Genomic DNA, 53925 nt, shown 5'->3' on the forward strand with positions numbered 1-53925 from the left:
TGCAAGACCCGGTCGGGGATTTTCGGCCCGCCGCCATCCATCGTCTGCCAGCGCCGAAGAATCACAAATCTGCTCGGCAAACAGGCCCTGCCAGTCTTCGCTGCGCCCGGCAAGCATCGAGCCGCGCCGCTTCGGGTGGCGTTATCTCGCCCGGCTGATGCGCGGACACGGGACGAGCTATGTCCGTCTCGCGAGAATCAAGGGAACGCATTTCGACGCGGTGGACGGCACCACGGTGCGCACTATGGTTTTCAAGAACTTCCTGTGGCGACTGCGTAAGGAGGGTCTTATGGCCGCTTCCGCACATGTTTTCTGGGACCTGGGGTTCTACGAAGCCGTCAATGAAGAGCAGGCGACTGCGCCGGTTCCGTCCCTCCAGCCCCTTGCGGCCAGCCCGGCGCTCGACGATTCAAAGTGACCTGCCTTTTGGCGCGCCGCATTACTTGCGGCTGTCACGCGCGATAGTACTCGCGGTACCATACGATGAATCTGGCGATGCCTTCCTCGATCGGCGTGCGGGGCCGGAAGCCGACTGCCTCGCCGAGGGCGTCGATGTCGGCATAGGTGCTTTCAACATCGCCCGGCTGCATCGGCAGCATGTTCATGACCGCCTTCCTGTCCAGGGCCTTTTCGATGGCACCGATGAAATCGAGCAGCCGCACCGGCTGGTTGTTGCCGATATTGTAAAGCCTGTATGGCGCCGACGAGACGGCAGGGTCCGGCTGCATCGGGTTCCAGTCCGGCGACGGCGTCGCGACCTTGTCGAGCGTGCGCACCACGCCTTCGGTAATATCGTCGATATAGGTGAAGTCGCGTCTGTGCTCGCCGTGGTTGAACACGTCGATCGGCTCGCCTGCCAGGATCTTGCGCGTGAACAGGAACAGCGCCATGTCCGGCCGGCCCCAAGGCCCGTAGACAGTGAAGAACCTGAGGCCGGTGACAGGAAGCCTGTAAAGATGCGCGTAGGCGTGCGCCATCAACTCGTTGGCCTTCTTCGTGGCGGCGTAGAGGCTGACCGGATGGTCGACGCTGTCGGAAACGGAGAAGGGCAGTTTGGCGTTGGCGCCGTAGACCGAACTCGATGAGGCATAGACAAGATGCTCGACGCCGGCGTGCCGGCAACCTTCGAGGATGTTCAGGAAGCCGGTGAGATTGGCGTCGGCATAGGCGTGGGGATTTTCGATCGAATAGCGCACGCCCGCCTGGGCAGCGAGATGCACGACCCGGTCGAAGCCGCCGCCGGAGAACAGGTCGCGCATGGCGTCGCGGTCGCCGACATCGGCCTTCAGAAAACGAAAGCCGGAACTCGTTTCGAGGCGCGCGAGCCGGGCGAGCTTCAGCTTCGGATCGTAGTAATCGCTGATGTTGTCGAGACCGACGACCTCGTCGCCGCGCTCCAGCAGTCTTTGCGCGACATGCGACCCGATGAAGCCGGCAGCGCCCGTGACCAGAATTCGCATGGCTGCCTCCTAGAGACGTAAATCGCTTGCGGCGGCGGGGAAGACGCCTTTGACATCGAATACGACCCCGCCCGGCGCGACAAAGCGGCGGATCGCCTCGCTGCCTTGCGCCCGGAAGCGCTCGTGGGCGACGGCGAGGACCACCCCCTGATAGTCACCCGCCTGCGGGTCGGTCTGGAGTTTTATGCCATATTCGGCCTCGGCCTCCTGCGGGTCGGCCCAGGGATCGTGTACGTCGACATCAATGCCGTAGCTCGAAAGTTCCCTGACCACGTCGATCACTCGGGTGTTGCGGATGTCGGGACAGTTCTCCTTGAAGGTGAAGCCCAGCACCAGGACCCGCGCCTGCGGTGCGTTCAGTCCGCGCGACATCAGCAGGCGCAGCAGGCGCGATGCGACGACCTCGCCCATGCCGTCATTGATGCGCCGTCCGGCCAGGATGATTTCAGGATGATGGCCGACTTCCTGCGCCTTGTGCGTCAGATAATAGGGGTCGACGCCGATGCAGTGGCCGCCGACGAGCCCCGGCCGGAAGGGCAGGAAATTCCACTTGGTGGCGGCGGCTTCCAGCACGCTCAGCGTGTCGATGCCCAGCCTGTTGAACAGGTTCGAAAACTCGTTGACGAGAGCGATGTTGACGTCGCGTTGCGTGTTCTCGATGACCTTGGCCGCCTCGGCGACGCGGATCGACGGCGCTCTGTAGGTGCCGGCGGTGATGACCGAGCTGTAGACCCGATCGACCAGATCGGCGGCTTCCGGCGTCGACCCGGCAGTGACCTTGACGATCTTGTCGACCGTATGCTGCTTGTCGCCCGGATTGACCCGCTCCGGGCTGTAGCCCGCGAAAAAATCGATATTGCAGACGAGCCCCGACGCTTGCTCGATCACCGGCACGCAGTCTTCCTCGGTGGCCCCGGGATAGACGGTCGATTCGAATACGACCACATCGCCCTTCGAGATGACCGCGCCGATGGTCTCGCAGGCGGCCTTGAGCAGGCTGAGGTCGGGCCGCTTGGCAGCGTCGATGGGCGTCGGCACCGTGACAATGTAGAAATTGCATGACTTCAAATCGTCGGGCGAGGCCGTGAAATCTACCGATGTCGCGCGCAACGCCGGCCGATCGACCTCCAGTGTGCGGTCGACGCCTTCGCGCAATTCGGCGATGCGTTTCCCGCTGACGTCGAACCCCGTCACGGGAAAACGGCTGGCGAAAAGCACGGCCAGCGGCAATCCCACATAGCCAAGACCGATTATCCCGATCCGTATATCGCCAATGTCATTCACGATCGCGCACGCATGCCCTTCGATATCGACTTCGTCGGTCATAGACGATTTCGACCCTGGCTCAAGCGATTTCGGGCCGAGTGAGTTGTCCCTATCGCGATCCACATGAGGCGCTTGTGTCGAAAGATACGCCGCCGTAGGCGAATGAAAAAAGCGCTGGCACTAACGCCGTGGTTGTGGCTGAATGCCCTTGGGCATCACGATTGTCAGCGTCGGGGCGACGGTTGGAGGGTTTCCAGTGGTAGGAAAACGCTTGCTGCGGCGGAGCGGCGTTGCTCTTGTTTCTCTTATGACGTTTTGCAGTACGGGTTTTGCAGCCGACCTCGTGGTCGGCATGCCCAACTGGCCGTCGGGGCAAGCCTCTGCCAACATCATCAAATACGGCATCGAGAAAAAGCTGGGCCTCGATGTCGAAGTCCGGGAAATGGGAACGCTCATCATATTCGCCGGGCTGGATTCGGGCGAAGTCGACGTCCACCCGGAAGTCTGGCAGCCCAATCTCGATTCGGTCGTCAAGAAGTATGTCGACGAGAGAAAGTCGGTCCAACTCAGCCCGAAGAAGGTGACGGCCACGCAAGGGCTCTGCGCGACCCGCGAAACCACCGAAAAGTTCGGCATCAAGGACGTTGCGGATTTGAAGGATCCGGAGAAGACGGCCGTGCTCGATACAGATGGCGACGGGCAGGGCGAAGTCTGGATCGGCGCGGAGACGTGGTCGTCGACCCCCATCGAGAGAATCCGGGCGCGAAGCTACGGTTACGCCGAAACGGTGAAACTGCTCGAGATGCCGGAGGATGTCGGCATGGCGGCGGTCGATGCAGCCGCCGCGACGAACACGCCGATCGTATTTTACTGCTACAGCCCGCATCATGTTTTCAATCTGCACGAAATCGTGGAGTTGACCGAGCCGGAACACGACCAGGCCAAGTGGAACATCCTTCTGCCCGCCGACGACCCGGCGAACTGGCTCTCCAAATCATCTGCGCCGGTGGCGTGGGCGCCGTCGCATTTCCAGATCGCGTTCGGGACGAAAACGGGCGAGCGACTGCCGAAGGTCGCGTCGTTTCTCTCCAACATCGATTTCACACCGGAGGAGATCACGGAGATGAGCTACGCGCTCGAAGTGGAAAGGCAAGATCCCGCGGCGTATGCCCAGCAATGGATCGCAACGCATGCGGACCGGCTGGAAGCCTGGTCGAAATAGAGCGAGGCGGCGCCATGGCATTTCTCTCCCAATCCCGCGGCCGCACCTTCGGCGCGAAGATAGCAGCCTGCCTTGCGCTCGGCGTTGCCGTTTTCGCTACGCTAGCCTATGCCGCCGAGACGCAGATATTCGATCCGAAAACCCGCAAATGGGTTGAGTACGACCGCAAGAAAGCGCGCTCGTACTACGCCGCGCACAAGCAGGTGCCGGAAGCGTTCCGCCGTCAGATCGTGAAGTTCAGGACCGCGGAGAAGCCGGGAACCATCATCATCGACGGCAACCAGCATTTCCTCTATCTCGTCCAGCCCGGCTTCACAGCCATTCGCTACGGGATCGGCGTCGGCCGCGAAGGCTTCGGCTGGGCGGGAATCGTAAAGGTCGGCCGCACCGCCGAATGGCCGACTTGGACGCCGCCTGCCGAAATGGTCGCCCGCGATCCGAACGCCAGGAAATGGGCCGGCGGTCAGCCGGGCGGGCCGGACAATCCTTTGGGAGCACGGGCGCTTTATCTCTACCAGGGCGATCAGGACACGATCTACCGTATCCACGGCACTCCGGAGCCGTGGACGATCGGGCTCGATGTTTCGTCGGGGTGTATCCGGATGAACAATGACGACGTCACCGACCTTCACTCCCGGGTTGCCGTAGGGGCAAAGGTCATCGTCTTGATGCAGGGTGCTTCGCTGTACAAAGGAGTTTGACCGCCAATGTCCACTGCCTTCGCCGCCGGATCGCCCATTCGAGCTTCGAACCGCAGCCGCGCGACCATCTTTGCGATGATTCTTGCGGCGACGCAGGTCGTCGGTTGCGTATCAGACAGCGGACCTGCACCCGACACGGTGCGCAACACCGGTCAGACGGCTCCGGCCGACCTGCAATTGACCTGTGCGTCCGCAGCGGCCACGCCTTTGGGCGTCGACAGCGCCGCCGTCCTACCCGTCAGTTCGTCCCAGATCGACGCCCAGACGTTCCAGGTCGTGCTGGAATCCGGCGGCGCCCGGGCCAACTGCGTCGTCGACACCTCGGGGAATGTGATTTCCGTGCAAAGGGCTTGAGTCTTCGCCTCGCGTCCGCCGCTTTGGTGCGGCCGGTACTCGGCATCGTTAGCAAGACAATGCCTATTTCGATTTGACGAGTCCCAAATGGTGGTAGGCGCGGTGGCTATGCCTTCGGCACTACTGGAAACTCAGGGTTGCCGCTGTTGATCTGGTTCTTCGTCGTGGCGGTCTTCAGCGTGCCGCTGATCTGACGACGCCGTTTCAGGCCACTTCCGCCGTCTCTTGAGCCCCTGGCTGCAACGACGAGGTCACGCATGGCCGCTATACGCTGAGGCGGGAAGCATCAGGATCAGGGTGAATTGAACACGCAAAAAAAGCCCGCTGCGGGAGGAGGTGCAGCGGGCTCTATTGAGGCGAACCCGGGAGGAGGTGAGTTCGCTTTGGCCGGCATCGCATCTGGGAGGAGTAGATGGCCGACAACGCTTAATCTAATCCTCGCCCATAGATTGGGCAATAGGACAACCTGCCTGACTCTTGTGCAGATTGTCGCAGCAGGTTTTCTCGATCCTCGAGGCGCTCGTGCGCGAGGGCGGCAAGACCGTCGTTGCGGTTACCCATGATCTCGACATGGCGGCCCGCATGGATCGCCGCATTCACCTGGTCGATGGGATGATCGAGAACGGGGGAGCGGCCTTGAAGCGGGAGGGGCGTTCCACAGTGATCGATCGGTCACTGTTATCCGGCGGCTCACTGGCTGAAGTGCTGATCGAGGATCCGCACACGACGACGATTTGCCCACCCGACCAATGTTCTCAAGGCCCGAGCCAGCCGCCGATCGTATGGGCTATGCTGCCCGCTTCCTTTCGCGATTCAGCCGCTCTGCCGTCTCTGGCGCCTCAGCCTGTGCCAGCTCGGAAAGAAAGCGCTCCATAAGCGGCGAGTTGCCGAACCTGCGATAGTCCCGTTCGGCCATGAGCGAAAATTTCGGATTGGCATCGAGGAGGCGAGCCATCGTTGTCCGCGCTTCGCCCAATTCTCCCTGGTTAACCTGAACGGCGGCAAGGATCAAAAGGCAGTTCGAGTCTGCCGGCGCGCGCAGGAGGCATTCTGCGAGCACCGTTTCGGCCTCGGTCACGCGCCCGGCTGCGTAAAGCGCCTGGCCATGGACGTAAACATAGTATTCAGGCGCCATCGGATGCAGACGTCGGGCACGTTCCGCGTTGGCGACAGCATCCTCGTAATCGCCAAAACGCACCTGGGCCTTGGCCAGCGCCATGAGGCTGTCTGGATCGTTTGGGTTCAGTTCGACTGACTGCCGGGCTGCCCGCATGCTTTCTTCGTAGTCTCCTTTGGCCGACAGTCCGAAGCTGAGCACCTGATATCCAATGGGCAGGTTCGGGCTGAGACGTATCGATTGCCGCGCCTCGCTGAGCCCCACATCGACGTCGGTCTGGGTTGCTCGGCCGCTTACCCCTTGGACGAAGTCGACGATATAGGTCATTCCCAAATAGGCGCGTGCGGCGGCGTAGGCGGGATCGAGTTCAAGCGCCCGCTGATAAAGCGCGCGTGACGCCAGAAGGTCGGCCCCGTCGGATGACCCATGCTTGTATCGGTCGCGCGCTTGCAGGACCAGATCGTAGGCTTGCAGATTTTCCGTCGGTTGATCCGAGGCTTCGGCCACTTCGGATTCGCGGACGTAGGAAACAAGGTGCGCCACGATCTCGGAGGTCAGGTCGGTCTGCACTGCAAAAACGTCCTCGACGCGCCGATCGTAGCTGCGTGACCAGAGATGAGCTCCGTTTCGGGTGTCGATAAGCTGCGCGACGACGCGGAGTTGATCGCCTTCACGGCGCGCGCTGCCCTCGACGATGTATGCGGCGCCAAGCCTGGCGCCGATTTCGCGGATGTCGACGGCCTGCCCTCGAAAGGCAAAGGAAGAATTTCGGGCGATGACCTGAAGTTCGGCGTTTCGCGCAAGTTCGGTGATGATGTCTTCCGTGAGGCCGTCGGCGAAGTAGTTCTGACCGTCGTCGCCGCTCATATTGTCGAAAGGAAGCACGGCGACTGAAGGCCGAGCATCGGCGCTCTGAACGCCGGAAAACCAGGCAAGGGACGGCGCAATGCGGCCTCTCATATCCGACAACCATTGGTTTTCGGGGACCGTCGCTGCAACAACCGCAATGGCGGCCAAACCGCCGGCACAAGCCAATATCGCTCGGCGACCGGTTGGCGCGATGCGCTGCACCCAGCCCACCGTAGCTCCCAGGTCCCGCTGCTTCGGTCTGACGACATAGACGTCGATTGCGTCGGGAATATTCTTCGCTTTCCGAAGACCTATCCGTTGGAAATATTGATCGCGATTCCTGTCGGCGCTGCGCACGACTGCGGCGCTGACATAAATGCTGCCCGGCTCCGCCATGGTCTCGAGTCTTGCCGCGACATTGACCCCGTCTCCGAAAACGTCCCCGTCTTCTATTATGACATCGCCCAGATTGAGTCCGATCCGAAGCTTGAGGGGAAGTTTGGCAAAGCCGTCCTGAATGTCGACCGCGGCATCGAGCGCCTCGTTGACGCTGGGAAATGCCGCCAGAAAGCCGTCGCCGGTATTCTTGAATATCCGGCCCTTGTGACGCTCGAAAACCGGTCGGACCACTTCGTCGAAGGCGCTACGCAAATCCGCGTAGGTTGCCGTCTCATCCTCGGCCATGAGGCGGCTGTACCCGACGATGTCACCGGCGACTATGGCAGCAAGTTTACGTTCCATGTCGTTACCCTCGAACCCGCCGCGGCAATGAGATAGCACGCGTAAACTGGTCTAGCCATTCACGTCAGTGTGTCCGAGGCGCGGTTGCCCAAGCGGACCCCATTCAACTCTAAAATGCGGTTGGGCGGTGACACGGAAAACCGATTCAACCAGCCCTGGCGAAGCGCCCTTCGGAACAAAATGACGGAGCGCCGCGTTCGATTGATCTCACGGACTAAGTTGGGAGGAGGACGGCGACATGCGAGCCGTGCGGATACTCGCTGCAGTCGCGGTCGTGGCAGGTCTGGTGCTTGTCGGGTTGGCAGCATTTGCCTGGCGTTCCGAAATACCAGCAGAAGAAATCTCCGAAAGCGCCCGGTTCGATCCGGCACTGATGGAAAAAGGCGCGCAACTGGCGGCGGTGGGCAATTGCATCGCCTGCCACACCGTCCCGGGAAGCAAGGCTTTTGCCGGCGGGCTGGCAGTTCCGACGCCATTCGGCACCATCTACTCGACCAACATAACGCCCGATCCGGAGACCGGAATCGGCCGCTGGAGCGAGGCCGCGTTTCAGCGCGCCATGCGCGAAGGCGTCGACCGTGAGGGCAACCACCTCTATCCCGCTTTCCCCTATGACCACTTCACCCGCGTTACCGAGGGGGACAACAGAGCGCTCTACGCCTACCTGATGACAAGAGAGCCGGTCAGTGCCGTCGCGCCGCCGAACGAATTGCAGTTTCCGCTGAACTTTCGCCCTCTGCTCGCAGGGTGGAAATTTCTCTATCTCGACGAAGGCCCGCTCGTGGCAAACGCGCAGCAAAGCGAAGAGTGGAACCGGGGCGCCTATCTTGCGGAAGGGCTCGGGCATTGCGGCGCGTGCCACACGCCGCGCAACGATCTCGGCGCCGAAGACAAGGACCGGCACTTCGCCGGCGGCGAAGCGGAAGGCTGGCAGGCCTACGCCATCGATGAGTCTTCGCCCGCGCCGATCCCCTGGGACCGGGAGAGTCTGGCCTTCTACCTCAGAAACGGCTGGCACGAACTGCATGGGGTTTCACGCGGCCCGATGGCGGAAGTGACGGGCAATCTTGGTTTGCTGCCGGACAGCGACATCGATGCGATTGCCACCTACACAAGCTCCGTCATGGGAGAACCGACGCCGGAGCGCCGCAGGCAGGCCGACGAATTGCTTGAGGAGGTCGTGGGCAGGTCGCCTGGCCTCGTCGCGGCGGCCGACAGCCAGAGCAATCCAAGTTCCGGCGACGCTGCTGCTGATCCAGGCGCGGCCATCTACGCCGCCGCTTGCGCGTCCTGCCACGAGGGCAGCCGTCCGCAGCCGTTCGGCGGGCTGAACTTCGCCCTCTCCACGGCGGTGAACGCTCCAAATCCCCAAAACATCGTGAATGTCACGCTGTTCGGATTGCCGCCGGCCGACGGCGAGGCAAGTTCTGTGATGCCCGCCTTTGCCGCCGTACTCGGGGATGAAGAGATAGCGCAACTGCTCGCCTATATGCGCGAGCGCTTCTCCGACGAACCAGCCTGGGCAGACCTCGCCGACCAGGTGCGCGGGACGCGGACGGGCGAGTACGAGGTCTCGATCAGGCCGGCCGACGGAATTGAAAGAGCGCCGATCAACGTGGGCGCGGAGGACTGACAATGGCGATTTCACTCAAAGTCAACGGCGCCACACACCAGATCGATGCGGACCCGGCAACGCCGCTTCTCTACGTGCTGCGCAACGATCTCTCACTGAACGGCGCCAAGTTCGGCTGCGGTCTCGGGCAATGCGGCTCCTGCATGGTGATGGTCGAAGGTGAAGCAGTGCTTTCCTGCGTCACGCCCATCATGCTGCTGGAAGGTCGCGAGATCACGACTGTGGAAGGTCTCGGCACGATCGAGGAGCCGGGGCCGGTCCAGGAGGCGTTCATCGAGATGCAGGCGGCGCAATGCGGCTATTGCATTCCCGGCATGATGATGAGCGCGCAGGCGCTGCTGCAGAAAAATCCGGCGCCGAGCGAAGAGGATATCCGCAATGCGCTCAGCACCAACCTCTGCCGTTGCGGCACACATATGCGCATTCTCGCTGCAATACGCCGGGCCGGGGAAGTCATGCAGTCGGCCGGTATGACGAGCACGAACAGGAGGACGGGATGACCGATATCCTGGAAAAAGGCGGGATCACCCGCCGCACCGTCCTCGCTGGCGCCGGCGCGCTTGTGGTCAGCTTCTCGCTGTTGTCGCGTTCGCTGGCGCAAGAGGCCACGCAGCCTCCGGCGCCGGAGCCGCCTAAACTGCCGGGCAGCCTCGACGAAAACCGCTTCCTCGATGCGTGGATACGCATAGACGCCGATGGCGCTATCACTGTCTTCACCGGCAAGGCTGAACTTGGACAGGGCATCCGGACGGCGCTGCTTCAGGTTGCGGCCGAGGAACTGGACGTCGAGCCTGGCGATATCGAGCTGGTCACGGCCGATACTGGCCGGACGCCGGACGAAGGCTTCACTGCCGGCAGCCAGTCCATGCAGAACAGTGGGACAGCCATCCGCCATGCTGCGGCGCAGGTGCGTGAAATCCTGTTCGCTGAAGCCGCTCGCCGTCTTGCAGTCGCGTCCGGCGAGCTAAAGGCTGAAGGCAAGGCTGTCATCGCATCGGACGGCCGCTCGGTCGGTTACGGTGAGCTCGTATCCGCGCAGATGCTGCATATCGAGGCACGTCCGCAATCCAGTGTCAAACAACCCGGAACGTTCCGCGTGATGGGAAAGCCGATGCCGCGCGTGGACATTCCCGCGAAGGTGACTGGCGGCGTCGCCTATGTCCACGACCTCAGATTGGAAGGCATGCTGCACGCGCGCGTCGTGCGCCCGCCGAGCCCGGGCGCGCGCCTTGCGAACCTCGATGCGAGCGGCGTCGAGGCTATGCCGGGTGTCGTGTCTGTGATTCGCGACGGCGGCTTCCTGGCGGTCGTATCGGAAGGAGAGTGGCAGGCAGTTGCCGCAATGCGGGCACTTGCAACCGCTGCGCGGTGGGAGGAGGTCGCGACGCTGCCCGAACAGGCCGATCTGCCGGCAGTCCTGCAAGACCTCGAACGGGAGGTCGGGGTGGTGTCCGAAAGCGGTTCGCCTGATATCGGCGACGGCAAGACGTTTGAAGCGACCTTCACGCGGCCCTATCAGATCCATGGAGCGATTGGGCCATCCTGCGCCGTGGCCCGTATTGAGGGAGAGAGGCTGACCGTCTGGTCACATACCCAGGGCGTTTATCCCGATCGCGAGGCGATCGCCGAGATGCTCGGCATGCCTCTGGAGCAGGTTCGTGTCATCCACATGGAAGGCTCCGGTTGCTATGGTCACAATGGCGCGGACGATGCCGCTGCGGACGCCGCGCTGATCGCGCAAAAGCTGCCTGGCCGGCCGGTCCGCGTTCAATGGATGCGTGAGCAGGAACATGCCTGGGAGCCTTACGGCCCGGCAATGCTGGTCAAGGTACGCGCCTCTCTCGGCGGCGACGGACGCATCTCCGGCTGGAACTACGACCTCTGGAGCAACACTCACTCCACACGGCCTGGTGGCGCAGGGGCGCTGCTTGCTGCCCGCCACAAGGAGCAGTCGTTCACGCCCAAGACGCCGGAACTCAACATCAGCCCCTCTGGCAATGGCGATCGCAACGCCAATCCTACCTATGTGCTCCCGAACAAGCGCGTGCTCTGGCATTTCCTGCCGGACATGCCGCTACGCGTCTCGGCGCTGCGCGCGCTGGGCGCCTATGCCAATGTCTTCGCCGTTGAAAGCACCATGGACGAACTGGCGCTTGCCGCTGACGCCGATCCCGTGGAGTTCCGGCTCCGTCACCTCGAAGACCCGCGCGCCCGCGCCGTGGTTGAGCTGGCGGCGGAGCGTTTCGGGTGGTCGAACGCCGCCCCGCCGTCCGGCCGCGGACGGGGTTTCGGCTTTGCCCGTTACAAAACCCTTGCCGCTTACCTGGCGGTTGCTGTCGAAGCCGAAGTCGAGAGGGAAACAGGCCGTGTTCGCGTTGTTCGCGCCGTCTCGGCCATCGACAGTGGCGAGGTGGTCAATCCCGACGGCATCCGCAACCAGACAGAGGGCGGAATCCTGCAGTCAATCAGTTGGACGCTCTACGAAGCGGTGACCTTCGACGATACGAGGATCACCAGCATCGACTGGTCGAGCTATCCCATCCTTCGTTTCGCCAGCGTGCCGGACAGCGTGGAGGTGCATATCATCGATCGGCCAGGCGAACCGTTTCTGGGAACCGGCGAAGCGGCCCAAGGCCCTGTGGCGGCGGCGGTTGGCAATGCGATCCGGAATGCCACGGGCCGGCGTCTCTACGACCTGCCGTTCACGCGCGACCGCGTGAGAAATGCCATCGGCGCCTGACCGCGGTTCGGGCGGGAAAATGCGAACTAAGACGACTCGAGGGTGCATCATGCCTACCAACTATGACAAACGGCAGGATTCGGAAGGCCTCTGGGAGGTCTATGACAACGAGAGCGATGAAACCGTCGCGGTTGACATTCCGCTTGCCGGATTGGGCGAAGCCGAAGCCGACGAGGCGATTGATAAGCTCAAACGGGGTGAATTAACCTCGGACAATGTCCCGGAGACTTCCCCGTCCGGGCGGCCTTCTACAACCGACGGATCAGGCCAGATATGAAGCGTCCTCAGCCACGTTCGACTATCGGCCGATCGAAGCGCGGAACCGCATGGAATAACAATTCCCGATCGGCCCTTGGATGTGCCGCAGCGTTAAGGCGCCCCGCGGTTCTCGACACTTGGGGTATTCCTGTCGGGGATCAGCAACACAGGATTGCAATTGTATCGGCCGGCGCTCGGAACATCCTCGAGGGCGGACGAGTTTACCCGAGACTCCGCAGCGGCGCACGCACCGGTCGTGTGAGTGCCTAAAGGATTGCGATTCGCGCTCATGCTCGACCGTGCGATGAATTTCGAATGCTAGCCGACATAGCGGGCAGCCTGCTCCTGATCGGGCTAGGCCCGCAACCGGCAAGTGCAGCGATGAACGATAACCGTTTGGAACGGCTGATTGTTGAGGGGGTGGACGCGGTAGATTAGAGGATTTCAGGCGTTGAAGACCTCCTCATGGATAGCCATCGGCCTCTTCGCCGCCACGGCAGCGTGGCTCGCCAGCGGGTATATCATCGACGGCGACGACGAGGACGAGGAGGATAGAGCGGCAAGTGCACAGCCGACGCTGGTCGAAGTGCGGTCATCCGAGGCAAGGACGGTTCCGCAGTACATTTTTGCGCAAGGCAGCGCGCAGCCGTTCCGCACGGCCGACGTCGTCGCGCAGGCGGCCGGCACCATCGATGCGGTCCTCGTCCAGGAAGGCGACCAAGTGCGCGCTGACACTGTCGTCGCGCGCATCCGGCTCGACGCCAGGTCCAGCCGCCGCGAGAGCGCGCAGGCGCGGGTCGAGACGCTCGAGGCCGATCTCGAAGGCATGCGTCAGCTTGCGAAAGACGGCTTCGCGGCAGAGAGCCGGGTCCGCGAACTCGAAGCCCAGTTGGAGAGTGCCCGCGCCGAACTCGCCGGCATTCGGGAGGAAATCGAGGATACCGAGGTCAAGGCCCCGATACCCGGCATTGTGAGCGACGTTTTCCTGAACGCCGGCCAGTTCGCCCCGCAGGGAGGGCAGATCATCAGAATCGTGGACAACTCGCCGCTGCGCGTTACGCTGCACGTCTCGCAGCGCGAGGTTGGGAACGTCGACCGCGGCAGTGTGGCTCTGGTTAGTTTCGCCACCGGCGCGCCGGCCAAGGGCAGGGTCTGCTTCATCGCCCCGGCGGCCGATCCAGAGACCCGAACGTTCCGGGTTGAAGTCCGCGTGCCCAATGAAGACGGGCGCATTCCCTCCCGGGTCAGCGCCGAACTGCGGCTGCAGACCGGTGAGGTCAAGGCGCATTTCGTCTCGCCGGCGATTCTCGCTCTCGACGAAGCGGGCGAACTCGGCGTCAAATCCGTGGACGAGAATCGGAAGGCCGCCTTCCACCCCATCGAAATCCTGCAAGCGGAGACTGATGGGGTCTGGATAGGCGGGCTGCCGGACAGGCTGCAGCTGATTTCGACCGGCCAGGGATTCGTCCGGCAAGGCGAAAGCGTCCGTGTGGCGAACCAAGACGCCGGCAGGCCGGCAGCCGCCGGCGAAGCCGAGGCTCCGCAAGGCGCTCCGCAGCCAACCTCCACGGTGCGATCCGATCCGCTGAATGCCGCCGAAGAACTCGCCGACCCGCCGCCGGCCGAAGAGCTCTGCGAAGGGGCCGGCGCCGACGCCGTCTCCGCCGGCGTTGCATCCTCCGGGGGCCAGGCGGTAGGCGGTGCGGCCGGCCAGCCGGTCCCGCAAGCCGGCGCAGGCGCACAACCGGCCATAACTGACGAGGCGGGTGCAGCGCCGCCGATTGAACCCGTTCCAGCACCCTCGATCGGCGTGACGCCGCCCACCATACCCTCTCCGCCGGTCACCCAGCCACCGGCCGCCGCCCCGGCTGCGCCACAAGGCGGGGCAGGGGCGTCCACGCCGGGCACCGTCGGTCCGGGCGTGCCGGCGGGTTCCGACGCTACCGGCGGAGCTTCTGGCGGCGCGGCGCAGGACGGTTCACCGTGAACCCGCTGATCGATGTTGCCTTTAGCCGCAACCGGCTGGTGACCATGTTGCTCGCGCTCATCCTGATCACGGGCACGTTCGCATATATCCGCATCGCCAAGGAATCGGCGCCGGATGTGCCGATCCCGATCATATATGTTTCAGTCGTCTACGAGGGAATTTCGCCGGAGGATGCCGAGCGGCTCCTGGTGCGTCCGCTTGAGCGCGAGCTGCAGTCGATCGAGGGCATCGACGAGATGCGCGCCGTGGCCGCGCAAGGCTTTGCATCAATCATCCTTGAATTCACAGCAGGATTCGATGCCGACCAGGCCGAATTGGATGTTCGGCAAGCAGTCGAAACCGCCCAGGCGGAGCTGCCGGCAGCAGCCGAAGAGCCGGTTGTGCAGGAGGTGAACGTCGCACTGTTTCCGGTGCTTACAGTGATCTTGTCGGGACCTGTCTCGGAACGAGCGCTCATCGATCTGGCTGAGGAATTCAAGGACCGCGTTGAGGCACTGCCGAACGTGCTCGAGGCCGAAATAGGTGGTGCGAGGGAGCAGCTACTCGAGGTCCTCGTCGATTCCAGTACGCTTGAAAGCTATGGGGTTCCGTTCGAACAGTTGCTTGGGCAGTTGCAGCGGAACAACCAACTCGTCGCAGCCGGTTCGATCGACACCGGTGCGGGCAAGCTTACGCTCAAGGTACCCGGCGTTATCGAGGATGTCGAAGACGTCCGATCGATACCGGTCAAGGTAGCGGGGGACACAGTCGTCACGCTGGGCGACGTCGCAGCCGTGCGGCGCGGGTTCAAGGACCCGAACGGGTTCGCACGCATCGACGGGCAACCGGCGGTGGCGCTTGAGATCAAGAAGCGGATCGGCGCCAACATCATCGAAACGGTCGAAGCCGTGAGGGCCGTTATGGAGGAGGGTCGGCAGCTTATCCCGGAGAGCGTCTCGGTCACTTTCCTGCAGGATCAGTCGCAGGAGGTGCGCGAGACGCTCGGCGACCTGCAGAACAATGTCATCGCCGCTGTCCTTCTCGTCATGATCGTGACGGTCGCAACGCTTGGATGGCGCAACGCACTGCTGGTCGGCTTGTCGATCCCCGGCTCGTTCCTGGCCGGCATTATCATCATTTGGTGGTTGGGCTACACCCTCAACATCATCGTGCTGTTCAGTCTCATTCTCGTGCTCGGTATGCTGGTGGATGCCGCGGTGGTGACGACGGAACTCGCCGACCGCTGGATGGCAGGCGGAAAGGCGCCAGCCGAGGCCTATCTGGCGGCCGCCAAACGCATGTCATGGCCGATCGTGGCATCGACCCTGACCACGCTATGCGTCTTCTTTCCGCTGCTGTTTTGGGAGGGTGTCGTTGGCGAGTTCATGAAATTCCTGCCGATCACGGTCATCATCATACTGACGGCGTCGCTCACCATGGGACTGATCTTCATCCCTGTCCTCGGCAGCCTGATCGGGCGGCGCAATCCGCGAGCGGAGAAGGAAGAGACGGCGCTGTCGGCGGCCGAATCCGGCAAGCTCGAAGATCTCGACAGCGTGACGGCGTTCTATGTCAGGATGCTGAGGCGGCTGCTCCGCTGGCCGGGGGTCACGCTTCTCGCAACGCTCGGCCTTCTTGTCGTTGCGATTGCGGCATACTGGCTTTTCGGCCGGGGTGTCGAGTTCTTTCCCGACATAGAACCCCGCTTCGTGCAGGTAACGGTCAAGGCGCGAGACAACCTGTCCGTCTATGAGAAGGATCGGCTGGTAGGCGCGGTAGGCGGCGCGATCCTTGATGTCGGCGGCGTCCGGCACATCTATTCGCGCACCATCGACCAAGGGGCGGGAGGGACGGAAGGGCTACAGGCGGAGCAGATATCCGCCGACACGATCGGCATTCTGCAGCTCGACCTGCTCGAATGGGACCAGCGGCCCCGTGCCGCCCGGATCATCGAGGAAGTGCGCCGGAGGACCGCAGGCATCGCCGGTATCAGCATCACCGCAACGGAACAGGAGGCTGGCCCGGCCCAGGGCAAGCCAATCCAGTTGCGCCTGTTTGGCTCGGACACGCGAACGCTCGAGCAAGCCGCGGGGCAAGTGCGCGCGCTGATGGACGAAATCGGCGGCTTTACGGATGTGGAGGACACGACCGACGTTCCCGGTGTCGAATGGCGCATTGCGGTCGATCGCGAAAGCGCCGCCCGTTTTGGGGTCGACATTGCAACGCTGGGTCAAGCGGTGCAGCTTTTGACACAAGGTTTGAAGCTTGCCGAATATCGTCCAGAAGACGCCGAGGACCCGGTCGACATCGTGGTGCGGTTTCCAGCCCACGAACGCACCCTGGACGGGCTGTCGCGCCTGACCGTCACCACCGAGCGCGGCCAGACACCCATAACCAATTTCGTGACCATAGAGCCGGCCGAGAAAACCGGCATCATCAGACGGGTCGATTCCAGCCGCGTGGTGACGGTCGAGGCCGACGTTCCGGAGGATGTACTGCCGGCGGAAAAGACAGAGCAGTTGCGCCAGGCCCTCAATGCCACGAGCCTGCCGGAAGGCGTCGTGGCGCGCTTCGTCGGCCAGCAGGAAGATATCGAGGAGGCATCGAACTTCCTCCTGCTCGCCTTCCTTTCGGCGGTGGTCCTGATGTTCCTCGTGCTGGTGACACAGCTCAACAACATCTATCAGGCCCTGGTAGTGATGAGCGCCATCGTTTTCTCTATCGCCGGCGTGCTGATCGGGCTTCTTCTGACGGACCGGCCATTCGGCATCGTCATGGGAGGCCTCGGCGTCATTTCGCTTGGCGGAATTGTCGTCAACAACAACATCGTGCTGATCGACACTTACAACGAGATGCGAAAAAAGGGCTACGATCCCGAAGAGGCCGCACTGCGCACCGGGGCACAGCGTCTCCGGCCCGTGTTTCTCACCTCCATAAACGACGTTCTCGGTCTGATGCCGCTGATCCTGGGCCTCAACATCAATCTCATCGGGCGCGAGATACAGTACGGCGCGCCGTCGACCCAATATTGGACGGAACTGTCGACGACGGTTGCGGGCGGCCTCGCTTTTGCAACGTTCCTGACGCTGATGCTCACGCCGTGCATGCTGATTCTTGGCCAGCGCGTGCATGGAGGGATAATGCGTCGTTACAGCCGCTGGCTGGAGAAACGGGGTAACTCCCGTGCAGAAGCGGCGGTCGGGAGCGACGATTGGACCGGCCATGGTGCTGGGACATAAACGCCGTGGGTGTCGCAAAGGCGATGTCGACCTCAGATGGCTGCCTCAAGCACGTCCCGATGCCTGAACGCACCCCTCGGCATACGCCTTAACGGAAAAGCAATACCGGCACCTTGCACGATCGTATCATCTCGGTTGTCGTAGAGCCGATGACAAGGCTGCGGATGCGCGAATGCCCGTAAGCCCCCATAACCAGGAGGTCGATGCCTTCGGTCTCGACCGTCCGGGCGATGACGGCGTCAGGCTGCCCCGGAACGATGTCGGCTCCGACGGAATATCCACCAGCCTGAAGAATCGAACCGGCATCCTGAAGCCGCTTTTGGGATTCTGGCGTATTTTGCCCGACCAACAGAAGCCGGCAGGACAGGCCTTCGAACAATCGGCTTCGCGCGACGTGGCCAACCGCCTTCATGCTGCTGGCGCCGCCGTCGAAGGCGATCAGGAAGTTCTCGATGGGCTTGAATGCACGCGACGCGACGAAGACGGGCCTGCGGCTCGAACGGGCGATGCGCTCGAGGTTCGAGCCCAGATGCAACTTCGCGAAATCCGCGCCTTCGCCGCGCTTGCCTATCACCAGCATATCGGCATCGGCTTCGATCTCGGCGATCGTTTCGACGATATCGCCGAGCCGTAGCTTGATCGCGACATCGGTCACGCCCGACGCCTCGATCGCGGCCTTGGCGTCATCGAGAATTGCGCGGCCACGCTTCTGGGCGAGCTTCGCACGCTGCTCGTCAAGCGCGCTCAATTCGGCAAGGAGCGTGCTGCGTGCGCCGAGCGCTATGCTTCCGCTCAAATCCGTCGGTGCGCTCGCGGTTTCGCGGCGGCCGAGGACGTGGAGAATCTCGATGGGCGACCCGGTGCGCTTCGCGATCCAGGCCGCGTGATCGCAAACGCTCCGCGAATAGACGGACCCGTCAACCAGCGCGATCAGTTTGGGCATTGCTTCCTCCTCAATGTCCCATGAGACGTTCGAGCGCCCCTGGCTTATCGTGGATGGCGAGCCTGTCGACGATCGTCTCACTCGCCTCGTTCAGTCCTATGATTTCGACTGCCGCTCCTTCGCGGCGGAACTTCAGCACGATCATGTCGAGCGCGGCGACGCTTGAGATATCCCAGATGTGTGCGCGGCTGACATCGATGGTGACCTTTTCGAGCGCTTCCTTGAAATCGAAGGCAGCGGTGAAGTGGTCTGCCGACGCAAAAAAGACCTGGCCTTCGACGACGTAGGTCCGCTCCGTGCCATTCTGCGAAAGCGTGGACGTGACCCGGAATATCTGCGCGATCTTCCAGGCGAAGAAAATGCCGGACAGAAGTACGCCTACGAGAACGCCGATCGCCAGATTGTGGGTGAAGACGACGCAGATGACCGTCGCAAGCATGACGGCAGACGAACTGCGCGGATGGTGCTTGAGATTCCTTACCGACGACCAGGAGAATGTTCCGATCGAGACCATGATCATGATGGCGACGAGCGCCGCCATCGGTATCTGCCTCACCCAGTCACCGAGAACGACGATCATGAACAGCAGGAACATACCCGCGCAGAAAGTCGAAAGCCGCCCGCGCCCACCCGATTTCACGTTGATGATCGACTGGCCGATCATGGCACAGCCGGCCATGCCGCCGATGAACCCGGTCGCGGCGTTGGCGATGCCTTGGCCGATGCATTCCTGGTTCTTGTCGCTCGGCGTATCCGTTAGATCGTCGACGATCGAAGCGGTCATCAGCGATTCCAGCAATCCGACAGCCGCCACCGCCGCCGAATAAGGCAGGATGATCGTCAGGGTTTCAAGGTTCAGCGGAATCTGCGGGATAAGGAAGACGGGCAGCGTCGAAGGCAGCTCGCCCATGTCTCCCACGGTCCTCAGATCGAATCCAAAGTACATGGCGACAGCCGTCAGCACGAGGATACAGACCAACGGTGATGGAACCGATTTCGTCAGCAGCGGAAACAGGTAAATGATGCCGAGCCCAGCCGCGACCATCACATAGGTCAGCCACGGCACGCCGATCAGTTCCGGAAGCTGCGCCATGAAGATGAGGATCGCCAGCGCATTGACGAATCCTGTCATCACCGACCGCGACACGAAGCGCATCACATAGCCCAGACGGAGCAGCCCGGCAGCGATCTGGATGAGCCCTGCAAGAACCGTGGCGGCCAGGAGATACTGAAGCCCATGCTCCTTGACCAGGGTCACCATCAGCACCGCGGTTGCCGCGGTGGCCGCCGAAATCATGCCGGGACGGCCGCCGGTGATGGCGACGATCACCGCGATCGAGAAGGAGGCGTAGAGTCCGACCTTCGGATCGACGCCGGCGATGATGGAAAAGGCGATGGCTTCGGGGATGAGCGCCAAGGCGACGACCAGCCCTGCGAGGACGTCGCCGCGAATGTTGCCGAACCACTGATCGCGGTAAGCGGTAAGCGAATGCATAAAGAGTCCATTGAAAACACAAAACCGCTCGGATCGGACGATCCGTTCAAAGGTTCATGATTGGCGGTTGCGTTGTCCGGCGGATCGGCGGCCGGAAGAGCCACCCGGATTCTCACCGGGTCCGATTGAATGATCCTCTATAGAGCGAGATCATCCCGCATTGCAACATGACACGAGGACGGTTCTGCAATACCGCTGTGCTGGTTCACGACCATTGACGGACGGCGCATTCCAAACAACTCTGGGCTACTCTCGCGGTTGATGCGAAGCGCAGCGATGGAGGCAATACGATCAGATGAATGAATTCGCGCGAAAGCGGCGTGTCGCCTTGGTCGGCACCGGCCATCGCGGCGCTGGCACGTGGGGCAGGGAATTGCTCGCCAATTGCGGGCAATGGGTAGAGTTCGTCGGGCTTTGCGACCGTAACTCCCTGCGGTTGGAGCGCGCCCGCGCAGCGATCGGCACGGCAGCACCGGTTTTCACCGACCCTCATGCCATGCTTTCGGCGACCACACCGGACATGCTGATCGTCTGCACCCGCGACGACACCCACGCCGAGATGATCGTGGCGGCGCTCGAGGCAGGCGTGGACTTGCTGACCGAAAAGCCAATGACCACGACCGCCGAGATGTGCCGGCGGATCCTGGAAGCCGAGCGACGCACCGGACGGCGCGTCGATGTGGGTTTTAACTACCGCTTCTCGCCGACAGCGAAAACCATCAAAGAGGTGCTGCTGTCTGGCGAAATCGGCGAAATCGTTTCGGTGGACTTCCACTGGTATCTCGATGTCCAGCATGGCGCCGATTATTTCCGACGCTGGCACGCCTTCCTCACCCATTCCGGCAGCCTGTTCGTCCACAAGGCCACGCATCATTTCGATCTCTTGAACTGGTATCTGGCGTCAGACCCACAGGAGGTTTTTGCCCGCGGGGCGCTCCACCACTATGGGCGCGCCGGCCCGTTCCGTGGCCCGCGCTGCAAGACCTGCCCGCACGCGTCGATCTGCGATTTCCACATCGACATCGGCCGCGATCCCTGGCTCGACATGCTCTACGAAGACCCGTCGCGCGAGGACGGCTATTTCCGCGACGCCTGCGTGTTTCGCGAGGAGATCGACATCTTCGACACGATGAGTGCGGCTATCCTCTATGAAAGCGGCGTCCAGGTTTCCTACTCGCTCAACACTTTCATGCCGATCGAAGGTCATCACCTCGCTTTCAACGGCACGAAAGGCCGCGTCGAGATCCGCCAGTACGAACGCCAGGCTTGGGAGACGCCCGACGAGGACGAGATTCTCGTGATGCGCAATTTCGGCGCGGCGGAGCGCATCCGCATCCCTCACCAGCCAGGCGGCCATTTCGGTGGCGACCTCGCGCTGCAAAGGATGCTGTTTGCACCCGGCGCGACCGATCCGCTCGGGCAGCGGGCGGGCGCCCGCGCCGGCGCGATCTCGGTGCTGACCGGCGTCGCCGCCGTCGAAAGCGCCAGCACCGGCCAGCCCGTCAAGGTGAAGCCGCTGCTCGATGAGCCCAATGCGGCCTGATCGCCCGCGATGCAGCCCGGCAGGTTTCGAGCGCACGGAAATGGCAAATGACCGGCGTGGTTGTTGCAGCGAAGTAACCATTGGGTTACTCTTGATGGCATGCGGAGGCTCCGCACCTGGCGCGGCTTCCGTGAAGACCAAGGGCGATAGCCCGAACGCTCAGGGAGGAGCAGCACATGAACAACCGCGTTTCTCGACGGGAATTCGGCCGCCTCGCGGCCGCCGGTGCATCGCTTGCCGTTCTCGGTGGAATGATGACGCCGGCGCAGGCGCAAACCCGGCTCCGCCTCATCTGGTGGGGCAATCCGGACCGCGACCGGCGCACCAATGAGGTCGTCGACCTCTACGTGAAGCAGAATGCCGACGTCGCCATCGATCCGGAAACCTATGCCTGGAACGACTATTGGCCGAAGCTCGCCACGCAGGCAGCCGGACGGAACCTGCCCGACGTGATCCAGATGGACTACCGCTATATCTTTGAATATGCGCGGCGCGGCCAACTCGCCGACCTGACGCCGTTCGTCGGCAAGTCCATCGACCTTTCCGACTTCGATCCGAACCAGCTGGCATCGGGCAAGGTGGATGGCAAGCTCTACGGCATCTCGATGGGCGCCAACTCGATGTCTTACGTCTACAAGCCGGCGCAGTTGGAACAGCTCGGCCTGTCCGTGCCCGATGCCACCAAGTGGACGATCGACGATTATGTCGCGATGGGCAAGGAGGTGAAGGGAAAGCTGCCGGAGGGGCTCTACTTCTCCGAAAACATGGCCTATCGCGAGCCGAGCCTCGAGACATGGGTGCGCCAGCGCGGCAAGGCGCTCTACACCGCCGACGGCAAGCTCGGCTACGACCTCGAGGATCTCACCGACTATTTCGCCTTCTGGTTCCAGATGCAGGAGGACGGGCTGACGCCTCCGGCGGACCTGCAGTCGCAGGCCATCGCCACCGGCAAGATGGAAGATACGATGATGGTCACCGGCCACGCGCTCTTCGATTTCGTGCATTCCAATCAGCTCGTGGCGATCCAGAAGCTCGTCCCAGAAGAGCTCGCCATCACCATGATCCCCAACCAGAAGGATGGGAAGCCAGGCCAATACCTGAAGCCGTCGATGCTCATCTCGATGGCCGCCACCGCCGCCGATCCGGAGGCGGCCGCGAAGCTCATGGGGTTCTTCGTCACCGACGAGAGCGCGAACGACGTCCTTCTGATCGAGCGGGGCGTGACCGGGGACGCGAGCATCCGCGAGCGCATCCTGCCGAAGCTGTCGGAGACAGAGCAGAAGATCGTCGCCTATCTCGACGTGGTCGGCACGCATATCGGCGAGCTGCCGCCGCCGCCGCCCAAGAATGCGGGCGAGCTCGACCGCGCTCTGCAGCCGGCGTGGGAATCGATCTCGTTCAAGAAGGCGGACGTGGAGACCGCTGCGAAGGATTATTACGAGAAGGCGAAAGTGGCGCTCGAACGCGCCTGACGGGATCGGCCCGGTATGGCCACAACCGCCACTGGCGAAATTGGTGCTGGAGGCCGCCCCGTTGCAGCGGCCTCGAACCTGTCCGCGCGTATGGCCCGCTCCTGGCGCCGCAACGGGGCGGGCTACCTGTTCCTCACGCCCTGGCTGATCGGCTTCTTCGGCCTGACACTCGGGCCGACGCTCGCCTCCCTCTATCTCTCCTTCACCGACTACGACCTCCTAACCCCGCCGCGCTGGGCGGGGCTCAAGAACTACGAATACGCCTTCTTCCAGGACGAGCGCCTGCGTCATGCTTTGTGGGTGACGTTTCAATATGTGATCTGGGCTGTGCCGCTGAAGCTCGCGGTGGCGCTCGCGCTCGCCATGGCGCTCGACCGCAGCGTGCGCGGCGTCGGCCTCTACCGCGCCGCCTTCTACCTGCCGTCGCTGCTCGGTGCGTCGGTCGCCATCGCGCTCCTCTGGCGGCTGATCTTCGGCGCTGACGGGCTCGTGAACCACCTGCTCTTCGTGATCCTCGGCATCAAGGGGCCGGGTTGGGTCACGCATCCCGACTACGCGCTGTGGACGCTGATCGCGCTCGCGGTGTGGCAGTTCGGCTCGCCGATGATCATCTTCCTCGCGGGCCTGCGCCAGATCCCGCAGGATCTCTACGAGGCCGCGTCGATGGACGGGGCCGGGCCGCCGCGCCAGTTCTTCCGGATCACGCTGCCGCTGCTCGCGCCGGTCATCTTCTTCAATCTCGTCTTCCAGACGATTGAGGCGTTCAAGGCTTTCACACAGGCATTCATCGTCTCCGGAGGCAAGGGTGGCCCAGTCGACTCCACCCTCTTCTACTCGCTCTATCTCTATATCGAGGCCTTCGAGAATTTTCGCATGGGCTATGCCTCGGCGCTCGCCTGGCTGCTGCTCGTGATCATCGGCGTGTTCACGGCGATCGCCTTCCTCACGTCGCGCTACTGGGTCTATTATGAGGACGAGGGCCGCTAGATGACCATGCCCGGCACGTCGCGAAAATCCGCCGCCTGGCAATCGGTGAGCCGCCACGTCATCCTGCTTCTCGCGGCCTTCGGCATGCTCTATCCGCTGATCTGGATGGCTGCGAGTTCCTTCAAACCGGACAACATGATCTTCACGCAGCCGAGTCTGATCCCGAGCGTCTGGGATTTTTCGAACTATGCCAGCGGCTGGCATGCGCTGCGCGTCGATTTCACCACCTTCTACAAGAACTCATTCCTCATCTCGGCGCTCGCGGTGATCGGCAACCTCATGGCCTGCTCGCTGACGGCCTACGCTTTCGCGCGGCTGAATTTCCGATTCCGCAGGTTCTGGTTTGCCATGATGATGGGCACGCTGATGCTGCCCTATCACGTGACGCTGGTGCCGCAATACATCCTGTTCCTCAATCTCGGCTGGGTGAACACTTACCTGCCGCTGATCGTGCCGCGCTTCCTCGCGGTCGATGCCTTCTTCATCTTCCTGATGGTGCAGTTCTTCCGCGGCATCCCGCGCGAGATCGACGAGGCGGCGATCATGGACGGCTGCGGTCCGTGGCGAATCTACTGGCGCATCATGCTGCCACTTTCCACGCCGGTGCTTGCCACCGCCGCGATCTTCTCCTTCATCTGGACCTATGACGATTTCCTGGCGCCATTGATCTATCTGAACGACATGCGGCAGTACACGGTGCCGCTGGCGTTGCGCGCCTTTATCGACTCGAGCGGCGGCGAATCCCTCTATGGCGAGATGTTCGCCATGTCGACGCTGTCGCTGCTGCCGGTCTTCCTGGTCTTTCTCGCTTTCCAGCGCCTCATCATCAGGGGCGTCGCGCTGGGCGCGCTGAAACGCTGAGCCGGCTTTGAATACGAAAGGACAATGATGGCATCGCCTGGATTCGCATTTGCCGCAATCGGCTTGAACCATGGCCATATCTACGGCCAGACGGAGGTGATGATCGAAGCCGGCTGCCGGCTTAAAGCGTTTTTCGCACCGGAGGACGATCTGGCTGCGGCCTACACCGCAAGGTTTCCCGACGCGAGGCGAGTGGCAGACGAGCGCGCAATCCTCGAAGACCCCGAAATCCTCCTCGTCATCGGCGCCGGCATCCTGGCCGATCGCGCTCCGATGGCGGTCAGGGCCATGCGCCACGGCAAGGATGTGATGCTCGACAAGCCGGGCGCAACAACGCTCGAACAGCTTGCCGAGCTGCGCCGGACGCAGGCCGAGACCGGCCGCATTCTGTCCATCCTCTACTCAGAGCACTACACCCAGCCGGCCACCGTCGCGGCTGGCGAACTGGTCAAAGCCGGCGCGATCGGCCGCGTACTGCAGACGATCGGCCTCGGCCCGCATCGTATCGGCAATTATCAGCGCCCGGACTGGTTCTGGAAGCGCGCCCGGACCGGCGGCATCCTCACCGACATCGGCTCGCATCAGGTCGAGCAGTTCCTTTTCTTCACCGGAAGCGGCCAAGCGGAAATCGTCGCCAGCCAAGTAGCCAATTTCGATCATCCGGACACGCCCGAATTCGAGGATTTCGGCGACATCATGCTGCGCTCGGACAATGCCGCCGGCTATATCCGCGTCGACTGGTTCACCGCCGACGGCTTGCCCACCTGGGGCGACGGGCGGCTCTTCATCCTCGGCACGGAAGGGACGATCGAGCTCCGCAAATATGTCGACATTGCCGGTCGGCCGGACGACAATCATCTGTTCCTCGTCGACCGGGCCGGAACGCGCCACATCGACTGCACCGGCACGAAGATTACCTATGGCGAGCAGTTGCGCGATGACGTGCTCAATCGGACAGAGACCGCGATGCCCCAGGAACACTGTTTTCTCGCCACCGAACTTGCTCTGACGGCACAGGCGAGGGCGCAGCGTATCGAGGGCAGGAGACCTCTGGAGAGGACGGTATGAGCGTGCGTCTGAAGGTCGGTGTCGTTGGCTGCGGCGTCGGCGTCGGCCATATCAAAGGCTACCAGGAACTGCCGGACCTCTATTCGGTCGAGGCGCTTTGCGACATCGACCCGGCACGGGCGAAGGCGATTGCCGGCGAACATGGCGTTCGCGCGTCCATCGGAGATTTCGATGAGTTTCTGAGGCACGACCTCGACATTGTCGATATCTGCACGCCGTCGGCGCTGCATTTCGAGCAGGCGAAGAAGGCGCTTCTGGCCGGCCGACATGTGGTGGTGGAAAAGCCCTTCGCCAGTTCGCTCGCTGAAGCTGATGCGCTTGCCGAGATCGAGGAACAGAGCGGCAAAAGGGTTTGCCCGGTGTTCCAGTACCGTTTCGCCGATGGGATCGCGCAGTTCCTCCACCTGCGGGAGCGTGGCTTTGTCGGCAAAGCATATGTCGCCACGGTGGAGACACACTGGCGACGCCTTCCGGCCTATTACGACAATCCGTGGCGGGGGCGCTGGGCGACCGAACTCGGCGGCTGCATGATCACGCATGCCATCCACAATCACGACATGCTGACGCATGTGCTCGGGCCGGTGCGAAGCGTCTTTGCCCGCACCTCGACGCGGGTGAACCCGATCGAGACGGAGGACTGCGCGGCGGCCGTGCTGGAGATGGCGGACGGTTCGCTCGCCACCCTGTCCGTCACGCTCGGTGCGGAAGAAGACATGTCGCGGCTGCGCTTCTGCTTCGAGGGGCTGACGGCGGAGAGCAATCGCAGCCCGTATAATCCCGGCACAGCGCCGTGGCGCTTTATTGCCGCCGATCCGGAACGCCAGCGAGCCGTCGATGAGGCGGTCGCGGAGGTCGAGCCTGCGCCTGAGCGCTATGCCGGCCAGTTCCTGCGGCTGCACCGGGCGCTCACCGAGGGCGGCGCGCTTCCGGTTTCCATCGCGGATGCGCGGCCGTCGCTGGAACTGATCACTGCTGCCTATCATTCGGCGCGCACGGGTGAGGCGGTGCGCCTGCCGATCGGGCGGGATCATCCGCTCTATGCAGGCTGGCTGCCGGCGCCGGACAGGGAGGTGGCGTGATGGCAAGCCTGGAGCTACGCAACGTCGTCAAGCGGTTCGGCGCGGTGGAAATCATCCACGGGGTCGACCTGACGATAGAGGATGGCGAGTTCGTGGTGTTCGTCGGCCCGTCCGGCTGCGGGAAGTCGACGCTGCTCAGAATGATAGCGGGGCTCGAAGGCATTTCCGCGGGCGAGATCTATATTGACGGCGAACTGGTCAACGACGTGGCCGCCGCCAAGCGCGGCCTCGCCATGGTCTTTCAGTCCTATGCGCTCTATCCGCATATGTCGGTGCGCAAGAACCTCTCCTTCGGTCTGGAGACGATGGGAGCACCGAAAGCGGAGATCCGGAACCGGGTCGCCGAGGCTGCCGAGATCCTGCAGATCAATGAACTACTTGAGCGACGTCCCGGCCAGTTGTCCGGCGGCCAGCGGCAGCGTGTCGCCATCGGCCGCGCCATCGTGCGCGAGCCGCGTATATTCCTGTTCGATGAACCGCTGTCGAATCTCGACGCCGAACTTCGGGTGCAGATGCGGGTGGAGATCAACAAGCTGCATCGCAGGCTCGGCACGACGATGATCTTCGTCACCCACGACCAGGTTGAGGCGATGACGCTAGCCGACCGCATCGTCGTGCTGCGCGCCGGGGTGATCGAGCAGGTTGGCACCCCGCTCGACCTCTATAACCATCCCGCCAATCTGTTCGTGGCAGGCTTCATCGGATCGCCGCGCATGAATTTTCTGGCCGCCGAGATGGTTGCCGGCGAAGGCGAGGCGCGTATCAGGGGCCGGTCCGGCCTCGATCTGGCTTTTCCGGCGGCGGACCCTCGCCGGCCGGATCAGGAAAAAGTCACCTTCGGCGTCCGGCCGGAGCATCTCAGGATCGCCGACCCGACGAGCGCCATGCTCACCGGCGAGGTGCAGATCGCCGAACATCTCGGAGGCGAGACCTTTCTCTATGTCTCGCTGCCCTCGGGAGAGACAATTGTCGTCGAGATCAAGGGCCAGGCTGCGGTCCGATCCGGCGAACGGGTGGGCATAGACGTGGACGCGTCCGCCTGCCACGTTTTCGGCGGTGACGGGCTCGTGATCGGCCGCGACGCCGGGTCCGAATTGCCCAGTTCTGCTGCTCGCGGGGAACAGGCACCGGCCCAGGCTGCACCGTTATGAAGGCGGTACTGGAATGGTTTAACCGGCTTATTGACGTAGGTTCCCCTTTGCCGTTGGTAAGGGTGGGGTAACTAGGTAGGGCCGGGTATGACTCAGACGAAAGAGGCGACCGCCTCCGCCGATACGGCGGCGCGCGCCGCCGGCGAAAAGCGGGCAAAGAACCGCCGCGGTTCAAGCGCTGCAGGCGCGACGCGGGATCCAGAGCGCACACGCGCGGCGATCCTCGACGCGGCGGTTCACGAGTTCGCGACAGAAGGTTTTGGCGGCGCCCGTGTCGATGCAATCGCGGCGCGAGCGAAGATCAACAAAAGGATGCTCTATCACTATTTCGGCAACAAGGAGGACCTCTACCTCGCCGTGCTGGAGGAAACCTACCGGGGCATCCGCGTCGCGGAACGCAAGCTGCATTTGGAGGACCTGCCGCCGGACGAAGGTATGCGGCGGCTGGTGACCTTCACCTGGGAGTATTTCCTAAAACATCCGGAGTTCCTGTCACTGCTCAACACCGAAAACATGATGCGGGCGCGACACCTGAAGCGCTCCAACCGCATTCAGGAACTTCATTCTCCGCTGATAGGCCTGATCGATGAGCTGCTTGCGCGCGGCGCGCGCGAAGGCCTTTTCCGTTCCGGCGTCGACCCGGTCCAGCTCTATGTGACGATAGCTTCCATTGGCTTCTTCTATCTGTCGAACCGCTGGACGCTGTCGACCATCTTCGGCCGCGACCTCAACGCGAACGCCGCCCTCAAGGAGCGTGGCGCGCACATCGTCGAAGTCGTGCTCGGCTATCTGAAGCCCTGACCGCAAACTGTTGCGAAGGCCCCTTGACCATGACGGATTTCCGAGTCAATCTTGTAACCGAATAGTTACTTGAAGCCAGGATTGAACTGGCCGGTTTGATATCAGCAGGTGTCTCACGGACGCCTGGCGCGACGGAGGCGCGAAGATGGCTGAGCGGCGCATCGGCATCATCATGCACGGCATTACCGGCCGCATGGGTCTCAACCAGCATCTGATCCGCTCGATCGTGGCGATCCGCGCGCAGGGCGGTGTGGTGCTGGCGAATGGCGACCGGCTGATGCCCGATCCGATCCTGGTCGGACGCGATGCTGGCAAGGTCGAGGCGATCGCCAGGGCGCACGGCATCGAGCGCTGGACGACCGACCTCCCCGACGCCCTCTCCAATCGCGCGGACGAGATATTCTTCGATGCGGCGACCACGCAGATGCGCGCCGAACTCATCGAACGCGCTATCGATGCGGGCAAGCACGTCTATTGCGAAAAGCCGGTTTCCGACACGCTGCACGTGGCCGTGGCGCTCGCCAGAAAGGCCAAGGCCGCCGGAATCAAGCACGGCGTCGTGCAGGACAAGCTGTTCCTGCCCGGCCTGAAGAAGCTCGCAATGCTGCGCCAATCCGGCTTCTTCGGCCGCATGCTCTCGGTGCGCGGCGAATTCGGCTACTGGGTGTTCGAAGGCGACTGGCAGCCGGCGCAGCGGCCGTCCTGGAACTACCGCAAGAAGGATGGGGGCGGCATCATACTCGATATGCTGTGCCACTGGCGCTACGTGCTCGACAACCTGTTTGGCGAGGTGAAATCCGTCTCATGCCTCGGCGCGACACACATTCCGACCCGTGTCGACGAACAGGGCCGCAAGTATGACGCCGACGCTGACGATGCGGCCTATGCGACTTTCGAACTCGATGGTGGCGTCATCGTCCAGATCAACTCGTCCTGGGCGACCAGGGTGCGCCGCGACGACCTCGTCACCTTCCATGTCGACGGCACCCACGGCTCGGCTGTCGCCGGGCTGACGAAATGCTGGACCCAGCACCGGGTCAACACGCCGAAGCCGGTGTGGAACCCCGACATCCCGCAGACCATCGACTTCTTCGGCACCTGGGAAGAGGTGCCGGACAACTGGCCGTCCGGCAACGGCTTCAAGGAACAGTGGGAACTGTTCCTGCGCCATGTCGCCGAGGACGGTCCCTGGAAATACGACCTCGTCGAGGGTGCCAAGGGCGTGCAACTCGCGGAACTTGGCCTGAAAAGCTGGCAGGAGCGGCGCTGGCTCGACGTCCCGGCGCTGGAGATCTGATGACCGAAATCCGGCTGCCCACCGTCGACCGGAGGATCGAGCCCTACGCCATGATAGGCGAGCCGATCCGGATCGAGCGCCGCGACGCGGCTTCCTTCCCGCGCATCGCATTCGCCGCCGCCCATGTCGTCGCCGATCCCCTGGCCGACAACGATCCATGGCTGACTCCGGCTATCGATTGGGAGAAAACGCTTCGCTTCCGCCACTATCTGTGGGATCTCGGCCTGGCAGTGGCGGAAGCCATGGACACCGCCCAGCGCGGCATGGGGCTCGGCTGGCCGGAAGCGCGCGAGCTTATCACCCGCTCAGTTGCCGAGGCCAGGGGCCGCCCGGGCGCGGTGGTAGCCTGCGGCGCCGGCACCGATCATCTCGCACCCGGCCGCGATGTCACGATCGACGATGTCATCCGAGCCTATGAGGAACAGATCGAGGCTGTGGAAACCGCCGGCGGGCGCATCATTCTGATGGCGAGCCGGGCACTCGCAGCAGCGGCCAAGAGCCCCGACGACTACGCCCGTGTCTATAACCGCGTGCTCGCCCAAGTGAAGCAGCCGGTGATCATCCACTGGCTCGGCGAGATGTTCGATCCCGCGCTCGAAGGCTACTGGGGCTCCGCTGACCACTGGGCGGCGATGGACACCTGCCTCGACATACTGGCGGCCCATGCATCAAAGATTGACGGCATCAAGATCTCGCTCCTGTCCAAGGAAAAGGAAATCGCCATGCGGCGGCGTTTGCCCAAGGGCGTGCGCATGTACACCGGCGACGACTTCAACTACGCCGAACTGATCGTCGGCGACGGGGAAGGCCATTCCGACGCCTTGCTCGGCATTTTCGACGCCATCGCGCCCGCGGCTTCCGCCGGTCTTGCAGCGCTGGGGCGAGGTAGCGAAAATGAGTTCTTCGACATCCTTGAGCCGACCGTGCCGCTGTCCCGGCACATTTTCAAGGCGCCGACGCGCTTCTACAAAACCGGCGTCGTCTTTCTCGCCTATCTCAACGGGCTGCAGGATCATTTCGTCATGATCGGCGGCCAGGAGAGCGCGCGTTCGCTGCTCCATCTCGCCGATCTCTTCCGTTTCGCCGATCGCGCGCGCGTGCTCCATGATCCGGAGCAGGCCGCCGCGCGAATGGCCAAAGTACTGGCGGTGCACGGCGTCGGATGACGCCGGAACAATGCCGGGCCGGTCCGGTCGGGCGTGCTCCCGTCCAGCCGGCGCAACAACAGGGAGGAAGACCATGCTGAAGAAAACAGTGCTTGCCGCTGTCGTCGCGGCGTTTCCGTTTGCCGTCTCGGCCCAGGATTATCCGTGGAAGCCTGACCGCCCGATCACCGTCATCGTGCCTTGGGCGGCGGGTGGCTCAACCGACCAGGTGGTTCGCGTCACCGCAGGCGAGATCGAGAAGGCGCTCGGTCAGAAAGTTGTTGTTGTCAACACGCCCGGCGCCTCCGGCTCGATCGGCACCAAGGCCGTGATCGACGCTCCCAAGGATGGCTACACCTGGGGTTCCGGCGCCGCCAAGGATCTCGGCACCTATATCGTCAGCGGCCTTGCCGACACCAAGGTCGAGGACTGGAACCTTTATCTCAGCGTCATCAACGTGTCCGTGCTCAGCGTCAACCCGGACTCGCCGTACCAGACCGCGGCCGAACTGGTCGCCGCCATGAAGGAGAAGCCCGGCGCGGTCTCGGTCGCGACCGCCGGCATCAACTCGTCCGGCCACGCGGCGGTGGAAGCCCTCACCCAGGCGCTCGGCCTCACCTACAAACACGTCAGCTATGATGGCGGCGCGCCGGCGGTGAACGCGACGGTCGCAGGCGAGACCGAAGTGACCACGCAGCTTGCCGTCGAGCAGGCGGCTATGCTGCGCGCCAAGCGGCTGCGTCCGCTGGCGGTGCTGTCGGACAAGCCGCTCGAGCTGGAGGGCTTTGGCACGATCCCGCCGATCACCGAGGCGGTCGCCGGCTTCAGCCCGACGGACAATTATTTCGGCATCTTCGTGCCGAAGGGCGTGCCGGCCGAAGTCACGCAAACGCTCGACATGGTCTGGGAGAACGTCGTCTCCAAGTCGGAGGCGATCAAGGCCTACGCGACCAAGAATGGCGCCATCTTCGCCGCGCCGCACGGCGAGAAGGCGATGGAAGCCGTCATGCCGGCGATCCGCGTTACCGCCTGGCAGCTCCACGCGGCCGGCAAGTCGAAGGTCGCGCCGGACACGGTGGGCATTCCGAAGCCTTGATCGACGACTGACAGCGGGCCGCCGTCGTGACGGCCCGCCATTTCGGAGCACCAATGGACGATCGCAAGCCTTCCGCCTTCGCCGATCTCGTCTCCGGCGCCTGCTGGGTCGCTCTCGCCGCCGCAATCATGATCGGCGCCTGGCGGATGGACCGCCTGGAGCATTTGCAGGCGAGCATTTATTCCGCGCCGGGCATCGTTCCCGGCTTGATAGGGGTCGCGCTCGCCTTTATGGGGCTGGTGCTGATGCTGCGCGCCTGGTGGGCAGGCGCGCTTGCCGGGGCCGGCCGGCCGGCTATTGTATGGGGCGCACAGGCGCGGCTTTTCACCGCCGTCACGCTTTGCCTCGCCTTCGCGATCGGCCTGGTCGGCCGAGGGCCGCCATTCTGGCTTGCGGCGGCGATTTTCATCGCGGTCACCGTTTTCGCGTTCCAGTTCCCCGAGCGCCGTTCCGCCGGGACGCTAGCGCGCGGCGCGCTCATCGCCGTCGTCTATGGCCTCCTGGCCGGCTATGCCGTCCACTACGTCTTCCAGGAACTGTTCCTGGTCCGGCTGCCGTGAGCATGGGCATGTTCGACGGCCTTATCATGTTCGGCCATTCGATCGCGAGCTTTGCGACGCCAACGACCATTCTTTACGCGCTCGTCGCCACGCTGGTCGGCCTCATCATTGGTGCGCTGCCCGGCCTAACCGCCACCATGGGCGTCGCGCTGATGACGACCATGACGCTGACGCTGCAGCCCAACGACGCCATCCTGATCCTGATCTGCACCTATGTCGGCGCGATCTACGGCGGTAGCCGCAGCGCAATCCTGCTCAACATTCCCGGCACTCCCGCTTCCGCCGCCTCCTGTCTCGACGGTTATGCACTGGCCCGGCAGGGGCTCGCCGGTCGCGCCATGGGCATTGCCACTTCCGGCTCGGTGCTCGGCACCTGGATCGGCATGTTGTTCCTCGCGACGCTGACGCCGGTACTCGGCGAAGCGGCGCTGAAGTTTGGTGCTTATGAATTCTTCTGGCTTGCCGTATTCGGCGTGGTGATCTCCGGCAATTTGACCGGCAACGATCCGCTGAAGGGCTGGATAGCCGGCTTCCTTGGCCTGTTCATCGCCACGATCGGCCAAGAAGGGCTCTACGCCCATGACCGCTTCACCTTCGGCTATCACGATCTCTCGGGCGGCGTGGCGCTGCTGCCGGCGCTGGTAGGCGCCTTCGGCTTCGCCGAGGTGCTGACGGTGATGCGCGACAAGCCGCGCGACGTGATCCTGAACAGCTTCGATGCCGTCATTCCCCGCATCCGCGACGTGCTGCAATATTGGCGCACCATCATCCGCTCGGGCGTGATCGGCACCGGCATCGGCATCATTCCCGGCGTCGGCGAGGACGTGGCGGCATGGAGCTCCTACGCCGCCGCCCGTCGCGCCAGCAAGGAAAAGGAACAATTCGGCAAGGGCTCGGTCGAGGGGCTGATGGCGGCCGAGACCGGCGACAATGCCTGCGTGCCGGGCTCGGTGATCCCGGTGCTGACGCTCGCCGTGCCCGGCTCCGCGCCCGCCGCCGTGTTGCTCGCCGCCATGCTGATCCACGGTGTCCAGCCGGGGCCGCTGATCATGGTCAATTCGCCACAATTCGTCTTCGATGTGGTGGCGATGATGCTGATCGCAAGCATCGCCATCCTGATCTATGGGCTGACGCTGACGCGGCTTCTGGTGAAGATCCTGCAGGTGCCGCAGACGCTGGTCATGCCGGTGATCTTCGTGCTCTGCGTCGTCGGCTCCTTCGCGCTCGCCTCGCGCGTCTTCGACATCTACGTCATGCTGTTCTTCGGCATCGTCGGCTTTCTCCTGCGCCGGCTGAACTATCCGATGGCGCCGCTGGTGCTCGGCATCGTGCTGGGCGACCTCCTGGACAAGAATTTGCGTCGGGGGCTCGTGCTTTCCGATGGCGACCTGACGCCTTTCTTCACCCGGCCGATCAGCGTCGTTCTGTTTCTGCTGATCGCCGCGACGATCCTGCTCAATATTCCTGTCTTCCACCGCACCGCTGTAGGCCTCTGGACCCACGCGAGCGCTTCCTTCCGCCGGGCGCAGCGCCCGGAACAACCGACATCGCGGAGGCCGCATGACTGAAATCGTCGAGGGACTGTCGCTCAATCTTGCGACGGTGCGCCAGCAATGGGGCTTCGTCGAGGCGGTGGAGGGCTGCCTGCGCCATGGCATACGCGCCATCGCGCCCTGGCGCGATCAGGTTGCCGCCATCGGGCTGGATGAGGCGGCGCGCATCGTGCGGAAGGAGGGACTGCAGGTCACCGGTCTCTGCAGAGGCGGCTTTTTTCCAGCCCCCGATGCGGCAGGCCGACAGGCGGCGATCGACGACAGTTTTCACGCCGTCGATGAGGCCGCGGCGCTCAATGCCGACTGCCTGGTGCTGGTCGTCGGTGGCCTGCCGGAAAGCTCACGCGACATCGTCGGCGCGCGGCAGATGGTTACGGACGGCATCGCCGCCCTCCTTCCCCATGCCATTGCCGCCGGCGTGCCGCTCGCGATCGAGCCGCTGCATCCCATGTACGCCGCCGACCGGGCCTGCGTGAACACGCTGCGCCAGGCGCTAGACATCTGCGACGCGCTCGACCCGGAAAAGTCCGGCGCGCTCGGCGTCGCCATGGATGTCTATCACTGCTGGTGGGATCCCGAGTTGGAGGCGCAGATCCTGCGCGCCGGCCCTAAGCGCCTGTTGGCCCACCACATCTGCGATTGGCTTGTGCCGACCCGCGATATGCTCACCGATCGCGGCATGATGGGTGACGGCGTCATCGACCTGCCGGCGATCCGCCGCATGGTCGAAGCCGGCGGCTTTTCGGGCCCCCAGGAAGTCGAAATCTTTTCGGCCGAAAACTGGTGGAAGAAACCCGGCGACGAAGTTCTGGCAACCTGCGTCGAGCGGTTCCGCGCGGTTTGCTGAACGCCTGCGCTAGGATCAGTACGGCTGCTGCTAGTTCGGTGAAAAGGCGTCGCTCTCACCGGGAACGAAATCCAGGGGCCAGAGCCGTCGCGAAGCGCCTTGGGGGTACGATTCAGCATAAAGCGGCATGGTGGCCAGCAGGGTTTCGGCCAGCGAGATGCCCAGATCGCGCAGATTGAGACTGAAGGACGTAAGCGACGGCGACAGAAAGCGAGCGTGCGGACTGTGGCGTCCGATGACGGCAATATCCCGTCCGGGTTTCACTCCGGCTTCCTCCAGCCCACGATAGAGACCGATGGCAATCGTCTCGTTCACGAGCACGACGGCAGTCGGCCGTTCCTTGCAAGCGAGGATCGCGCGAGCGATCTGGTAGCCGCCAGCCTCGCTCGGCATCGAACGGAAGATCAGGTCCTCCTCGAGCGCGAGGTTGTAGTTTGCCAACGCCTGCCGGCACCGATCGACGAAAACATAGCCAAGATTCGTGTCGTCGTGGGGACGAGTCACCGCGATCCGCCGATGGCCCTTGGCCACGAGGCGGTCGATCGAGGCCTGGGCCATGCCCTCGAAACCGAGATCGATCCAAGGCTGGCCGACATCGGTCAGGCTGCGGCCGAGGGAGATGAACGGGATCTTGCGCTTCGCCAGGAAGTCGAAGCGATGGTCTATCCGCCTGGTCGAGGACAGGATGAGGCCGTCGGCGAAACCGCGCGCCACGATACGTCTGAGATAGTCGTACGGATCTTCCTGCGATGAGCAGAGCAGGGCGACCAGATCAAGCTTGTGGCGCGCAAAAACCGTCTGCACGCCGTCGAAAACGCTCATGAAGAACGTGTCGCCATGCCCGGTGATCTCGCTGCCCGTCTGCATCATGAAGCCGATCACGCCGGTTGCCCCCTTGCGCAGGGCGCGTCCCGACTGGTTCGGGACGTATCCAAGCTCCTCCGCCGCCTCCAGCACCCGCTTGCGCGTCTCGGCATTGACGTCCGGCTTGCCGTTCAGGGCCCGCGACACGGTCCCGATCGACACATTCAGATGTTTGGCAAGCAGGTGGATACCTTTCATGTCCCGAGATCTTTCTCCCGTTGTTCCCGATTCAAGCGATTCACCCCATTGACACAGTTATCAGCGTCAAACTACTATCGTAAACGTTTACGGAAGCCAAATCGGCTGTTCGTAATCGTTTCCGGCAGCGATCTGATCGATGCCGTCAGGGAGGAGCATCGTGCCGATGAAGGCTGTGGTTTGTGGCTGCGGAGCTATGGCCAAAGGCTGGCTGAGAGCGCTTGCCGAAACTCCGGCCCTGAAGGGCGCTGTCGAGATCGTCGGGTTGGTCGACCTTGACCTTTCGGCCGCCGAGGTTCTGGCCAAAGAATTCTCCCTCGGAAATGCAATTACCGGAAGCGATCTGAACGTCGTACTCGAAGCGACGCGGCCCGAAATCGTTTTCGACATCGTCGTGCCGTCGGCGCGTCACCATGTCGTCAGCGCGGCGCTTGGCTTTGGTTGCCACGTGCTCAGCGAGAAGCCGATGGCGGCCTCGCTGGAGGAAGCAGAAGACCTGATAGCCCTTGCACGCCGGGCAGGGCGCATTCATGCGATCGTGCAGAACAGGCGCTTCATCTCCGGCGTGCGTCGGATGCGGCGAGTCGTCGAGACCGGCGCTCTTGGTGAGCTCACCGGCATCCACTGCGATTTCTTCATCGGACCGCACTTTGGCGGCTTTCGTGAGCAGATGGACAACGTGCTGCTGCTGGATATGGCGATCCACACATTCGATGCGGCGCGTTTTGTTTCCGGCAAGACGCCGCTGGCGGTTTATTGCCATGAAAGCAATCCGCCCGCTTCCTGGTATCGCCATGGCGCGGCCGCCAATGCGATTTTCGAGTTTTCCGACAATGTCGTGTTCACCTATCGCGGCTCCTGGTGCGCGGAGGGCGCGCGAACGAGTTGGGAAAGCGCGTGGCGTGTAATCGGCACCAAGGGGACCTTGCTCTGGGACGGCGCCGACAAGCTCGACGCCCATGTGGTTTCCGGCGAGACGGGGTTCCTGCGCGAAGTGAGCGAGATCGAAGTGCCGGAGCCTTCACGCGAGGCGGATACCCACGGCCATGCCAGCGTCATTCAAGCTTTTCTGAACGCAATCCGCACCGGCGTCGCGCCGGAAACGGATGGCAGCGACAACATCAAGAGCCTTGCCATGGTTTTCGGCGCCATCCAAAGCGCTCGCCGGCGCGAGCGCGTGACTATCTCGGCCTGAGGAGAACCAATGACTGACCTGGCAAAATCAATTCGCATCGGCACCATGGTAAACGCCACCAAGGGCGATGCGGCCAAACGCATCCGCGAGATAGCCGATCTGGGTTTCGAAAGCTTCGAACCATTCTTCTGGCAAACAATCGACGGCCAGGATCTCGGCGAACTCGGCAAGCGCTGTGCGGATGCGATCGGCGACCGCGACATCACCATCTCCACGCTCGGCATGTTCGGCAATCCGCTCGAGGAAACCGACATCGACCTCCAGACGCTGCAGGGCTGGAAGGATTGCATCGACAACGCCCACCATTTCGGGGCGACATGCGTGGCCGGATTCACAGGGCGCATCCGCAACAGACCGCTGACAGACAGCCTTCCCCGCTACAAGGAGGTCTGGAGCGAACTCGCCAGGCGCGCCGCCGACAAGGGCGTGAAGATAGCCTTCGAGAACTGCGCCATGGATGGCAATTGGGCGAGCGGCGACTGGAACATCGCGCACAATCCGGATGCCTGGGAACTGATCTTCAACGAGACCCCTGATGACAATATCGGCCTCGAATGGGAGCCGTGCCACCAGATGGTCTATCTCATCGAGCCGCTGCCCCAGATCCGCAAATGGGCGAACAAGATTTTCCACGTCCATGGCAAAGACGCGACCATCCGGTGGGACGTGATCCGGGAGCACGGAATTTTCGGCAAGGAAAAATTCGTCTTCATGCGCACGCCGGGTTTCGGCGACAGCAACTGGACCGACATCATTTCGGAGCTTCGCCTGGCGGGCTGGAGCGGATCCATCGACATCGAGGGCTGGCACGATCCCGTCTACCGCGACGGGCTCGAAATGACGGGCCAGGTTTTTGCTCTCAATCACCTCAAGAATGCCAGGGGAGGCGCGTTCGTCGCTGATCCGGGATGACGTGCATGGTGACCGGCATGGAGGAATGCCTGTCACAAGACAACGAAACGGAGGAGAAGATGAGTTTCCGCAAATACGCGATTATCGGCGCGCTGGCTCTCGCAACCAGCTCCTTTTTCGGCCTCAACGCGCAGGCCGAGGATGTCACATTGACGCTCTGGTCCCTCGACCGGGACATCCAGCCCGCTCCCAACCTGATCAAGGAATTCAACGCTCAGAACAACGGCATCAAGATCGAATACCGCCAGATCCAGTTCGACGACGTCGTTACCGAGGCAATGCGGGCCTATGCCTCCGGCCAGGCCCCGGACATCATCGCCGTCGACAACCCCGAACATGCGTTGTTCTCGTCGCGCGGCGCCTTCCTCGACCTCACCGACATGATCGCGAAATCCTCTGTCGTGAAGCCGGAGAACTATTTTCCAGGACCGCTTGCCTCGACCATATGGGATGGCAAGAACTTCGGCATTCCCAAGGCGACCAATACGATTGCGCTCTACTACAACAAGGACATGTTCAAGGCGAAGGGGCTCGACCCCGCCAAGCCGCCGCAGACCTGGGACGAACTCGTGGAGGCGGCGCGCAAGTTGAACGATCCGTCCGCGAACGTCTACGGCCTCGCCTTCTCCGCCAAGGGCAATGAGGAGGGCACGTTCCAGTTCCTGCCCTGGGCCCAGATGGGCGGTGGCAGCTATGACAATATCAATGCCGAAGGCGCAGTGAAGGCGCTGGAGATATGGAAGACGATTATTGACGAGAAGCTGGCCTCGCCCGATACGCTGACGCGCGGCCAGTGGGATTCCACCGGCACCTTCAATTCCGGCAATGCCGCCATGGTGATCTCGGGCCCGTGGGAACTCGACCGGATGATGCAGGAAGCAAAATTTGACTGGGGTGTGGCGCTGCTGCCGATCCCCCATCCAGGTGCAGAACGTTCGTCGGCCATGGGCGACTTCAATTGGGCGATCTTTGCTACCAGCAAGCACCCTGAGGAAGCGTTCAAGGCGCTGGAGTACTTCGTCTCCCAGGACGACAAGCTGTTCCAGAATTTTGGCCAGTTGCCCGCACGATCGGACATCGCGATCCCGAAGACCGGCCAGCCCTTGAAGGACGCGGCCCTCGAGGTCTTCCAGGAGCAGATGAAATACGCCAAGCCACGCGGCCCGCACCCGGAATGGCCGAAGATTTCGAAGGCCATCCAGGATGCCATCCAGGCGGCGCTTACGGGCCAGATGAGCGCCAAGGACGCCCTCGACCAGGCTGCCGAGAAAATCAAGGGCGTCCTGGGATAGCTGCAGGTGTCACTGGATGACCGCTGAAGCGGTCATCACGGTTCCTCCCGGCAGGGCCGTTTCCTCGACTTCTAGCAGGAGGCGGCCCTCGTCGGAGGGTGGTGGAGGATGGATGAAAAGTCTCTTTTCGAGCATGCGGGATGGCCTGGGTTTCGACATTGCCCTTGTCGCCTTCGCGCTCGGTTTCCTACTCCTGATGTCCGGCTTGCCGCTCGTCTACAATGTGGTGATGAGCTTTCAGGAGGTTGACATGTTCAGCCTCGGCACCTTCTCGCGCCCTTTCGTGGGCTTGAGAAACTACATCGATCTCTTTGCCCAGCCTGAAACCTATCCCATCCTTCTCAACACGCTGATTTTCGTCGTCGGCTCGATCGCCGGCCAATTTTTGATCGGATTCGGGCTGGCGCTGTTTTTCTGGGTCAATTTCCCCGGCGCCTCGTGGCTGCGCGGACTGTTCCTTGTTTCCTGGGTCATGCCGGGCTTGGTCGTCGGCGCCATCTGGAATTGGATACTGTCCGGCGATTTCGGTGTCTTGAACTTCATCCTTCGCGAAACCGGACTGATCGACGCGAATATCTTCTGGCGCTCGGACCCGGACTATTCCCTCTATGCGGTGATCATAGCGAACATCTGGCTCGGCACTTCCTTCAATATGATCCTGCTTTCGGTCGGGCTTTCGGGCATCCCGGGCGACCTCTACGAAGCCGCTGAGCTCGACGGAGCCAACGCCTGGCAGCGCTTCTGGACCATCACGCTGCCGATGATGCGCTCGACGATAGGGGCCATCATCGCGCTTGGGCTCATTTTCACATTGCAGCAGTTCGACCTTTTCGCCGCGATAACCTCCGGCGGGCCGAACAACGCGTCGAACGTGACGCAGTACTGGGCCTGGGAGCTGTCGTTCCGCCAATACGACTTCGGCAAGGGAGCCACGGTTTCGGTGGTCATGATCGTCTTCGTCATGATTGCCGCTATGGTTTACGTGCGCTCGACGCGTCATGAGGTTCGCGGATGAACGGGACTACACGTGACCGTCTGATGCTCGCGATCGCCATCGTCATGGCCGCGATCTACCTGTTCCCGCTCTACTGGATGTATGTCACTACATTGAAGAGCGGCTCGGAAGTGTTCGCGACTCCGCCGAGCTTCTGGCCGGCCTCCCCGCAATGGAGCACCTACGCGTTCGTCTGGGAAAGCCGGAACATGGGGCGGTACCTTTGGAACTCGCTGGTGATCGCATTCGGCTCGGTCGCGCTGATTTCCGTGCTGGGCGTCGGCTGCGCCTATGTGCTGGCGCGTTACCGCAATGCGTGGGTGGATGTCGGGCTTTTCCTGATCCTGATGCTGCAGGTTCTTCCGGCATCCTTGATGATCACGCCGATCTTTGTCGGGTTTTCGCAGCTCGGAATGCTGGAATATCCGCGCCTGGCTGTGATCATCGCAATTGCGGCAAAGAGCATGCCCTTCTTCGTCGTGCTCGTGCGCGCAACCTTTATGAGCGTTCCGCAGGAACTCGAGGAAGCCGCGCTTGTCGATGGCAATTCCCGGATCGGCGCATTTTTCAGCATCGTTCTGCCGCTCGCGCGAAACGGCATCCTCGTCAGCGCCCTTCTCATCTTCATGCAGGCTTTTGGCGAATTCGTTTATTCGAAGTCGATCATCCAGGCCGCCGAGCTTCAGCCGGCAAGCGTCGGGTTGAACTCTTTCATGGGGCCGAACACCAACGAGTGGAACAACATCATGGCCTACGCCACAATGTATGTGACGCCCATCCTGGCGATCTTCGTCCTTCTGCAGCGACGCATCGTGTCCGGCCTCACCTCTGGAGCCCTCAAATGACGATTCAGATTGAACTGCGCGGCGTCAACAAACACTACGGCTCGTTCCATGCGCTGAAGGATATCGATCTATCGATAGCCGAAGGCACTTTCGTCGCGCTCGTAGGCCCGTCGGGTTGCGGCAAGTCGACCCTGCTCCGATCGCTGGCCGGACTTGAAAAGATTTCGACCGGCGACCTGAAAATCGCGGGCCAGCAGATGAACGGCGTGCCGCCCCGCAAGCGGGACGTCGCGATGGTCTTCCAGTCCTACGCGCTTTATCCGCATATGACGGTGGAGGAGAACCTCACCTACAGCCTTCGTATCCGGGGCGTCGCCAAAGCGCAGGCCAAAAAAGCCGCCGCAGAAGTAGCGGCGACCACCGGCCTGTCCCACCTTTTGGGTCGCTATCCAAGGGAGCTTTCCGGTGGCCAGCGTCAGCGGGTCGCAATGAGCCGCGCCATCATCCGCCATCCGAAGGCTTTTCTGTTCGATGAGCCGCTCTCCAACCTCGACGCGGCCCTGCGGGTTCATATGCGCAAGGAAATTCGAGCGCTCCACGATCGCCTGCACGCCACTTCCGTGTATGTCACGCACGATCAGATCGAGGCGATGACGATGGCCGACCACGTCGTGGTCATGCGCGACGGCATAATCGAGCAGCAAGGCAAGCCTCTCGACCTTTACGACGCGCCGGTCAACAAATTCGTCGCCGGGTTCATCGGATCGCCGGCCATGAATTTCATTCCGGCGATGGTGGGTGATGACGGCAAGACCCTGGCACTGGATCTCGGCACCGTCAGGGGGATACTGACCGTTGACCGGACGCTGCAGCCCGGGCGCAAGATAACGGTAGGCATTCGCCCCGAACACATCGGCATCGCCGAAGCAGGGCAGGGCAGCTTCGATGTTCCTGTCGCTGTAGTTGAATCCACGGGTTTCACGGCCTTCATCACTGCCGCAACGACACCGGAACTCATCGTAGTAGAAACAGGGCGCAGTACGGTCCGCCCCGGTGACATGGTTGGAGTGCGGATATCGTCAGATCAGCTACATCTCTTTGATGATGCGACCGGCGTCAGGGTGTGAGGCGCATCCGGCTGGTCCGCCCATGACCCGGGCTGTGCCGAAACAACCTTTGCCGGCACTCAGACAGTCCGGAAGTTAACAGACACGGCATTGGGATCAGAGACGCGCGTAGTGGCTTGCGCATCGGTTCCGGCGTTGTCGGGCGAAAGCACCGCGCTCTTCAGAAGCTTCGAATACGGGTGTTGCGGATTGTCGAGCACCGTCCGGGCGTCGCCGCCCTCCACAACGCGGCCTTTCTGCATGATGATGATGCGGTCGCTGATATGGTAGGCCGTGGCGAGGTCGTGGGTGATGTAGACGATCGACACGCCGAATTCGTCCCGAAGCGCCTTGAACAGTTCGACGATGGCCATCCTGAGCGAGGCATCGACCATCGAGACGGGCTCGTCGGCGACGAGCAGCGCGGGACCGGAGATAAGCGCGCGGGCGATCGCGGTGCGCTGCAATTGGCCGCCGGACAGCTCATGCGGAAAGCGCCCGCGCACCTCCGCCAGCGACAGGCCGACTTTGCGCAGCGCCTCGTCGCAGACGCCGTCAATTTCCTTCCGCCCGACCCGAGCCAGCTGGCGGGCCGTGGCGTAGAGGTAGCGGTCGACGCGCTTCAACGGATTGAAGGCCTCGTAAGGGTTCTGGAAAATCGGCTGCACCTGGCGCATGAAATCGAGCCGCGCCCGCCGGCCGCGGATGGTCGCGAGCGCCTTGCCGCGGAAGCGGATCGCGCCCGCGCTCGCCGGAACCATGTTGAGGATCATGCGGGCGAGCGTCGTCTTGCCGCTGCCCGACTCGCCGATAATCGCGAATATCTCGGGCCGCGACGCATCCAGCGCGAAACTTACCCCGTCGACGGCGTTGAAGGCTTTGCGCGCGAGCAGCCCGCCCGTCGCGTAGCTCTTCGTCACCCCTTCGAGGCTCAGCAGATCGCCCGTCATTGAACGAGCCCTGTTCGTTGTTTCACGGTTGCTGCGAACACGCCGTCCGGCCCAACAGCGGGACTTACGGCGTGGCAGGCGACGCGATGGCGCGGATCGATGCTGACCAGCTCTGGATGCGTCTCGCGGCAGATGTCCATGGCGAGCGGGCAGCGCGGATGGAACCGGCAGCCGCTCGGCGGCTCGGCCAGACTGGGCGGCGCGCCGGTGAGCGCCCGCTTCGCCGAGAGATCGCCGATCCGCGGAAGACTGGCGATGAGGTGCTGCGTATAAGGGTGCTTCGGGCTCCTGAAGATCTCGGAGGTCGGCGCCTCCTCGACCAGGCGACCGGCATACATGATGCCGAGCCGGTCGGAAATGTTTGCGTGGACGGCCATGTCGTGGGTGACGAAGATCATCGACGAGCCGATTTCCCGCTGCGCCTCGCGGATCAGCTCGAGAACGCTTTTCTGCACGACCACGTCGAGCGCCGTCGTCGGTTCGTCGGCAATGATGAAATCGGGCCGGCAGACGGTGGCGAGCGCAATCGCGATGCGCTGGCGCATGCCGCCCGAGAGTTCGTGAGGAAAGGCATCGAGCACGCTGGGCGTGAGCTGGAGACGCTCCAGATGCGCAACGATGGCCGCGAAGAATTGCTGCTTCCGCAGGTCCATGTGGGGAAGCGCGAAATCGATGAAGGATTCGCGCACGCGCCGAACCGGATTGAGCACATTCATCGAGCCTTGCGGAATATAGGAGAGATGGCGCCAGCGGATCGCCGACAGCGCCGCACGGTCGAGCTTGTAGATGTCGCGGTCCAGGAAGCTGTAGCGGATCGAGCCGCCGACGACGGTGAGCGGCGGCCGGATCGCCGCGGCGATGGTCTTGATGAAGGTGGTCTTGCCGGAGCTCGATTCGCCGGCAAGGCCGTAGATCTCGTTCCTGCCGACCCGCAGCGAAATGTCGTCGACCGCGCGCACCTCGCGCTGCGTGCCGAAATACTTCATGACGTAGTAGGCGCGCAGATTCTTGACGTCGAGCATGACGTCCGCCGACCCGTTCGCATGCGGCCGCGCGTTCATGCCTGGCCTCCCATGCGGGTGAGGCGGCTTCTCGGATCGATATATTCGTTCATCGAGACGGAGAGCAGGTAGAGCCCCAGGAAGGTCATGATGACCAGGACGACGGGGAAAAAGATCCACCACCAGACGCCGGCGACCATCGCCGTGTGCTGGTTGGCCCAGTAGATCATTGTGCCGATCGTCGGCGTCTCGATATTGGTGAAGCCGATCACCGAAAGCGTTACCTCCAGCCCGATCGACCAGTTCATGTTGTTGAGCGTGGTCGAGAAGACGATGGGCAGAACATAGGGCAGATGCTCCTCCACGAGTATCTGCCGGGTGCTCATGCCGGAAAAGACGCTCATCGCGGTGAACTCGCGCGTCCGGAGGCTGAGCGCCACCGAGCGGATGAGCCGCGCGTCGTAGGGCCAGCCGAGCGACGCCATCGCGATGGCCAGCATCGGCCACGACATGTTGTCGCGCATCATGAAGAAGAACAGCACCAGTATGGGAAACAGCGGGATCACGACGAAGGTGTCGTTGATCGTCATCAGGATGCGATCGGTAATGCCGCCGGCATAGCCTGCGACCAGCCCGATCAGCAGCGACAGGACGCGGCTCATCAAGGCGACGGAAATGCCGAAGAGCAGCGAGTTGCGGATGGCCACCGTAAGCTGCCAGAACACGTCCTGCCCGCGCGAATTGGTGCCGAACGGATAGGCCCAAGACGGCGGCACGTCCGGCGCGACGACATAAATGTCCATCGGTGAATAGGGCGAGAAGAACGAGGCGGCCGCGAAGCCGAAAACTATCAGGATCAGGATCGCGCCGAGGGCGAATTCGAGGTTGTAGCGGAAGAGGTCGCGGACTGTCTTCAGCATCAGGTCAGCTCCGCGCCACGCGGGGATCGAGCAACGGGTAGATGATGTCTATGACCAGGATCGCCGCCGCCACCGCGATGATCGACACGGATGTGATGCCGAGCACCAGACTGTAGTCGCCCGAATTCACGGCCCGGACCAGCAGTGTGCCCATACCGGGGTAGCCGAAGACGAATTCGGTGATGATGGCGCCGTTGAAGATGGCCCCGAGCGACAGCGCGAGCCCGGTCAGTTGCGGCGAAAGCGCATTGCGCATGACGTAGGAGAACAGGATGCGGCGGCGATCGACGCCGCCGAGCTCGGCATAGGTGACGTAGTCCTCGGTCACGATGTTGGAGACCAGCGAGCGCATGCCGATGAACCACGCGCCCAGCCCGACCAGCACGAGCGACAGCACGGGCAGGATGGAATGCCTGATGATGCTGCCGGCGAAGGCAAAGCCTTGCCGGTCGATGTTCATTTCGGCGCCGCCGCTGATCGGAAGGATCGGCCAGAGGAAGCCGAAGACGACAAGGAGAATGAAAGCGACGATGTAGTAGGGGATTGGCTGCAGGCTCATGGCCAGTATGCCCAAGGCCTTGAGCAGGCTGTTCTTGCGATAGTAGCCGGCGAGGCCGCCGAGAAAATTGCCGACAATCCATGCGATGAGCGTCGAGCAGACGAGCAGGCCGAGCGTCCAAGGCAGCGCCTGCCAGATCAGCGTCGAAACCGGCGTTGGGAACGCCGACAGCGATGGCCCGAAATCGCCTGTCGCCATGCGTCTCCAGAAGGAGACGTACTGATCCCAGGCCGAGCCTTCGAGGCCGTAAAGCTCGCGCAGCGTCTTGCGCATCACCTCGACCATCTCGGGGCTGGACTGACCGAACATGGTGACGGAGCTGATCGCCTGCTCGACGGGATCGACCGGCGTGAGGTGAGTGATGAGATAGGCGATATTGATGCCGATGAAGACGACCAGAATGAACTGCGCGAAGCGTCTGACGAGATAGAGCGCGTAGGTTCTCATCGCTTCGACCGTACCGCGGCTTGCATCATTCATTCGCACCTTTTCGCGAGCGAGACGGGGGAGTGCCGCCTCGCTCGCCTGTCCGCCGCTATTGGGCCTTTGCGGGCTTCAGCCTGACGAACATGTATTTGGTGTTCGCCCAGTTCGAGACCGGGTTGGTGTAGGGATCATCCGCGCTCGGATATCCCGTCCAGTAAGTCGTATCCATCATTGTGAACACATTGTACGACATCAGCGGAATGATAGGCATCTCCCTGACTGCAAGTTTGATGTATTCCTGACCGAGCTCCTGTACCTTCGGATCGTCGAAGTCGATCGTTCGGATCTCCTCTATGATCTTGTCGAGCTCCGGATGCGTCCAGCGCTGGCGGTTGCGCGGCGGCTGGCGCTCGCCCCTCGGCTTCAGGAATTCCGAGTGCCAGCTGTCGAGGAAGAAGGACAGGTCGGGGTGGCCGCCCCAGGTCTCCACGCTCCAGGCGATCGCGGCCTCGAAGTCGCCCGATTCGACGCGCGGGAAGAAGTCCGACGGGTAGGCCTGCGTCTTGGCGTCGATGCCGAACTGACGCCATTGCTGCACGATCATCGTGCCGGCGCGCGTCATGACCGGACGCTGGTCGCCTTCCACCAGAAGCGTGATGGAGAAGGGCGTGCCGTCCGGCTTCATCCATTGATCGCCCTGCTTGGTGAAGCCGGCGCGCTCCAGAAGCTGGGTGGCGGCCTCCGGGTTGGGCTTCCACCAGCCGCGGCCGATGGCCTTCGCGATCTCCTTGGGATCGGTGGGGATCTGCTCGCCCATCGACGGCCGCAGCATGTCGGCGATCTGCTGGCCGACGGTCGGGTCATAGGGTCTGTAATTCTGCTTGCCGGTGTCGATCTCAAAATCGGTGAGCCACTGCTCCAGCGGATCGAAATAATACTCGCCGTAAAGGCCGGTCGGCGGAACGCCGATCGCCGAGATCGTCGCCGCGCCGCGGTAGGAGGCCATCGACACCGCCTTGATGTCGATCAGCAGCGCCAGCGCCCAGCGCACGTCGGCATTCTGGAACGGTTCGACCTGATGGTTGAACATGACCGCCGGAAGTGTCGGATCGGGGTGGGCGTACGGAAAGCCCTTGAACCAGCCCTGCGAGGTCGGCGACTGCTTGATCAGCGTGAACACGCCTTCGGGCGAAGTGTCGTGGATTATATCAAGCTGGTGGTTGAGCTGCAGGATGACGCGCTTGTCGGGCGGGCCCGGATCGATATAGGCGGCGTATTTCGGGCCTGGTTCGCCATGGCGGGCAAGCGAGGTGCGCTGCCAGTCCTCGCGCTTCTCCCAGATGTACCATTTGCCGTTCGGGTCGAAGCTGTGAAGCTTGTAGGGACCGATCGTGACCGGCGGATTGAAATCGAACTTGGTCGGGTCTTCGACCTTTTCGAATACGTGCTTCGGCATGATCCAGGCTGCATTCCAGCGCACCGTGAAGGTGGCGTGGAAGCGGGAGTTGGGCCGCTTCAGCTTGAAGACCACGGTGCGCTTGTCCGGCGCCGTCACGGTGTCGACGCTCGCCAGGAAGACCGGGCCCCAGATCATGCTGGGGTTCTTCATTTGCGTCTGGACTGTGAAGACGACATCGTCGGCGGTGAACTCAACGCCGTCGCTCCAGTGGATGCCTTCCCGGAGCTTGACGGTCATCTCGGTGAAATCGGCATTGTATTGCGGCTTGTCGGCGGCCAGCGAATTGTCCCAGACGCCGTCGATCCCGGCATCTGGATCGATATACCAGAGCGTATCCATGCCGAGCTGCTGCAGCCCGTTGGAGTTGCCGCCGCGCGCCACCATCCAGATGTTGAACCAGGGCGGGTTTGTGATCGTGCCCTGCGGGTTTTCGATGATGATGGTCTCTTCGCGCGGCAGGTTCGAGATGCCTTGAGCAAGCGCGGATGTTGCCACCAACCACGCGCTCGCGAAGAACGCCAGGACTCGCATGATGCGCATCGTCATTCCTCCCTGTACCAGTCGCACCGGTGATGCGATGGCTTGTTGTCGTTGGGGAAGGAGGCTAACCCGGCGACCATAGCTGGTCAATAGAACCTGATACATATCGCAACATCTGATATGAACTCAAGTTGTGACCCCGGATTGTTGCTTCCTTCCGTTCGAGTGCCGCCGAGCGCCGTCGCAGGCGCGCCGCATGGCGGGAAAGATCACACCGACAGCCGGATGAGATTATAGGAACGCGGCTTGAGGCGGCACAAAACCCGGCCCTCCTCGACCAACGAGCCGTTCTGCAATTGCGGCTTCACCACGTCCGGCGCATCGGCGCTGTTAACCGCCTTCAGGTCCGGATGGTGGATGAGGATGTGCTCGATCAGCCGAGCCGACGGGAAGCCTGCAAGGTCGACCGTGAGTTCGGTTTCCTCGTCCGGATGCTTGTTGACGACAAAAAGCGCGACCGTGCCGGCCGCCTGGTCATGCACCGCCGCGACGTCGATATACGGCACGTCGTCGGCCGCCTTGGCGTTGTAGCGCGGCGTGTCGACCGCGACGGCCAGGCTTTCGCCGCGCCCGTGGCGCGAGGCGAGCAGGTAGGGGTAGTAGATCGTGTGCCGGAAGGCGCGCCCGCCGCGCTCGGTGGTGATCGGGGCGATGGCGTTGACCAACTGGGCTATGCAGGCGATCCGCACGCGGTCGGCGCGGCGGATGAAGGTGTTGAGGATGCAGCCGACGACGAGCACATCCTCGAAATTGTAGACCTCCTCGAGCAGCGCCGGCGCCTCCGGCCAATCCCAGCTCTTGAAATTGTCGCTGTCCTGGCGGCGGCAGTGATACCAGACATTCCACTCGTCGAATGAGATGTAGATGTCCTTCTTCGACCGCTTCTTGGCTTTCACATAGTCGATCACGCCGCTCACGGTCTGGATGTAGCGGTCGAGGATCACCGGCTTGGCGAGGAAGTTGAGGTAGTCGTCCTCGTAATTCTCGAAATACATGTGCAGCGACAGGTAATCGACATTGTCGTAGCACTCGTCGAGGACGTCGGCTTCCCATTGGGGATAGGTCGGCATGAGCGAGTGCGAACTGCCGCAGGCGACGAGCTGCAGCGTCGGGTCGAACGCCTTCATCGCCTTCGCCGTCTCGTTGGCGATGCGCCCGTATTCGTAGGCGGTCTTGTGCCCGACCTGCCATGGCCCGTCCATCTCGTTGCCGAGACACCAGAGACGCACGTCATACGGTTCGCGCCGGCCGTTCTTGATGCGCAGGTCGCTCCAGCGGCTGCCGCCCGGGTGGTTGCAGTATTCGAGCAGGCCGCGCGCCTCGTCGAGACCGCGCGAGCCGAGATTGACGGCAAGCATCAGCTCCGTGCCCGCCGCCTCGCACCATGCCGCGAACTCGTCGATGCCGACCTCGTTGGTTTCTTTCGTCCGCCAGGCATAGTCGAGCGTAACGGGGCGGCTCTCCTTCGGCCCGATCCCGTCCTCCCAATTGTAGGCGGAGACGAAATTGCCGCCGGGGTAGCGGGTCACCGGAACATTCAGCTCCCGCACCATCTTGATGACATCACGGCGGAACCCGTGCTCGTCGGCGGACGGATGGCCGGGCTCGTAGATGCCGGTGTAGATCGCCCGTCCGAGATGCTCCAGGAACGCGCCGTAGACGCGGTCGTCGATCCGGCCGATGCGGAATTCCTTGTGGACGACAGCTTTCGCCTTCATCGCGTTCCCCTAATGTATCAGGCATTCGGATATGTACCCGTAATATCTGATCCTGAACAGGGTGGGCGAGTCAACCCGTCTTGGTTCAGTTCACGGAATACAGGGGGTCGAACGGAGCGGCCGGCGCCTTCTACGAGTTCACGCGCGTTCGGGTTCCCGCCGAATGTGCAGGCGCAGGATGATGTCCTGATCGTGATTGCCGAAACCCTTGCCGAAGATGTTAACGCCTCCCGGATGCTCGGCATGCTCGTCGATGCCGACCCGCAGGCGTATCGAATGATGCTCGGCGAGGTGAAGCTGGTCGAGCGTCACGTCCGAGGTCCTTTCGCCGTCGAGATAGCTCCCATCGGCGGTGATTTTCCACGTCTTCAGGTGGCCGTATTGTGAGCCTTCGAGCTTCCACCAGCGCGGCGTGTAGATGCCTCGCTTGTCGCCGAAATCGCCGGGCGAGGTCCAGGTGCCGACCAGCACGTCGTTTACCCAGACACTCACATCGGAAGGCCAGTTGGTGTTGGTGCCGGGCACTTCCGAGGATAGTTCCATGCTGAACTCGAGTGCTTCGATCTCGGCCTGCAGGATCTTTGCGTTGTTCGGAAACTTGTATTCGACATGGCCGCGCTCGAACCAGATCAGCCCCGCTTTCATCCGGTCCGGGTCGAGGAAGAAATCAGGCACGTCGAGGAGACCGATAATGGCCTCGCTTGAGCACAGGCCGCAGGGCGGCGATACGCTGCAATTGGTGTAGAGGCCGAGCGGCATGGAGAGCTCGATCACGTTCGACCGGGTCTTGAGATCGTAGTCGTCGAAGCGCAGCACGATCTCGTCGAAACGCGCCGCGCAAATCTTTTGCTGGCCTTTGGTCGCCTTCACCGTTTCGGTGCGGATCAGGTCGCAACTTTCCAGCACCTGAACATTCGTCGCGACCGTCGACTGCGGCAGCGACAGGGCGTCGCTGATATCGTTGACGTTGAGTGGTCCGCGCGAATGGAGAAGCTTGAGGATGCTGATCCGCACGGGGGAGGAAAGGCCTTTCAGCACGTCCAGCCCGTCCTCGGCATTGATCGTCAGGAAGTTGCGATTGTTCTTGAGCGGAAGGTCCATGGCGCATCCAAAGCGCTTTACAGCGCAACTGTATCAGAATTTCTGATGCATACCAGAATTGTGCGATCCTTCAAGTTCAACTCTCCCCGGCGCTGTCGCCGAGCCAGTCCAGGATGCTTCGGGAGAAGCTTCGCGGGATGAGGAACTCACATGCGGTTTCGCCCGTGCGGAGGAAAAGAATCGGAACGCCATGGAGCGATGTCTGGATCGTCCTGCCGGGTGCAGCGGCGGGCGACTGCCAATCGACAGCGATACATTTGGCGAGAACATCGGGCAGGCGAAGACCGGATAGCCGAAGCCGTGTGCGGCCTTCGCCGAGGTCGACCACCGAACCAAGATCAGGATCCACTGCGATCGGTTCTCCGCCGGGAACGTCGTAGAGCAACCAGAACCGGCGCGGAGCGACCCTGATTGCCCGCAGGTTTTGATGGCGGACGGTTTCGCCGACCGATGTAGGGAGCGCTATCCCGAACGTCCCCAGCAGAACCGCTTCGAATTGTTGCAATCTGCCATCCCACGCCTCGACCTGCACGAGCGGACAGTCGGCAACCGACACCTCCAATGCAGAAATTTCAGCCATGGAGGCGTTTTCCTTCCGGGTCGAGGAACACCGGCGACACGATCCGGGCGCGAACGGTTTCCGCTTTCATCGGATAGGCCGCGACGACCTCGGTTCCCTCGACGGCGATATCGCCGGCGAGCAGCCCCAGCCCAACATAGCGGCCGAGTTCGGGACTGAAGGTGACGGAGGTGATGCGGCCGCGACCGTGGCCGGCGTGTTTTTCATCGGGACCGAACAGTATCGCGCCGCCGCGCAGGCGCTTGCCGTCCTCGATGCATTCCAGCCCAACCAGACGCTGGCGGTCGGCGGTCTGGAATGCTGGGCGGCGGCGCAGCACATCGCCGACGAAACCCGTGCGCTTTCCCGCCATTCGGCCGAGCCCGAGATCGTCGAGCGTCGTGCGCCCGTCGATTTCCGGGCCGGCGACATGGCCCTTTTCCACGCGCAGCGCGCCAAGCGCCTCGACCCCATAGGGTTTCAGGGCGAATGGTTCTCCGGCTGCCAGAAGGCGGGCCCAAAGCCGTTCGCCCGCGCTCGCGCCGACATAGATCTCGTAGGCGCGCTCGCCGGAATAGGAGAGGCGGAGAATCCTGAGCGGCTTTCCTTCCCAGTCGCTCTCCAGCCGGCCCATATGCGGCAGCGCTTCGTGGGAAACATCGAGACCGGGAAAGGCAGCCGCTAGAATTTCGCGGCTCTTCGGCCCGGCGATAGACGTGGCCGCCCATTCGTCGCTGACGGAGGTGACCGACACGCGCAGGTCAGACCAGGCAGTATCGAGCAGGAATTCGAGCCGCGACAACACGTCGGCCGCCTTGGCGGTCGACGTAGTCATGAAAAAGCGGTTCTCGCCGAGCCGCGTCGTGGTCCCGTCGTCAAAGACGGTGCCGTCGTCGCGCAGCATGACCCCGTAGCGGGCGCGCCCGACCGGCAATTTTGCAAAACCATTGGCGTAGACACGGTTGAGGAAGGTCGCGGCATCCGGCCCCTGCACGTCGATCTTGCCGAGCGTCGATATATCCATCAGGCCGGCTGCCTGGCGGACCATGCGCATCTCGGCGACGTAGGCTTCGTTCACGTCGCGGCCGGAGTTGCGGTAGAACCAGGGTCGCATCCACAGCCCCACCTCCAGCATGTCGGCGCCGTTCGCCATATGCCAATCGTGCATCGGTGTTCGGCGGAACGGCTTGAAGTGGTGGCCGACCGCGCGGCCGGCGAGCGCGCCGATGGCGACCGGCGTATAGGGCGGGCGGAAAGTGGTGACACCGGTCTCCGGGATCGTTGCATCGCGCAGCGCGGCCATTGCCGAAAGGGCCGCAAAATTGCTCGTCTTGCCCTGGTCGGTCCCCATGCCGAGCGTGGTGTAGCGTTTCAAATGCTCGACAGATTCGTACCCCTCGCGATGGGCGAGTGCGATGTCGGCGGTCGTAACGTCCATCTGGAGATCAACGAAGGCCTTGCCTTGTCCGGCCGAGCCTGGGTCGCGGAACGGCGGCGAGACCATGTCGCGGAGGTCGAGTATCACGGACGATGGCGCCGGGCCAGAACTGCCGCAGAAAGTTGCGGCCTCCAATCCGGCGCGGTGGCCGGCTTCGATGGTCTTGGCCGTCGCGTATTGTCCGGCTATCGCACCCGCCACGAACTGGCCGGCCGGCAGCGCGCCCGGAACAAAACCGTCGATATCGTCCCTGTAGCCAGACTTTATGCCGAGATGCGAGGTCATGTGCGCCGTCGGCGACCAGCCGCCCGACACGCAGACGAGGTCGCATGCTATGTCGGCTTGCGCTCCCGATCCGGCTATCCTGACGGCCTTGACCCGATGCGGGCCGCGCAGGCCCGCCATGCGCGCGCCGGTGTGCACGGTGATGCCGAGGCGAGCGGCTTCGGCGGGGAGGTAAGGGG

General features: G+C 62.7%; 45 protein-coding genes, 1 pseudogene and 1 other annotated feature. Of the genes and pseudogenes, 31 read left to right on the forward strand and 15 right to left on the reverse strand.

Translation table 11 applies throughout. The annotated features are described in order from the left end of the window. Positions 1-418 (forward strand): hypothetical protein (locus MAXJ12_RS38535; RefSeq protein WP_008835802.1); only part of this gene is annotated, 418 nt, incomplete at its 5' end. 34 nt (positions 419-452) lie between these two features. On the opposite strand, the gene MAXJ12_RS10440 is transcribed toward MAXJ12_RS38535, so the two are convergent. Together MAXJ12_RS10440 and MAXJ12_RS10445 are read right to left on the reverse strand one after the other, a co-directional pair. After that, positions 453-1460, reverse strand: a complete 1008-nt coding sequence (locus tag MAXJ12_RS10440; protein ID WP_008835803.1) for an NAD-dependent epimerase — start codon at positions 1458-1460, stop codon at positions 453-455. Positions 1461-1469: 9 nt separating this feature from the next. Continuing rightward, positions 1470-2786: a nucleotide sugar dehydrogenase gene (locus MAXJ12_RS10445; RefSeq protein WP_008835804.1), complete on the reverse strand. Its 1317-nt coding sequence runs from the start codon at positions 2784-2786 to the stop codon at positions 1470-1472. A 247-nt stretch (positions 2787-3033) separates the two neighbouring features. Here MAXJ12_RS10445 and MAXJ12_RS10450 point away from each other — a divergent pair, with 247 nt between their 5' ends. From MAXJ12_RS10450 to MAXJ12_RS38760, 4 genes and pseudogenes are all read left to right on the forward strand, one after another. Continuing rightward, positions 3034-3948: an ABC transporter substrate-binding protein gene (locus MAXJ12_RS10450; RefSeq protein WP_008835805.1), complete on the forward strand. Its 915-nt coding sequence runs from the start codon at positions 3034-3036 to the stop codon at positions 3946-3948. 14 nt (positions 3949-3962) lie between these two features. After that, entirely contained in the window at positions 3963-4649 is a 687-nt protein-coding gene (locus MAXJ12_RS10455; protein ID WP_008835806.1) for a L,D-transpeptidase, read from the forward strand. Positions 4650-4655: 6 nt separating this feature from the next. Next, positions 4656-5003 carry a hypothetical protein gene (locus tag MAXJ12_RS10460; protein WP_008835807.1) on the forward strand — a complete coding sequence of 116 codons (348 nt, stop codon included), beginning with the start codon at positions 4656-4658 and terminating at the stop codon, positions 5001-5003. Positions 5004-5486: 483 nt separating this feature from the next. Next, positions 5487-5621 (forward strand): annotated as a pseudogene (locus MAXJ12_RS38760) (ABC transporter ATP-binding protein); the annotation flags it as partial. Between the two features lie 169 nt (positions 5622-5790). On the opposite strand, the gene MAXJ12_RS10465 reads toward MAXJ12_RS38760, so the two are convergent. After that, complete coding sequence (locus MAXJ12_RS10465) at positions 5791-7710, reverse strand: adenylate/guanylate cyclase domain-containing protein (RefSeq protein WP_008835808.1); 1920 nt, start codon at positions 7708-7710, stop codon at positions 5791-5793. A 238-nt stretch (positions 7711-7948) separates the two neighbouring features. Here MAXJ12_RS10465 and MAXJ12_RS10470 point away from each other — a divergent pair, with 238 nt between their 5' ends. The 6 genes from MAXJ12_RS10470 (at position 7949) to MAXJ12_RS10495 (ending at position 17546) form a co-directional block, all read left to right on the forward strand. After that, positions 7949-9343, forward strand: coding sequence for a cytochrome c (locus tag MAXJ12_RS10470; RefSeq protein ID WP_008835809.1), 1395 nt, complete (start codon positions 7949-7951; stop codon positions 9341-9343). A 2-nt stretch (positions 9344-9345) separates the two neighbouring features. Beyond that, complete coding sequence (locus MAXJ12_RS10475) at positions 9346-9843, forward strand: (2Fe-2S)-binding protein (RefSeq protein ID WP_008835810.1); 498 nt, start codon at positions 9346-9348, stop codon at positions 9841-9843. After that, complete coding sequence (locus MAXJ12_RS10480) at positions 9840-12083, forward strand: xanthine dehydrogenase family protein molybdopterin-binding subunit (protein ID WP_008835811.1); 2244 nt, start codon at positions 9840-9842, stop codon at positions 12081-12083. Before MAXJ12_RS10475 ends, MAXJ12_RS10480 begins: the two co-directional genes overlap by 4 nt. Before the next feature lie 49 nt (positions 12084-12132). Next, positions 12133-12360: a hypothetical protein gene (locus tag MAXJ12_RS10485; protein WP_008835812.1), complete on the forward strand. Its 228-nt coding sequence runs from the start codon at positions 12133-12135 to the stop codon at positions 12358-12360. Between the two features lie 432 nt (positions 12361-12792). Next, on the forward strand, positions 12793-14328 hold the full coding sequence (locus tag MAXJ12_RS10490) for an efflux RND transporter periplasmic adaptor subunit (RefSeq protein WP_008835814.1): 1536 nt from the start codon (positions 12793-12795) through the stop codon (positions 14326-14328). After that, complete coding sequence (locus tag MAXJ12_RS10495; protein WP_008835815.1) at positions 14325-17546, forward strand: efflux RND transporter permease subunit; 3222 nt, start codon at positions 14325-14327, stop codon at positions 17544-17546. Before MAXJ12_RS10490 ends, MAXJ12_RS10495 begins: the two co-directional genes overlap by 4 nt. An 88-nt stretch (positions 17547-17634) precedes the next feature. Here the strand turns inward: MAXJ12_RS10495 and MAXJ12_RS10500 are convergent, their stop codons facing one another. Together MAXJ12_RS10500 and MAXJ12_RS10505 are read right to left on the reverse strand one after the other, a co-directional pair. Then, complete coding sequence (locus MAXJ12_RS10500; RefSeq protein ID WP_008835816.1) at positions 17635-18489, reverse strand: universal stress protein; 855 nt, start codon at positions 18487-18489, stop codon at positions 17635-17637. Positions 18490-18499: 10 nt separating this feature from the next. Next, positions 18500-19984 carry a SulP family inorganic anion transporter gene (locus MAXJ12_RS10505; protein WP_008835817.1) on the reverse strand — a complete coding sequence of 495 codons (1485 nt, stop codon included), beginning with the start codon at positions 19982-19984 and terminating at the stop codon, positions 18500-18502. 70 nt (positions 19985-20054) lie between these two features. Continuing rightward, positions 20055-20110, reverse strand: a sequence feature (sul1 is cis-regulatory element that is thought to sense ions involved in sulfur or methionine metabolism; They are found in Alphaproteobacteria). A 169-nt stretch (positions 20111-20279) separates the two neighbouring features. Here MAXJ12_RS10505 and MAXJ12_RS10510 point away from each other — a divergent pair. The 14 genes from MAXJ12_RS10510 (at position 20280) to MAXJ12_RS10575 (ending at position 35444) form a co-directional block, all read left to right on the forward strand. Then, a complete protein-coding gene (locus MAXJ12_RS10510) occupies positions 20280-21527 on the forward strand; it encodes a Gfo/Idh/MocA family oxidoreductase (RefSeq protein WP_008835818.1) in 1248 nt (415 codons plus the stop codon). 176 nt (positions 21528-21703) lie between these two features. After that, complete coding sequence (locus MAXJ12_RS10515; protein ID WP_008835819.1) at positions 21704-22999, forward strand: ABC transporter substrate-binding protein; 1296 nt, start codon at positions 21704-21706, stop codon at positions 22997-22999. Between the two features lie 90 nt (positions 23000-23089). Then, positions 23090-23986 carry a carbohydrate ABC transporter permease gene (locus tag MAXJ12_RS10520; protein WP_008835820.1) on the forward strand — a complete coding sequence of 299 codons (897 nt, stop codon included), beginning with the start codon at positions 23090-23092 and terminating at the stop codon, positions 23984-23986. Further along, positions 23987-24847, forward strand: coding sequence for a carbohydrate ABC transporter permease (locus tag MAXJ12_RS10525; RefSeq protein ID WP_008835821.1), 861 nt, complete (start codon positions 23987-23989; stop codon positions 24845-24847). Between the two features lie 27 nt (positions 24848-24874). Further along, positions 24875-25915: a Gfo/Idh/MocA family protein gene (locus MAXJ12_RS10530; protein WP_008835822.1), complete on the forward strand. Its 1041-nt coding sequence runs from the start codon at positions 24875-24877 to the stop codon at positions 25913-25915. After that, positions 25912-26994 (forward strand): Gfo/Idh/MocA family protein, encoded by a 1083-nt coding sequence (locus MAXJ12_RS10535; RefSeq protein WP_008835823.1) that lies wholly within the window; start codon positions 25912-25914, stop codon positions 26992-26994. Before MAXJ12_RS10530 ends, MAXJ12_RS10535 begins: the two co-directional genes overlap by 4 nt. Beyond that, the gene (locus MAXJ12_RS10540; RefSeq protein WP_139043856.1) at positions 26991-28145 is read left to right on the forward strand and encodes an ABC transporter ATP-binding protein; all 1155 of its coding nucleotides are present in this window, start codon (positions 26991-26993) and stop codon (positions 28143-28145) included. Before MAXJ12_RS10535 ends, MAXJ12_RS10540 begins: the two co-directional genes overlap by 4 nt. An 87-nt stretch (positions 28146-28232) precedes the next feature. Then, positions 28233-28946 carry a TetR/AcrR family transcriptional regulator gene (locus tag MAXJ12_RS10545; RefSeq protein ID WP_008835825.1) on the forward strand — a complete coding sequence of 238 codons (714 nt, stop codon included), beginning with the start codon at positions 28233-28235 and terminating at the stop codon, positions 28944-28946. Positions 28947-29091: 145 nt separating this feature from the next. Continuing rightward, on the forward strand, positions 29092-30243 hold the full coding sequence (locus MAXJ12_RS10550; protein ID WP_008835826.1) for a Gfo/Idh/MocA family protein: 1152 nt from the start codon (positions 29092-29094) through the stop codon (positions 30241-30243). Then, positions 30243-31409 carry a dihydrodipicolinate synthase family protein gene (locus MAXJ12_RS10555; RefSeq protein WP_008835827.1) on the forward strand — a complete coding sequence of 389 codons (1167 nt, stop codon included), beginning with the start codon at positions 30243-30245 and terminating at the stop codon, positions 31407-31409. The genes MAXJ12_RS10550 and MAXJ12_RS10555 overlap by 1 nt, the downstream gene beginning before the upstream one ends. Positions 31410-31482: 73 nt before the next feature. Beyond that, complete coding sequence (locus tag MAXJ12_RS10560; RefSeq protein ID WP_008835828.1) at positions 31483-32484, forward strand: tripartite tricarboxylate transporter substrate binding protein; 1002 nt, start codon at positions 31483-31485, stop codon at positions 32482-32484. A gap of 53 nt (positions 32485-32537) precedes the next feature. Beyond that, a complete protein-coding gene (locus MAXJ12_RS10565) occupies positions 32538-33044 on the forward strand; it encodes a tripartite tricarboxylate transporter TctB family protein (RefSeq protein WP_008835829.1) in 507 nt (168 codons plus the stop codon). Positions 33045-33052: 8 nt separating this feature from the next. Next, positions 33053-34612, forward strand: a complete 1560-nt coding sequence (locus MAXJ12_RS10570) for a tripartite tricarboxylate transporter permease (protein WP_008835830.1) — start codon at positions 33053-33055, stop codon at positions 34610-34612. After that, a complete protein-coding gene (locus MAXJ12_RS10575; protein ID WP_008835831.1) occupies positions 34605-35444 on the forward strand; it encodes a sugar phosphate isomerase/epimerase family protein in 840 nt (279 codons plus the stop codon). The genes MAXJ12_RS10570 and MAXJ12_RS10575 overlap by 8 nt, the downstream gene beginning before the upstream one ends. 30 nt (positions 35445-35474) lie before the next feature. On the opposite strand, the gene MAXJ12_RS10580 is transcribed toward MAXJ12_RS10575, so the two are convergent. Then, positions 35475-36506: a LacI family DNA-binding transcriptional regulator gene (locus MAXJ12_RS10580; RefSeq protein ID WP_008835832.1), complete on the reverse strand. Its 1032-nt coding sequence runs from the start codon at positions 36504-36506 to the stop codon at positions 35475-35477. A 160-nt stretch (positions 36507-36666) separates the two neighbouring features. Between MAXJ12_RS10580 and MAXJ12_RS10585 the strand changes: the two genes are divergently transcribed. The 6 genes from MAXJ12_RS10585 (at position 36667) to MAXJ12_RS10610 (ending at position 42811) form a co-directional block, all read left to right on the forward strand. After that, positions 36667-37701, forward strand: coding sequence for a Gfo/Idh/MocA family protein (locus MAXJ12_RS10585; protein WP_008835833.1), 1035 nt, complete (start codon positions 36667-36669; stop codon positions 37699-37701). Positions 37702-37710: 9 nt separating this feature from the next. After that, positions 37711-38613, forward strand: a complete 903-nt coding sequence (locus MAXJ12_RS10590) for a sugar phosphate isomerase/epimerase family protein (protein WP_008835834.1) — start codon at positions 37711-37713, stop codon at positions 38611-38613. A 59-nt stretch (positions 38614-38672) separates the two neighbouring features. Next, a complete protein-coding gene (locus MAXJ12_RS10595; RefSeq protein WP_008835835.1) occupies positions 38673-39905 on the forward strand; it encodes an ABC transporter substrate-binding protein in 1233 nt (410 codons plus the stop codon). Positions 39906-40017: 112 nt separating this feature from the next. After that, positions 40018-40920, forward strand: a complete 903-nt coding sequence (locus tag MAXJ12_RS10600) for a carbohydrate ABC transporter permease (RefSeq protein ID WP_008835836.1) — start codon at positions 40018-40020, stop codon at positions 40918-40920. Further along, positions 40917-41744 carry a carbohydrate ABC transporter permease gene (locus tag MAXJ12_RS10605; RefSeq protein WP_008835837.1) on the forward strand — a complete coding sequence of 276 codons (828 nt, stop codon included), beginning with the start codon at positions 40917-40919 and terminating at the stop codon, positions 41742-41744. The genes MAXJ12_RS10600 and MAXJ12_RS10605 overlap by 4 nt, the downstream gene beginning before the upstream one ends. Continuing rightward, the gene (locus MAXJ12_RS10610; RefSeq protein ID WP_008835838.1) at positions 41741-42811 is read left to right on the forward strand and encodes an ABC transporter ATP-binding protein; all 1071 of its coding nucleotides are present in this window, start codon (positions 41741-41743) and stop codon (positions 42809-42811) included. Before MAXJ12_RS10605 ends, MAXJ12_RS10610 begins: the two co-directional genes overlap by 4 nt. Positions 42812-42870: 59 nt before the next feature. On the opposite strand, the gene MAXJ12_RS10615 is transcribed toward MAXJ12_RS10610, so the two are convergent. The 9 genes from MAXJ12_RS10615 to MAXJ12_RS10655 all read right to left on the reverse strand — a co-directional run. Then, positions 42871-43740 (reverse strand): ABC transporter ATP-binding protein, encoded by an 870-nt coding sequence (locus MAXJ12_RS10615; protein WP_008835839.1) that lies wholly within the window; start codon positions 43738-43740, stop codon positions 42871-42873. Then, positions 43737-44801 (reverse strand): ABC transporter ATP-binding protein, encoded by a 1065-nt coding sequence (locus MAXJ12_RS10620; protein ID WP_008835840.1) that lies wholly within the window; start codon positions 44799-44801, stop codon positions 43737-43739. The genes MAXJ12_RS10615 and MAXJ12_RS10620 overlap by 4 nt, the downstream gene beginning before the upstream one ends. Further along, complete coding sequence (locus MAXJ12_RS10625; RefSeq protein WP_008835841.1) at positions 44798-45661, reverse strand: ABC transporter permease; 864 nt, start codon at positions 45659-45661, stop codon at positions 44798-44800. Before MAXJ12_RS10625 ends, MAXJ12_RS10620 begins: the two co-directional genes overlap by 4 nt. Before the next feature lie 4 nt (positions 45662-45665). Continuing rightward, positions 45666-46667: an ABC transporter permease gene (locus tag MAXJ12_RS10630; protein ID WP_008835842.1), complete on the reverse strand. Its 1002-nt coding sequence runs from the start codon at positions 46665-46667 to the stop codon at positions 45666-45668. A gap of 88 nt (positions 46668-46755) precedes the next feature. Further along, on the reverse strand, positions 46756-48645 hold the full coding sequence (locus MAXJ12_RS10635) for an ABC transporter substrate-binding protein (protein WP_008835843.1): 1890 nt from the start codon (positions 48643-48645) through the stop codon (positions 46756-46758). Positions 48646-48854: 209 nt separating this feature from the next. Continuing rightward, positions 48855-50363 (reverse strand): arabinosylfuranosidase ArfA, encoded by a 1509-nt coding sequence (gene arfA, locus MAXJ12_RS10640; protein ID WP_008835844.1) that lies wholly within the window; start codon positions 50361-50363, stop codon positions 48855-48857. Between the two features lie 138 nt (positions 50364-50501). Continuing rightward, positions 50502-51464 (reverse strand): ArsR/SmtB family transcription factor, encoded by a 963-nt coding sequence (locus tag MAXJ12_RS10645; RefSeq protein ID WP_008835845.1) that lies wholly within the window; start codon positions 51462-51464, stop codon positions 50502-50504. Between the two features lie 76 nt (positions 51465-51540). Then, entirely contained in the window at positions 51541-52044 is a 504-nt protein-coding gene (locus MAXJ12_RS10650; protein WP_008835846.1) for a sarcosine oxidase subunit gamma, read from the reverse strand. Beyond that, positions 52037-53925, reverse strand: a 1889-nt coding sequence (locus MAXJ12_RS10655) for a glycine cleavage T C-terminal barrel domain-containing protein (RefSeq protein WP_008835847.1), incomplete at its 5' end; no start/stop codon positions are given. The genes MAXJ12_RS10650 and MAXJ12_RS10655, both read right to left, overlap by 8 nt.

Origin of the sequence: Mesorhizobium alhagi CCNWXJ12-2, assembly GCF_000236565.1 — a bacterium.
Classification (GTDB): Bacteria; Pseudomonadota; Alphaproteobacteria; order Rhizobiales; family Rhizobiaceae; genus Allomesorhizobium; species Allomesorhizobium alhagi.

Bases quoted from the DNA above. Each gene is read 5' to 3' on its own strand.
- MAXJ12_RS10605 (WP_008835837.1), top strand. From the start codon at position 40,917: ATGAACGGGACTACACGTGACCGTCTGATGCTCGCGATCGCCATCGTC.
- MAXJ12_RS10625 (WP_008835841.1), bottom strand. From the start codon at position 45,661: ATGCTGAAGACAGTCCGCGACCTCTTCCGCTACAACCTCGAATTCGCC.
- MAXJ12_RS10470 (WP_008835809.1), top strand. From the start codon at position 7,949: ATGCGAGCCGTGCGGATACTCGCTGCAGTCGCGGTCGTGGCAGGTCTG.
- arfA (WP_008835844.1), bottom strand. From the start codon at position 50,363: ATGAAGGCGAAAGCTGTCGTCCACAAGGAATTCCGCATCGGCCGGATC.
- MAXJ12_RS10475 (WP_008835810.1), top strand. From the start codon at position 9,346: ATGGCGATTTCACTCAAAGTCAACGGCGCCACACACCAGATCGATGCG.
- MAXJ12_RS10630 (WP_008835842.1), bottom strand. From the start codon at position 46,667: ATGAGAACCTACGCGCTCTATCTCGTCAGACGCTTCGCGCAGTTCATT.
- MAXJ12_RS10645 (WP_008835845.1), bottom strand. From the start codon at position 51,464: ATGGACCTTCCGCTCAAGAACAATCGCAACTTCCTGACGATCAATGCC.
- MAXJ12_RS10445 (WP_008835804.1), bottom strand. From the start codon at position 2,786: ATGACCGACGAAGTCGATATCGAAGGGCATGCGTGCGCGATCGTGAAT.
- MAXJ12_RS10545 (WP_008835825.1), top strand. From the start codon at position 28,233: ATGACTCAGACGAAAGAGGCGACCGCCTCCGCCGATACGGCGGCGCGC.
- MAXJ12_RS10565 (WP_008835829.1), top strand. From the start codon at position 32,538: ATGGACGATCGCAAGCCTTCCGCCTTCGCCGATCTCGTCTCCGGCGCC.
- MAXJ12_RS10460 (WP_008835807.1), top strand. From the start codon at position 4,656: ATGTCCACTGCCTTCGCCGCCGGATCGCCCATTCGAGCTTCGAACCGC.
- MAXJ12_RS10555 (WP_008835827.1), top strand. From the start codon at position 30,243: ATGACCGAAATCCGGCTGCCCACCGTCGACCGGAGGATCGAGCCCTAC.
- MAXJ12_RS10450 (WP_008835805.1), top strand. From the start codon at position 3,034: ATGACGTTTTGCAGTACGGGTTTTGCAGCCGACCTCGTGGTCGGCATG.
- MAXJ12_RS10440 (WP_008835803.1), bottom strand. From the start codon at position 1,460: ATGCGAATTCTGGTCACGGGCGCTGCCGGCTTCATCGGGTCGCATGTC.
- MAXJ12_RS10455 (WP_008835806.1), top strand. From the start codon at position 3,963: ATGGCATTTCTCTCCCAATCCCGCGGCCGCACCTTCGGCGCGAAGATA.
- MAXJ12_RS10590 (WP_008835834.1), top strand. From the start codon at position 37,711: ATGACTGACCTGGCAAAATCAATTCGCATCGGCACCATGGTAAACGCC.
- MAXJ12_RS10550 (WP_008835826.1), top strand. From the start codon at position 29,092: ATGGCTGAGCGGCGCATCGGCATCATCATGCACGGCATTACCGGCCGC.
- MAXJ12_RS10560 (WP_008835828.1), top strand. From the start codon at position 31,483: ATGCTGAAGAAAACAGTGCTTGCCGCTGTCGTCGCGGCGTTTCCGTTT.
- MAXJ12_RS10485 (WP_008835812.1), top strand. From the start codon at position 12,133: ATGCCTACCAACTATGACAAACGGCAGGATTCGGAAGGCCTCTGGGAG.
- MAXJ12_RS10510 (WP_008835818.1), top strand. From the start codon at position 20,280: ATGAATGAATTCGCGCGAAAGCGGCGTGTCGCCTTGGTCGGCACCGGC.
- MAXJ12_RS10610 (WP_008835838.1), top strand. From the start codon at position 41,741: ATGACGATTCAGATTGAACTGCGCGGCGTCAACAAACACTACGGCTCG.
- MAXJ12_RS10580 (WP_008835832.1), bottom strand. From the start codon at position 36,506: ATGAAAGGTATCCACCTGCTTGCCAAACATCTGAATGTGTCGATCGGG.
- MAXJ12_RS10515 (WP_008835819.1), top strand. From the start codon at position 21,704: ATGAACAACCGCGTTTCTCGACGGGAATTCGGCCGCCTCGCGGCCGCC.
- MAXJ12_RS10635 (WP_008835843.1), bottom strand. From the start codon at position 48,645: ATGCGCATCATGCGAGTCCTGGCGTTCTTCGCGAGCGCGTGGTTGGTG.
- MAXJ12_RS10595 (WP_008835835.1), top strand. From the start codon at position 38,673: ATGAGTTTCCGCAAATACGCGATTATCGGCGCGCTGGCTCTCGCAACC.
- MAXJ12_RS10480 (WP_008835811.1), top strand. From the start codon at position 9,840: ATGACCGATATCCTGGAAAAAGGCGGGATCACCCGCCGCACCGTCCTC.
- MAXJ12_RS10650 (WP_008835846.1), bottom strand. From the start codon at position 52,044: ATGGCTGAAATTTCTGCATTGGAGGTGTCGGTTGCCGACTGTCCGCTC.
- MAXJ12_RS10620 (WP_008835840.1), bottom strand. From the start codon at position 44,801: ATGAACGCGCGGCCGCATGCGAACGGGTCGGCGGACGTCATGCTCGAC.
- MAXJ12_RS10615 (WP_008835839.1), bottom strand. From the start codon at position 43,740: ATGACGGGCGATCTGCTGAGCCTCGAAGGGGTGACGAAGAGCTACGCG.
- MAXJ12_RS10535 (WP_008835823.1), top strand. From the start codon at position 25,912: ATGAGCGTGCGTCTGAAGGTCGGTGTCGTTGGCTGCGGCGTCGGCGTC.
- MAXJ12_RS10525 (WP_008835821.1), top strand. From the start codon at position 23,987: ATGACCATGCCCGGCACGTCGCGAAAATCCGCCGCCTGGCAATCGGTG.
- MAXJ12_RS10570 (WP_008835830.1), top strand. From the start codon at position 33,053: ATGTTCGACGGCCTTATCATGTTCGGCCATTCGATCGCGAGCTTTGCG.
- MAXJ12_RS10575 (WP_008835831.1), top strand. From the start codon at position 34,605: ATGACTGAAATCGTCGAGGGACTGTCGCTCAATCTTGCGACGGTGCGC.
- MAXJ12_RS10520 (WP_008835820.1), top strand. From the start codon at position 23,090: ATGGCCCGCTCCTGGCGCCGCAACGGGGCGGGCTACCTGTTCCTCACG.
- MAXJ12_RS10500 (WP_008835816.1), bottom strand. From the start codon at position 18,489: ATGCCCAAACTGATCGCGCTGGTTGACGGGTCCGTCTATTCGCGGAGC.
- MAXJ12_RS10465 (WP_008835808.1), bottom strand. From the start codon at position 7,710: ATGGAACGTAAACTTGCTGCCATAGTCGCCGGTGACATCGTCGGGTAC.
- MAXJ12_RS10505 (WP_008835817.1), bottom strand. From the start codon at position 19,984: ATGCATTCGCTTACCGCTTACCGCGATCAGTGGTTCGGCAACATTCGC.
- MAXJ12_RS10530 (WP_008835822.1), top strand. From the start codon at position 24,875: ATGGCATCGCCTGGATTCGCATTTGCCGCAATCGGCTTGAACCATGGC.
- MAXJ12_RS10600 (WP_008835836.1), top strand. From the start codon at position 40,018: ATGAAAAGTCTCTTTTCGAGCATGCGGGATGGCCTGGGTTTCGACATT.